General features: G+C 71.8%; 55 protein-coding genes, 1 tRNA gene, 1 other RNA gene and 2 pseudogenes (2 of these 59 cut by a window edge). 23 read left to right on the forward strand and 36 right to left on the reverse strand.

The features are described from left to right. The 3 genes from rnpB to AB0877_RS13940 form a co-directional block, all read right to left on the reverse strand. Positions 1-21, reverse strand: an RNA gene (rnpB, locus tag AB0877_RS13930) — RNase P RNA component class A; it reaches 395 nt to the left of the window's first position. 151 nt (positions 22-172) lie between these two features. Further along, complete coding sequence (locus AB0877_RS13935) at positions 173-304, reverse strand: hypothetical protein (protein ID WP_366608917.1); 132 nt, start codon at positions 302-304, stop codon at positions 173-175. Between the two features lie 251 nt (positions 305-555). Next, complete coding sequence (locus AB0877_RS13940; RefSeq protein WP_366608918.1) at positions 556-840, reverse strand: hypothetical protein; 285 nt, start codon at positions 838-840, stop codon at positions 556-558. Positions 841-932: 92 nt separating this feature from the next. Here AB0877_RS13940 and AB0877_RS13945 point away from each other — a divergent pair, with 92 nt between their 5' ends. After that, positions 933-1,694 carry a sulfite exporter TauE/SafE family protein gene (locus tag AB0877_RS13945; RefSeq protein ID WP_357222179.1) on the forward strand — a complete coding sequence of 254 codons (762 nt, stop codon included), beginning with the start codon at positions 933-935 and terminating at the stop codon, positions 1,692-1,694. A 147-nt stretch (positions 1,695-1,841) separates the two neighbouring features. Here AB0877_RS13945 and AB0877_RS13950 read toward each other — a convergent pair whose 3' ends face one another. Then, positions 1,842-3,065: an MFS transporter gene (locus AB0877_RS13950; RefSeq protein ID WP_357222181.1), complete on the reverse strand. Its 1,224-nt coding sequence runs from the start codon at positions 3,063-3,065 to the stop codon at positions 1,842-1,844. A 54-nt stretch (positions 3,066-3,119) separates the two neighbouring features. On the opposite strand from AB0877_RS13950, the gene AB0877_RS13955 reads away from it, so the two are divergent. Next, on the forward strand, positions 3,120-3,581 hold the full coding sequence (locus tag AB0877_RS13955) for a MarR family transcriptional regulator (RefSeq protein ID WP_366608920.1): 462 nt from the start codon (positions 3,120-3,122) through the stop codon (positions 3,579-3,581). Between the two features lie 601 nt (positions 3,582-4,182). Here the strand turns inward: AB0877_RS13955 and mctP are convergent. The 7 genes from mctP to AB0877_RS13990 all read right to left on the reverse strand — a co-directional run bounded on the left by mctP (position 4,183) and on the right by AB0877_RS13990 (position 10,907). Beyond that, the gene (mctP, locus tag AB0877_RS13960) at positions 4,183-5,832 is read right to left on the reverse strand and encodes a monocarboxylate uptake permease MctP (protein WP_366608921.1); all 1,650 of its coding nucleotides are present in this window, start codon (positions 5,830-5,832) and stop codon (positions 4,183-4,185) included. Next, positions 5,832-6,074, reverse strand: coding sequence for a DUF3311 domain-containing protein (locus AB0877_RS13965; protein ID WP_354942433.1), 243 nt, complete (start codon positions 6,072-6,074; stop codon positions 5,832-5,834). The genes mctP and AB0877_RS13965 overlap by 1 nt, the downstream gene beginning before the upstream one ends. A 153-nt stretch (positions 6,075-6,227) precedes the next feature. After that, positions 6,228-7,403, reverse strand: a complete 1,176-nt coding sequence (locus tag AB0877_RS13970) for a bifunctional RNase H/acid phosphatase (protein ID WP_366608922.1) — start codon at positions 7,401-7,403, stop codon at positions 6,228-6,230. 3 nt (positions 7,404-7,406) lie between these two features. Beyond that, positions 7,407-8,144 carry a C4-type zinc ribbon domain-containing protein gene (locus AB0877_RS13975; RefSeq protein WP_366608923.1) on the reverse strand — a complete coding sequence of 246 codons (738 nt, stop codon included), beginning with the start codon at positions 8,142-8,144 and terminating at the stop codon, positions 7,407-7,409. Continuing rightward, positions 8,134-9,006, reverse strand: a complete 873-nt coding sequence (locus tag AB0877_RS13980; protein WP_366608924.1) for a Nif3-like dinuclear metal center hexameric protein — start codon at positions 9,004-9,006, stop codon at positions 8,134-8,136. The genes AB0877_RS13975 and AB0877_RS13980 overlap by 11 nt, the downstream gene beginning before the upstream one ends. An 82-nt stretch (positions 9,007-9,088) precedes the next feature. Continuing rightward, entirely contained in the window at positions 9,089-9,661 is a 573-nt protein-coding gene (locus AB0877_RS13985; protein WP_366608925.1) for a flavoprotein, read from the reverse strand. A gap of 16 nt (positions 9,662-9,677) precedes the next feature. Continuing rightward, on the reverse strand, positions 9,678-10,907 hold the full coding sequence (locus tag AB0877_RS13990) for a helix-turn-helix domain-containing protein (protein WP_366608926.1): 1,230 nt from the start codon (positions 10,905-10,907) through the stop codon (positions 9,678-9,680). A gap of 248 nt (positions 10,908-11,155) precedes the next feature. Between AB0877_RS13990 and AB0877_RS13995 the strand changes: the two genes are divergently transcribed. After that, a complete protein-coding gene (locus AB0877_RS13995; RefSeq protein ID WP_366608927.1) occupies positions 11,156-11,827 on the forward strand; it encodes a bifunctional DNA primase/polymerase in 672 nt (223 codons plus the stop codon). Between the two features lie 439 nt (positions 11,828-12,266). Here the strand turns inward: AB0877_RS13995 and AB0877_RS14000 are convergent, their stop codons facing one another. From AB0877_RS14000 to AB0877_RS14020, 5 genes are read right to left on the reverse strand one after another with little or no spacing between them, the layout of a single operon-like run. Beyond that, entirely contained in the window at positions 12,267-12,989 is a 723-nt protein-coding gene (locus AB0877_RS14000; RefSeq protein WP_366609039.1) for an FAD:protein FMN transferase, read from the reverse strand. 49 nt (positions 12,990-13,038) lie between these two features. Then, complete coding sequence (locus AB0877_RS14005) at positions 13,039-13,617, reverse strand: FMN-binding protein (protein WP_366608928.1); 579 nt, start codon at positions 13,615-13,617, stop codon at positions 13,039-13,041. A gap of 13 nt (positions 13,618-13,630) precedes the next feature. Then, complete coding sequence (locus tag AB0877_RS14010; protein ID WP_366608929.1) at positions 13,631-15,049, reverse strand: ferredoxin reductase family protein; 1,419 nt, start codon at positions 15,047-15,049, stop codon at positions 13,631-13,633. Next, positions 15,046-16,428, reverse strand: coding sequence for a DUF1501 domain-containing protein (locus AB0877_RS14015; RefSeq protein ID WP_366608930.1), 1,383 nt, complete (start codon positions 16,426-16,428; stop codon positions 15,046-15,048). The genes AB0877_RS14010 and AB0877_RS14015 overlap by 4 nt, the downstream gene beginning before the upstream one ends. 8 nt (positions 16,429-16,436) lie before the next feature. Next, positions 16,437-18,518: a DUF1800 family protein gene (locus AB0877_RS14020; RefSeq protein WP_366608931.1), complete on the reverse strand. Its 2,082-nt coding sequence runs from the start codon at positions 18,516-18,518 to the stop codon at positions 16,437-16,439. Between the two features lie 432 nt (positions 18,519-18,950). Between AB0877_RS14020 and AB0877_RS14025 the strand changes: the two genes are divergently transcribed. Further along, on the forward strand, positions 18,951-19,208 hold the full coding sequence (locus AB0877_RS14025; protein ID WP_355023388.1) for a DUF3040 domain-containing protein: 258 nt from the start codon (positions 18,951-18,953) through the stop codon (positions 19,206-19,208). 46 nt (positions 19,209-19,254) lie between these two features. Here AB0877_RS14025 and AB0877_RS14030 read toward each other — a convergent pair whose 3' ends face one another. Next, the gene (locus AB0877_RS14030; RefSeq protein ID WP_366608932.1) at positions 19,255-20,193 is read right to left on the reverse strand and encodes an SWIM zinc finger family protein; all 939 of its coding nucleotides are present in this window, start codon (positions 20,191-20,193) and stop codon (positions 19,255-19,257) included. Next, positions 20,190-22,139 carry a DEAD/DEAH box helicase gene (locus AB0877_RS14035; RefSeq protein ID WP_366609040.1) on the reverse strand — a complete coding sequence of 650 codons (1,950 nt, stop codon included), beginning with the start codon at positions 22,137-22,139 and terminating at the stop codon, positions 20,190-20,192. Before AB0877_RS14035 ends, AB0877_RS14030 begins: the two co-directional genes overlap by 4 nt. Before the next feature lie 139 nt (positions 22,140-22,278). On the opposite strand from AB0877_RS14035, the pseudogene AB0877_RS14040 reads away from it, so the two are divergent. Next, positions 22,279-22,410, forward strand: a pseudogene (locus AB0877_RS14040) (hypothetical protein); the annotation flags it as partial. A 1,304-nt stretch (positions 22,411-23,714) separates the two neighbouring features. Here the strand turns inward: AB0877_RS14040 and AB0877_RS14045 are convergent. Next, on the reverse strand, positions 23,715-24,233 hold the full coding sequence (locus AB0877_RS14045; RefSeq protein WP_366608933.1) for a DinB family protein: 519 nt from the start codon (positions 24,231-24,233) through the stop codon (positions 23,715-23,717). 82 nt (positions 24,234-24,315) lie between these two features. On the opposite strand from AB0877_RS14045, the gene AB0877_RS14050 reads away from it, so the two are divergent. Beyond that, positions 24,316-24,522: a hypothetical protein gene (locus AB0877_RS14050; protein ID WP_030488784.1), complete on the forward strand. Its 207-nt coding sequence runs from the start codon at positions 24,316-24,318 to the stop codon at positions 24,520-24,522. 8 nt (positions 24,523-24,530) lie between these two features. Here AB0877_RS14050 and AB0877_RS14055 read toward each other — a convergent pair whose 3' ends face one another. Next, a complete protein-coding gene (locus AB0877_RS14055; protein WP_366608934.1) occupies positions 24,531-25,673 on the reverse strand; it encodes a polysaccharide pyruvyl transferase family protein in 1,143 nt (380 codons plus the stop codon). A 90-nt stretch (positions 25,674-25,763) separates the two neighbouring features. Then, on the reverse strand, positions 25,764-26,243 hold the full coding sequence (locus AB0877_RS14060; protein WP_366608935.1) for an N-acetyltransferase: 480 nt from the start codon (positions 26,241-26,243) through the stop codon (positions 25,764-25,766). 123 nt (positions 26,244-26,366) lie between these two features. On the opposite strand from AB0877_RS14060, the gene AB0877_RS14065 reads away from it, so the two are divergent. Further along, on the forward strand, positions 26,367-27,677 hold the full coding sequence (locus tag AB0877_RS14065) for a glycosyltransferase (RefSeq protein ID WP_366608936.1): 1,311 nt from the start codon (positions 26,367-26,369) through the stop codon (positions 27,675-27,677). A gap of 9 nt (positions 27,678-27,686) precedes the next feature. Beyond that, positions 27,687-28,280 carry a Pr6Pr family membrane protein gene (locus AB0877_RS14070; RefSeq protein ID WP_366608937.1) on the forward strand — a complete coding sequence of 198 codons (594 nt, stop codon included), beginning with the start codon at positions 27,687-27,689 and terminating at the stop codon, positions 28,278-28,280. A gap of 33 nt (positions 28,281-28,313) precedes the next feature. On the opposite strand, the gene AB0877_RS14075 is transcribed toward AB0877_RS14070, so the two are convergent. Further along, positions 28,314-28,934: an HAD-IA family hydrolase gene (locus AB0877_RS14075; RefSeq protein WP_366608938.1), complete on the reverse strand. Its 621-nt coding sequence runs from the start codon at positions 28,932-28,934 to the stop codon at positions 28,314-28,316. Between the two features lie 236 nt (positions 28,935-29,170). Here AB0877_RS14075 and AB0877_RS14080 point away from each other — a divergent pair, with 236 nt between their 5' ends. Then, positions 29,171-29,914: an SDR family oxidoreductase gene (locus AB0877_RS14080; RefSeq protein ID WP_366608939.1), complete on the forward strand. Its 744-nt coding sequence runs from the start codon at positions 29,171-29,173 to the stop codon at positions 29,912-29,914. 28 nt (positions 29,915-29,942) lie between these two features. Here the strand turns inward: AB0877_RS14080 and AB0877_RS14085 are convergent, their stop codons facing one another. From AB0877_RS14085 to AB0877_RS14095, 3 genes are all read right to left on the reverse strand, one after another. Next, positions 29,943-30,425: a hypothetical protein gene (locus tag AB0877_RS14085; RefSeq protein WP_366608940.1), complete on the reverse strand. Its 483-nt coding sequence runs from the start codon at positions 30,423-30,425 to the stop codon at positions 29,943-29,945. Between the two features lie 233 nt (positions 30,426-30,658). After that, entirely contained in the window at positions 30,659-30,862 is a 204-nt protein-coding gene (locus AB0877_RS14090; RefSeq protein ID WP_366608941.1) for a heavy-metal-associated domain-containing protein, read from the reverse strand. Next, positions 30,859-31,275, reverse strand: coding sequence for a nuclear transport factor 2 family protein (locus AB0877_RS14095; protein ID WP_366608942.1), 417 nt, complete (start codon positions 31,273-31,275; stop codon positions 30,859-30,861). Before AB0877_RS14095 ends, AB0877_RS14090 begins: the two co-directional genes overlap by 4 nt. An 84-nt stretch (positions 31,276-31,359) precedes the next feature. Between AB0877_RS14095 and AB0877_RS14100 the strand changes: the two genes are divergently transcribed. Next, complete coding sequence (locus tag AB0877_RS14100; protein WP_366608943.1) at positions 31,360-31,947, forward strand: TetR/AcrR family transcriptional regulator; 588 nt, start codon at positions 31,360-31,362, stop codon at positions 31,945-31,947. A 132-nt stretch (positions 31,948-32,079) separates the two neighbouring features. On the opposite strand, the gene AB0877_RS14105 is transcribed toward AB0877_RS14100, so the two are convergent. The 7 genes from AB0877_RS14105 to AB0877_RS14135 all read right to left on the reverse strand — a co-directional run bounded on the left by AB0877_RS14105 (position 32,080) and on the right by AB0877_RS14135 (position 37,704). Then, positions 32,080-32,151, reverse strand: a tRNA-Val gene (locus tag AB0877_RS14105). Between the two features lie 76 nt (positions 32,152-32,227). Then, on the reverse strand, positions 32,228-32,692 hold the full coding sequence (locus AB0877_RS14110) for a peroxiredoxin (protein ID WP_366608944.1): 465 nt from the start codon (positions 32,690-32,692) through the stop codon (positions 32,228-32,230). A gap of 110 nt (positions 32,693-32,802) precedes the next feature. Beyond that, positions 32,803-33,240, reverse strand: coding sequence for a DUF3052 domain-containing protein (locus tag AB0877_RS14115; RefSeq protein ID WP_030330240.1), 438 nt, complete (start codon positions 33,238-33,240; stop codon positions 32,803-32,805). A 112-nt stretch (positions 33,241-33,352) separates the two neighbouring features. Further along, positions 33,353-36,001 carry a thiamine pyrophosphate-dependent enzyme gene (locus AB0877_RS14120; RefSeq protein WP_366608945.1) on the reverse strand — a complete coding sequence of 883 codons (2,649 nt, stop codon included), beginning with the start codon at positions 35,999-36,001 and terminating at the stop codon, positions 33,353-33,355. Positions 36,002-36,052: 51 nt separating this feature from the next. After that, complete coding sequence (locus AB0877_RS14125) at positions 36,053-36,457, reverse strand: MarR family winged helix-turn-helix transcriptional regulator (protein WP_366609041.1); 405 nt, start codon at positions 36,455-36,457, stop codon at positions 36,053-36,055. 342 nt (positions 36,458-36,799) lie between these two features. Next, entirely contained in the window at positions 36,800-37,204 is a 405-nt protein-coding gene (locus AB0877_RS14130) for a YjbQ family protein (RefSeq protein WP_366608946.1), read from the reverse strand. 26 nt (positions 37,205-37,230) lie between these two features. Next, the gene (locus AB0877_RS14135; RefSeq protein WP_366608947.1) at positions 37,231-37,704 is read right to left on the reverse strand and encodes a hypothetical protein; all 474 of its coding nucleotides are present in this window, start codon (positions 37,702-37,704) and stop codon (positions 37,231-37,233) included. A gap of 178 nt (positions 37,705-37,882) precedes the next feature. On the opposite strand from AB0877_RS14135, the gene aceE reads away from it, so the two are divergent. After that, the gene (gene aceE / locus AB0877_RS14140) at positions 37,883-40,621 is read left to right on the forward strand and encodes a pyruvate dehydrogenase (acetyl-transferring), homodimeric type (RefSeq protein ID WP_366608948.1); all 2,739 of its coding nucleotides are present in this window, start codon (positions 37,883-37,885) and stop codon (positions 40,619-40,621) included. A gap of 241 nt (positions 40,622-40,862) precedes the next feature. Here the strand turns inward: aceE and AB0877_RS14145 are convergent, their stop codons facing one another. Continuing rightward, positions 40,863-41,309, reverse strand: a complete 447-nt coding sequence (locus tag AB0877_RS14145) for an SRPBCC domain-containing protein (protein ID WP_210783445.1) — start codon at positions 41,307-41,309, stop codon at positions 40,863-40,865. A gap of 188 nt (positions 41,310-41,497) precedes the next feature. Here AB0877_RS14145 and AB0877_RS14150 point away from each other — a divergent pair, with 188 nt between their 5' ends. Genes AB0877_RS14150 through gltX form a run of 3 tightly spaced genes read left to right on the forward strand, consistent with a single transcriptional unit; the run spans position 41,498 to position 45,586 of the window. Beyond that, positions 41,498-42,847, forward strand: coding sequence for a GH1 family beta-glucosidase (locus tag AB0877_RS14150; RefSeq protein ID WP_366608949.1), 1,350 nt, complete (start codon positions 41,498-41,500; stop codon positions 42,845-42,847). Next, positions 42,844-44,121: an MFS transporter gene (locus tag AB0877_RS14155; RefSeq protein ID WP_366608950.1), complete on the forward strand. Its 1,278-nt coding sequence runs from the start codon at positions 42,844-42,846 to the stop codon at positions 44,119-44,121. Before AB0877_RS14150 ends, AB0877_RS14155 begins: the two co-directional genes overlap by 4 nt. A 55-nt stretch (positions 44,122-44,176) precedes the next feature. Beyond that, the gene (gene gltX, locus AB0877_RS14160) at positions 44,177-45,586 is read left to right on the forward strand and encodes a glutamate--tRNA ligase (protein ID WP_366608951.1); all 1,410 of its coding nucleotides are present in this window, start codon (positions 44,177-44,179) and stop codon (positions 45,584-45,586) included. Positions 45,587-45,819: 233 nt separating this feature from the next. Here the strand turns inward: gltX and AB0877_RS14165 are convergent, their stop codons facing one another. Next, a complete protein-coding gene (locus tag AB0877_RS14165) occupies positions 45,820-46,431 on the reverse strand; it encodes a copper resistance protein CopC (RefSeq protein WP_366608952.1) in 612 nt (203 codons plus the stop codon). A 253-nt stretch (positions 46,432-46,684) separates the two neighbouring features. Here AB0877_RS14165 and AB0877_RS14170 point away from each other — a divergent pair, with 253 nt between their 5' ends. Then, entirely contained in the window at positions 46,685-47,335 is a 651-nt protein-coding gene (locus AB0877_RS14170) for a hypothetical protein (protein WP_366608953.1), read from the forward strand. Positions 47,336-47,476: 141 nt separating this feature from the next. Here the strand turns inward: AB0877_RS14170 and AB0877_RS14175 are convergent, their stop codons facing one another. Beyond that, positions 47,477-47,785, reverse strand: a complete 309-nt coding sequence (locus AB0877_RS14175; RefSeq protein WP_366608954.1) for a hypothetical protein — start codon at positions 47,783-47,785, stop codon at positions 47,477-47,479. Between the two features lie 428 nt (positions 47,786-48,213). Here AB0877_RS14175 and AB0877_RS14180 point away from each other — a divergent pair, with 428 nt between their 5' ends. The 7 genes and pseudogenes from AB0877_RS14180 to fabF all read left to right on the forward strand — a co-directional run bounded on the left by AB0877_RS14180 (position 48,214) and on the right by fabF (position 54,935). Next, entirely contained in the window at positions 48,214-49,398 is a 1,185-nt protein-coding gene (locus tag AB0877_RS14180; RefSeq protein WP_366608955.1) for a histidine kinase, read from the forward strand. Next, on the forward strand, positions 49,395-50,096 hold the full coding sequence (locus AB0877_RS14185) for a response regulator transcription factor (RefSeq protein WP_366608956.1): 702 nt from the start codon (positions 49,395-49,397) through the stop codon (positions 50,094-50,096). The genes AB0877_RS14180 and AB0877_RS14185 overlap by 4 nt, the downstream gene beginning before the upstream one ends. A 37-nt stretch (positions 50,097-50,133) precedes the next feature. Next, positions 50,134-51,435, forward strand: a complete 1,302-nt coding sequence (locus AB0877_RS14190; protein ID WP_366608957.1) for a helix-turn-helix domain-containing protein — start codon at positions 50,134-50,136, stop codon at positions 51,433-51,435. Between the two features lie 78 nt (positions 51,436-51,513). Continuing rightward, positions 51,514-52,422, forward strand: a pseudogene (locus AB0877_RS14195) (ACP S-malonyltransferase); the annotation flags it as partial. A 14-nt stretch (positions 52,423-52,436) separates the two neighbouring features. Further along, positions 52,437-53,381, forward strand: a complete 945-nt coding sequence (locus tag AB0877_RS14200) for a beta-ketoacyl-ACP synthase III (protein ID WP_366608958.1) — start codon at positions 52,437-52,439, stop codon at positions 53,379-53,381. An 85-nt stretch (positions 53,382-53,466) separates the two neighbouring features. Beyond that, positions 53,467-53,706: an acyl carrier protein gene (locus AB0877_RS14205; RefSeq protein WP_030330276.1), complete on the forward strand. Its 240-nt coding sequence runs from the start codon at positions 53,467-53,469 to the stop codon at positions 53,704-53,706. A gap of 2 nt (positions 53,707-53,708) precedes the next feature. Then, complete coding sequence (fabF, locus tag AB0877_RS14210; RefSeq protein ID WP_366608959.1) at positions 53,709-54,935, forward strand: beta-ketoacyl-ACP synthase II; 1,227 nt, start codon at positions 53,709-53,711, stop codon at positions 54,933-54,935. Positions 54,936-54,986: 51 nt separating this feature from the next. Here the strand turns inward: fabF and AB0877_RS14215 are convergent, their stop codons facing one another. Next, positions 54,987-55,178, reverse strand: coding sequence for a hypothetical protein (locus AB0877_RS14215; RefSeq protein ID WP_366608960.1), 192 nt, complete (start codon positions 55,176-55,178; stop codon positions 54,987-54,989). Between the two features lie 160 nt (positions 55,179-55,338). On the opposite strand from AB0877_RS14215, the gene AB0877_RS14220 reads away from it, so the two are divergent. Continuing rightward, positions 55,339-55,890 carry the 5' portion of a lipoprotein gene (locus tag AB0877_RS14220; RefSeq protein ID WP_366608961.1) on the forward strand. 108 nt of this gene lie beyond the right edge of the window, so the window shows 552 of its 660 coding nt (coding positions 1-552); its start codon is at positions 55,339-55,341; the stop codon falls past the right edge of the window.

A 55,890-nucleotide genomic window follows, 5' to 3' on the forward strand; every position in this document is an offset into this window, starting at 1 on the left:
CGCGGCCGCCCGGTCGACTCGTCCGTCGCGCTCTCATCCTAACGACGCCGCTCGCGCACCTATTGCCGCCCCGCACGCGGGTGTCAAAGCAGACCTGCCCCGCAGGCGGGCCCTCGACAGACCTGGCCCGCTGGACAGCGCGCCGTGAGGACGGACATTGGGTAGCGAGCGGTCAGTTCACGCTGATCGTCACGACACCGGTTCCGGCGTACGCCTTCGGCAACTCGGTGAGGACCGGACGCCCGGTGGGCCACTCGGCGTCGGGACGTTCCAGCGCGGCGGCATGGGCTAGCTGCCAGTCCACACCTTGACGTAACAGACGCCCCACCAGCAGAGCGGTCGCGTAGCCCAGCTCGACGACCTCCAGCGCTGGTAGTGCACCGATGTGCTCTCCCAGGGCCGGGGCGGGCGGAGGTGGCCGCGGCAAGGCAGAGTGCCGGCACCTGGACGTGTCGCCCCGCACCCCTGTGTGCGGTGACCACGAGCCCGGAGAGCGCCGGGTTGCCGGCACCGAGCGCGAGCAGCGCCGTGTGGTCGAGATGACCGCGGCCTCGGTCACGCCGCCTTCCGGCCATCGTCGGCTAGAGATTCCGGCGCGTTGCCAGCCTCGACGGCCGCCCAGACGTCCTCGCCTCGGGTGAGGTCGTCGGGGCTGAGGTCGGAAGCGATTTTCAGCCGGACGTACTGCTCCGCGCGCGCAGCGCGGCCGCGCAGTTCGTCGGCGATGAGCGCCGCCTGGGTGAGTTGGGAGACGAGGTCCCGCATCGTCGTTCCACGTTCGTTCGCCAGGAGCGCCAAGCGGTCGCGTACCTCGGTGTCGACTTTGATCGTGGTATCCACGACCGGAGTATGCGACCGGTATACCGCCGCCCTGTTCCGCCTCGCCGGCCAGCTCACGACGGGTTCGGCGCGCGTACTAGCCTCGTGGGGCTATGGATCTCTCCCACGCCGCGCTGCTGCTCGCCGCCGGTCTCGCCGCTGGCACTGTCAACGCGGTGGCCGGTGGCGGTTCGCTGATCACCTTTCCGGCGATGATCGCGATCGGGTTACCCCCGGTGCCGGCGAACGTCAGCAACTCCGTCGCGGTCTTCCCCGGCTACCTGGCCAGCGTGGCGGGCAGCCGGCAGGATCTGCCGCGCCCCCGTGCGCTGGCCACGCTCGTTCCCACCACCATCGTGGGCACGATTGTCGGGGCGTTGCTGCTGTTGGCCACTCCGGCCCGCGCGTTCGAGCTGGTCGTACCCTTCCTGGTTCTCGGCGCGACAGCGGTCCTGGCCTTCCAGGACCCGCTGCGCCGGCTGGTCGGTCACCCCCGGGACCTGTCGCCACGCCGACGGACGGTCGCGGTGCAGACGATGGTCGCGCTCGGCGCGGTGTACGGCGGGTACTTCGGTGCGGCGCTCGGGGTGATGCTGGTGGCCGGGCTGGCCCTGGTGCTGGACGCGACCCTGGCCCGGGTGAGCGCCATCAAGAATCTGCTCTCCGCGGTGGTGGGGTTGACGACGCTCGTGGTGTTCGCCCTGTTCGGCCCGTTGAACTGGGCGGCGGTCGCGGTGGTCGCGCCCGCCACCCTCATTGGGGGGTACGCGGGCGCCCGGCTCGTCCGCCGGCTGCCGCCGGTGGTGCTCAAGACGGTGATCGTGGTGTTCGGTACGACGATCGGCCTCTACCTGCTCTGGCGCGCCCTACACTGAGCGGCGTCACCGCCAGGATCCGCGCAACTTCGGGGATGTTGCTGCCTCAGCGAGCGCCGGAGGCAGCAGTTTCCCTGAAACTGAGCGGATCGTGGCCGGCTCGCCCGCGGAAGCGGCAGGGGGCATGAGGGGGGCGGGGCGAGCCGGTCAGTAGGTCTCGCCGACGGGCTCGTGTTCGGTGTCGGCGGCGGCGCGGTTCCAGCGGGACCAGAGCACCCGCTCGCCGTAGCCGGCGGCCATCAGGTGCGCGAAGGCCAGGTAGACGAGCACGCCGACGGCGAGCACCCCGAAGCCGACCCAGAACGGCAGCGCCAGCGACTGCTCGGCGAGCTTGCCGGAGATGATCGGTGCCGGCGCGGCGGCACCCCAGCGGACCAGGTTGAACGCGCCGGTGGCGACGCGCCGGTCGCTGGAGCCGAGGCCGAGCGCCAGGTCGGTGAGGTTGGCGTTCGCCAGGCCCATGCAGAGTCCGGCGAGCACCAGCACCACGAGCGCCTCGGCGGTGCTGGTGGAGGTGGCGAAGAGGACCATGCAGACCAGCAGCCCGGCGATGGCCACGCCGACGGTCTGTACCGCGCCGATGCGGTGGGCCAGCCGGTGACCGATCACCATGATGCCGGCGGCCAGGCCGAGACCCCAGCCGGTGAAGGCGAGCCCCAGCGGGATGACGTCCAGGCCGAGGAAGAGCGGCGTGTAGCCGAGCACCACGAAGAACACGAAGTTGTACGCGGCGGTGACCACGCAGAGGGCGATGAACGCCGGGCGGCGGTAGGTGGCGAAGATCTGGCCGACGCGTACCGGGGCCTGCCGGTTGGTGGGCTCGCGGAGTTTGCGGGAGGCCACGCCGAGGGCGAGGACCATGAAGACGCCGCAGACGAAGAACGGCAGCCGCCAGCTGACCTCGCCGAGCAGGCCGCCGATCAGCGGTCCGACGGCGAAGCCGAGGCCGAGGGCGGTCTCGAAGAGGCCCACCACCCATTCCCGGTCGACGGCCAGGTTGACGAGCACCACCATGGCGGTGGCGAAGAACATCGCGTTGCCCAGCCCCCAGACGCCGCGCAGCACGGAGAGCTGGACGATGTTGTCGCTGAACGAGGCGAGGATCGCGGCGACGCCGACCACGGAGACGCCGGTGATGAGCACCGGTTTGAAGCCGAACCGGCCGCTGGCCAGCGTCGCCGGGATCATGCCAAGGGCCATGACCGCGATGTACGCGGTGAACAGCAGCTCGACCTGCCAGGCGGTGACGCCGATCGCCTCGCCGATGGCGGGCAGGATCGGGTCGACGACGGCGATGCCGGCGATGGCGAGGAAGGCCACCAGCGTGGTGGCGTAGATGGCACTGCGGTTCGGTTCGGAACGCCGATCCACTCCGACTCCTCAGATAGCTGTATCGTACAGGTACTTATTCTGTATGATACAGCTATGAGCGACGACAGTGACGAGAGCACCCTCGGCCAGATCGAGACCGAGGTGGCCCTGCTGATGCGCTTCGGCGAGGCCACCCGACGGGCCACCGGCACCGCCGAGCACCGGGTGCTGGACCGCGCGGCGTACGTCATCCTGCGCCACCTGGCCGACGCCGGCCCGCAGAACGTCTCGGCGCTCGCCGCCCGGCTCAACCTCGACGGCTCGACAGTCACCCGGCAGGTGTCCGCGCTTCAGCGCGACGGCCTGATCACCCGTACCCCGGACCCGTCCGACGGCCGCGGCACCGTCATCTCCCCCACCTCGACCGGTCTGCAACGGATGGCCGCCGTCCAGGCCGCCCGCACCCGGCTCTACGGGGACATGCTCGCCGACTGGACCGCCGATGACCGGGAGACCCTGGCACGGCTGCTGGGCCGCCTCAACCAGGCCCTGGTGGACCGCAACCGCCGCCGCTGACCACGCGCGCCGGTCCCACGGCCTGGCTCAGCGCGCCATCCGGCCGCGCGAAAGCTCTTCCCACCGCCAAGATCGCGCAAGATCCTGGTTGTAGTGGCCTCCCGAGCACCCCGACACCACTACAACAAGGATCGAGCACGATCTTGGTAGTCGAAGCGCGCCAGGCCGTCGGCCCGGCCCGGCAGCCGTCGCTGCCTTACGCCAACCCTCGCTGACCCGCGCCAGCCCTCGCCGAACCCGCCAGCCCTCCCTGACGGCGCCAGCCCTCGCCGAACCCGCCGGCCCTCGCTGACCCGCCGGCCCTCGCTGACGGGGCCAGCCCTGGCTGACCCCGCCGGCCCTCGCTGCCTCTGCTGGAGGGCGCATGATTCGTTTGCGGCATCAGCTCGATAGCGTCCGAAACCACGTCACCACCCCGCGACGACGCCCGCGACGATGACCCCCACGACGATGACCCCCACGACGACGACCACCCCACGACGACGACCACCTCGCCGACGACAGGCCCCAGTCGACCGGACACAGACCACTGGACCTCAGACCACTGGGCCACAGATACGCCCGGGCACCGACCGGCGTCGGCACCCGGGCGTACCTTCGGTCAGGCGACTGGTTCGCGGGTTGGGTCGGCGTCGCGTTCGGTTCCGGGGCTGACGCGGGCGTCGCCCTCGTCGGCGAAGTAGTCGTCCGGCTCGGTGCCGTCGACTCCGTCGTCCGCCTTCGCGGCCCGCAGCGCCAGCGTCACCAGCGCCGCCACGGCCAGGTTGACGGCCACCGCCACGATGCCGACGTAGATCGTCTTGGTGGTGTCGAAACCGAACTCCGACAGCGGGAACGCCGAGCCGCCGAAGTGCTTGCGGGTCGGGCTGGCCACCTGGTAGAGCATCCACATGCCCAGCCCCATGCCGGCCACCCAGCCGACGATCAGGCCGGTGCGGTGGAACCAGCGGGTGTAGAGGCCCAGCGCCACCGCCGGCAGCGTCTGCAGGATGATCACGCCACCGATCAGTTGGAGGTCGATGGAGAACTGCGGGTCGAGGAAGACGATGCAGGCCACCGCGCCGACCTTCACCACCAGTGAGGTGATCTTCGAGACGTTCGCCTCCTGGGCCGGGGAGGCATCCCGCTTCAGGTACTCCTTGTAGATGTTGCGGGTGAACAGGTTCGCCGCCGCGATCGACATGATCGCCGCGGGCACCAGCGCGCCGATACCGATGGCCGCGTACGCGACACCGGCGAACCAGTCGGGGAACTGCTGGTCGAACAGGAGCGGGACGACCGTGTTGTTGTCCACCGAGCCGGCCGAACTGCCGGGCAGCGGCTTCACGCCGGCCGCGATGGCCATGTAGCCGAGCAGCGCGATCAACCCGAGCAGCAGGCTGTACGCGGGCAGCGCCGACATGTTCCGCTTGATCACGTCACGGTTCCGGCTGGCCAGCACACCGGTGATGCTGTGCGGGTAGAGGAAGAGCGCCAACGCCGAGCCGAACGCCAGCGTCACGTACTGGAGCTGGTTGTTGCCGTTGAGCAGGATGCCGTCGTTCGGGTTGGGCGAGGCGTCGAACTTCGCGTCCGCGGCGGCGAAGATGTCTCCCCAACCGCCCAGCTTGTACGGCAGGTAGATGACCGCCACCAGGATCACGATGTAGATCAGGCTGTCCTTGACGAACGCGATCAGCGCGGGCGCGCGCAAGCCCGACTGGTACGTGTAGGCGGCCAGGATCGCGAACGCGATGATGATCGGCAGGTGCCGGGCCAGCGCGTTGTCGCCGGTGACCCCCATCGTCTTGAGCACCGCCTCGATGCCGACCAGCTGCAACGCGATGTACGGCATGGTGGCCACGATGCCGGTGATGGCGATCAGCAGGGCCAGCACCGGCGAGTCGAAGCGCTTTCGGACGAAGTCGGCCGGCGTGACGAACCCGTGCCGGTGCGACACCGACCAGAGCCGGACCAGCACCAGGAACACCAACGGATAGATCACGATGGTGTACGGCACGGCGAAGAACCCGGCCGCGCCGGCACCGAACATCAACGCCGGCACCGCCACGAAGGTGTACGCGGTGTAGAGGTCACCACCGACCAGGAACCAGGTGATCCAGCCGCCGAAGCTGCGCCCGCCCAGCCCCCACTCGTCCAGGTGCGCCATGTCCTTCGGTGCCCGCCAGCGGGCCGCCACGAAGCCCATCACGCTGACCAGGAGGAACAGCACGGAGAAGACGATGATCTCGGTGAGATGGTCGCGCCACATCAGGAGTCACCCCGCTTCTTCGTCATCTGGTAGACCAACGTGGTGGTGCCGACGCCGAGCAGGATGAAGGCCAGTTGCAGCCAGTAGAAGCGCGGGAAGCCGAAGACCCGGGGCGAGTCGCCATTGAAGAACGCCGGGATCAGCGGCACCACGATGGGGATGAAGAGCAACCAGTTCCAGGGGCTGTGGTCCTTTGCCCTGGTCGGCGCCGTGGGCGGCGCCTCCGGTTCGGGTGCAGCCATCTGACACACCTCCGGGGAGTCGTGGCTTTCGATGCAACGGCCGGAGGCTACGACTCTGTGATGGGCGTCACGTGACCCGTTCGGAGGGTGCTGCGCCGAACGGCTGGTGGCCTGCGCCGAACGGCGCAGGCCACCAGCCGAAGGGTGAGCGGCTCAGAGGGCCGCGAGGTGGGCGGTGTCGTTGACCGTGCGCACCGCCACGCCGCCGTCCGGCCACATGTCGAGCACCGAGATGCCGGCCGCGTCCAGGAAGAGCCGGTGCAGGAAGCCGTCGCCGGCCGCGAGGGCGTCGCGCAGCGCCAGCTTGATCGGCGAGACGTGCGAGACGACCACCACCGTCTCACCGGGGTACGCGGTCAGCAGCCCATTGATGACGCGGTGCGCGCGTTCGGCGACCTGGGTGAACGACTCACCGCCCGGCGGCGCGATCCGGGGTGAGGCGAGCCAGGCGTCCATCTCCCCCGGCCACTGCTGGCGCACCTCGGCGAAGGTACGTCCCTCCCACTGGCCGAAGTCGCACTCGATCAGGTCGTCGTCGGTGCGGACCGGCACGTCACCGAGCGCCCCGGCGATCGACGCCGCGGTGGCCGTACACCGGGACAACGGTGAGCTGAGCACGGCCGCGACGGACGGGGCCAGCTCGGCCACCCGGGCGCCGGTGGCCTGCGCCTGGGCGCGGCCGCGCTCGGACAGCGGCACGTCGCCGCGCCCGGAGTAGCGCCCCTGCTCGGTGTACGGAGTCTCGCCGTGCCGAACCAGGATGAGCCGGGTGGCGGTGAAGCTCGGCCGGGGCTCCCAGGAGGCCGGCGCGGTCGCCGGGTCGCTGCCGACGATCGGGGCGGCCGGCGTGGTCGAGGGCTGGCCGGTGGCCGCGGTCGCCGCCGGACGGGCGGGGGCCGCGGTGGCCGGCGGACGGCCCGCGGCGGCGTCCATGGCGGCGTTGGCGAGGGCGTCGGCGTGCCGGTTCTGCTCGCGCGGAATCCAGCTGAACCGGACCGCGGTGAACCGGCCCACCAGCGCGGCGGCCTGGGCGGCGAGGGGCCGCAGGCCGGGGTGCTTGATCTGCCACCGGCCGCACATCTGCTCGACCACCAGCTTTGAGTCCATCCGGACGTCCACCTCGGCGGCGCCCAGCTCGGCGGCGGCGGTCAACCCGGCGATCAGGCCCTGGTACTCGGCGACGTTGTTGGTGGTCGTGCCGAGCGACTCGGACCGCTCGGCGAGCACCTCGCCGGTCTCCGGGTCGCGGACCACCGCGCCGTAGCCGGCGGGGCCGGGGTTGCCCCGGGACCCACCGTCGGCCTCGATGGAGACGACGCGCGGCGCCACGACCTACAGGCCCGACTCGTTGGTGCGGACCATGATCCGTCGGCAGTCCTCGCAGCGGACCACGTCGTCGGGGTCGGCCTTGCGGATGCGGGCCAGGTCGGCGCCGGACAGCTCCAGGCGGCACCCGCCGCAGCGACCCGCGGTGAGCAGCGCGGCACCCAACCCGGTGTCCTCGCGGATCTTGTCGTAGAGGTTGACCAGCTCGCTCGGGAGGTCGGCGGCGAGCGGCTGACGGGCCCCCCGCTTGAACTCCTCCTCCTTCGCGATCTCGGCCAGCGCCTCGTCGCGGCGCTGCTCGGTCGCGGCCCGCTTGTCCCGGGTCTCGGCCAGGCGCTGCTCCACGCCGTCCAGTACGCCCTGCGCGGTCTCCCGCTGCTCCATCAGCTCCAGCTCGGCGTCCTCCAGGTCGCCCTGGCGGCGCTTGAGCGAGACCAGCTCGTGCTGGAGCGCCTCCAGCTCGCGGGCCGGGCCGGTGCCGGCGGCCAGCCGGTTCTCGTCCTTCTCCTTGCGGGCCCGGACCTGCTCGACGTCCTTCTCCAACCGGGCGATGTCCCGGTCCAGGTCGTCGACCGCCACCTGGGCGCGAACCCGCTCGTCCTCCATCGACGACAACTCCCGGGCCAGCGACTCCAGCTCGGCCCGCTCGGCTAGCGTTCGCCTGCGGTGGGCGAGCTGGGCGAGGTTGGTGTCGATCGCCTGGAGGTCGAGCAGGCGGCGCTGCACCTGAGGGTCAGCCTTCACGGTCGGGCTCCTTGTCGTCCACAACGGGTGCGGCGGCGTGCACGGTCCACGGGTCGGTGTCCAGGTCGGACACCAGCGTCTCGACGTCCAGCGCCTCCCGGAGGAAGGCGGCCAGGTCGTCCAGCCACGGTCGTTCGGTCGCCCAGTGGGCGGCGTCGATCAGGGCGGGACCATCGGCGGCGAGGTGCTCGCCGGCCGGGTGGTGCCGCAGGTCGGCGGTGAGGAACGCGTCCACCCCGGCGGCGGTCGCGGCGCCGAGGAAGCTGTCCCCCGACCCGCCGCTGACGGCGAGGGTACGAACCATACGCCCGGGATCCCCCGCCGCGCGAACTCCCCAGGACGTGACGGGGAGCACCGCCGCCGCGTGCCGGGTCAGCGCGGCGAGGGTCATCGGCTCGGGCAGTTCGCCGATCCGGCCGAAACCCCTGTCGTCGCCGTGGGCGGGCGAGCCGGGCGCGGGTCGTTGGAGGGGGCGCAGACCGGTGAGCCCGAAGCGGGCGGCGAGGGCGTCGGAGACGCCCGGGGAGGCCACGTCGGCGTTGGTGTGCGCCGCGTACAGCGCCGTCCCGGCCCGGATCAACCGGTGGATGATCCGCCCCTTGAAGGTCGTCGCGGCGACCGACGACACCCCGCGCAGCAGCAGCGGGTGATGCGAGACGATCATGTCCGCGTCGGCGGCGAGGGCCTCGTCGACGGTTTCGGGCACCACGTCGACCACACAGAGCACCCGTCGGACCGGAGCGGCCGGCTCACCGAGCACCAGGCCCACCCGGTCCCACTCCTCCGCCCAGACCGGCGGAAAACGCCGTTCCAGCGCGGCCACCACGTCGCTGACTGTGGGGGCGGATCCGCTTGTGCTCACGGCGGGCCAGCTTACCGGCGTCCGGGCCGCCGGGCGGTGACACCCGGCCCGGCCGCGTCGGGTGGAAGATCTGCCGGACCCGCTACGCGGCGCTCCAGGAGACGGTCTGCAACGCGGCCAGCGGCATCGCCCAGGGGAAGGCGTGCAGGTGCTGCTCCCCCGTTCCGGGCGGGTGCAGGGCGATCACGTCGTCGCCGAAGAGCACCGTGACGCCCCACTCGGCCAACCGGGCCACCCCGGCCCGAAACGCCGGGTGGCCGGCCATCGCCGCGTTGGTGTAGGGCACCGCCACGATGGGGACGCCCTTGCCCTGGGCCTCGACCAACAGCCCGAGCGCCAGCGTGTCGGTGATCCCGGCGGCCCACTTGTTGACCGTGTTGACGGTGGCCGGGCAGACGATCATGGCGTCGGCGGGTGGCAGCACGTCCGGGTCACCGGGGTTCTTGTAGTGCGTCCGCACCGGGTGGCCGGTCTGCCGGATCAGGGCCGACTGGTCGACGAACTTCGCGCCGTCCGGCGTGGCGACCACGCAGACGTCCCAACCGTCCTGTTGGGCGAGGTCGACCAGACGACCGACGTGTCGGGCCAGCGGCGAGCCGCAGGCGATGACGTACAGCACCTCACGGTGCCCGCTGTTGTGCGCTGCACCGGCCATCAGACCGGCTCCGCGCTCATACCCCTACTCCCATGTGCTCAGCCAACTCCGCTACCGGGGAAGGCGGCGCACCACGTGTGCGACGGAGGATGTCGGACATCACCTCGTGCGCGATCGGCCGGCAGCGGATCTCCGACGGGGCGAGCCGATCACCGAGCAACAGCATCTCGCCGGCGTTCGCCACGTCACCGATCTGGGCGTAACCGCGGGCGATGTCGAGCAGGTGGTGGGCGCGGCGCTCGGGCAGCAGCGCGTTGAAGGAGGGCTCCGCGATGCGCAACTGGTGCACCTCCACGGCCCGCCCCCCGTCGCCCAGCTCCACGGCGGCGGCGGCCCGGTGCAGTTCGACATTGGTCGGGCCGAACGACGTCCAGTAGTGGTTGTGGTCGCCGCCGAGCAGGGTGGCGGCCTCCTGGGCGCAGTTGATCAGGTCGTCGACGCTGGCCGAGTCACCGATGCGCGACGCGGCCATCGCGCCCTGCAGCAGCAGCATCCCGTAGACGGAGAGGCGGGCCGGGGAGACCGCGTTGCTTCCGCCCGGCGCCAGCCGGTTGGCGATCTGGACGTTCAGCTCCAGCGCGGGACGGGCCCGCCCCATCGCGACCAGGGCGTTGCACACCCGGGTGGTGGCGATCCCGGCGAGCAGCGGGTCGTCGGCCCGTTGGGCCACCGCCATCGACCGGTCGGCGGCCAACCAGGCCAGCTCGCACTCGCCCAGCTTGCGCAGCACCGAGGAGGCGATCTGGTAGACCTGCCCGAGCAGGTGGGCCGCCTCGGCGGCCTGCTCACCGCCGTACGCGGCGTCAGCCGCCTGGGCGTCGCGCAGCAGCTTCGGCAGCGCCCGGGTGAGCATCCCGTAGCGGCCGTACTGGTAGGTGAGCCAGGCGTGGTTGACGGCCTTGCGCATGTCGTCCATCGGCGGCGGGTACGGCGCCGCGTCGAAGTACGCGCTCATCGAGTCGTAGCGTTCCAGCGCCGCCCGGATCTCCTGCACCTCGACCTGGTCGATGCAGTTGAGGGCGTCGGCGCGCCGCTCCGGGTCCTTGCCCATCAACAGCTGCACGTCCATCTGGAGGATGTCGGCGATCTCGTAGAGGACGGAGAACTTGTCCAACCGGCGGACGCCGCGTTCGACCTTGTCCACCCAGCTCTTGGACTTGCCCAGCCGGTCCGCGAAGACCTGCTGCGACATCTTGCGCCGCCCCCGCCAGTAGGCCACTCGCCGTCCTATGGGTAGCTCGTCCATCTCCCCATCCTCCCCTGCCACCGACGACCAATCGAGTCGGGGCGATGTCCGCGGGTGCGGCGACTGCCGTTCATGTTCAGGTTTTGGCTGGTCGCACAGGATGTACGTCAGCCGGACAGGTAGCCCTCGTACTTTTCGTGCAAGTTGCACGAGCCGTTCGTCAACCTCAACGAGCGTGGGTTACGGCAGTGACGGTGCTCGACATGCGACCTGGTGAAAGCCGGGCCCGACGAGAGGATATGGCACACATGTGGGGAAATGTCGTACCGCGCGTTGCCGAACTGTCGCCGCTGGAACGGGTCCGGCTGCGCCGGGTCGCCATCCGGTACGCGGTACACGGCTGGGAGGTCACCCCGGGGGCCTGTCTGGCCCGCAGCCGGTTCGTCTGCGGCCGAGCCGGTTGCCCCACAGTGGGCTGCCACCCCGCCCTGGAGAACTGGGAGCTGGCCGCCAGCACCGACCCGGCCCGGGTGGCGACCTGGTGGCGGAGCCGGCCGCACGGGGTGCTGCTGCCCACCGGCCGGGCCTTCGACGTGCTGGAGGTGCCCGCCCACCTCGGCCGGCACGTGCTCGACGCCGTCCAGATCCACCCGGCCGGCACCGGCGTACGCGGACCGGTGCTGGTTACGCCCACCGGGCGGTGGATGTTCCTGGTCCGCCCCGGCGACCCGCTCAGGCCGGAGCTGGAGCACTGCTTCCACGTGGTGCGGCACGGGCCGGGCTCGTGGATCCCCGCGCCGCCCACCCGGCTGCCGGAGGGCACGGTCCGCTGGGCGGTCGCCCCGGAGCAGGCCCGCTGGCAGCTTCCGGATTCGTACCTCGTGCAGAACACGTTGATCGGGGCGCTGCGCGCCGCCGGGGTGACGCTCGCCCCCGACCTGCTCCCCGGTCATCTGCCGCTGCCTCGGCGAGGTATGTGAGACCGGCCCGGTCGAGGATTCGATCCGGTGCCCGACAGCGTCGCCGAGGCGTCGGTCCTCGTTGACAGGGGGACGGTGCGAACGCGCGCCACGAACGGGGGAACGATGTCCACAAACGACAGAGCGCCTCACCCTGGCGGCACCGAGCCGCCCCGGCGCAGCCACCCGGGGCGCCGCTGGGCCGGCACCCGACCGTCCGGGTCCCGCCCCGGCCGCCCACGCCCCACCGGCTCCCGCCCAGCCAGCACCCACCGCCCCCTCCGCTAACCACCCCGCTCCCTCTCCCCAGCCCCGCCCGCGCCGCCCTACCCCGCCCCGACCTCCCGCGATCTTGCACTTTCTGTCCCGACAATCTCCAGGCACAGGGACATAACGCCAACCGAAAGTGCAAGATCGCGGGGGCGGGAGGGGCGTGGGAGGGGCGGGGGCGGGGGGCGGGCTAGTTGGTTAGGGGGAGGTTGGGCGAGTGGTATTCGCGGGCGTTGTCGGTGATCGCCGCGTGGGTGTGGTCGTCCAGGCGGGCCAGCCAGTTGAGGCCGGGGGTGCCCATGGCCAGGGCGGCGGTGGCGTACGCGTCGGCCACCCCGAGGTCGGTGCCGACCACCGTCACCGAGCGCAGCCCACTGGCCGGCGCGCCCCGGCGCGGGTCCAGCACGTGCCGGCCGCGTTCGTACACGCCGGACGTGGCCACCGCCAGGTCGGTCCCGCTCAGCACCAGGCAGGCCGCCATCGCGTCCCACGGATGCCGGATACCGATGCGCCACGGCTCCCCGGACGGCGACAGACCCCGCACCCGTACGTCGCCGCCGGCGTTCACGCAGTGGTTGACCGCACCGGCGGCGACGAGGCGGTCCGAGGCGACCTGGGCGGCCCAGCCCTTGACGAAGCCGGACGGGTCGAGCCGACCGGTGGCGTACGCGTCGAAGAACCCGTCGGTGGCGCCCCACAGGTCGGCGCAGGTCTCCAGCACGTACCGCAGGTCAGCGGACGCCTCGGAGAGCAGCACCTCACCACGGTCGAAGCGGCACACCTCGCTGTCCGCCTGGTAGGTGCTGAACCGCGCGTCCACCTCGTGCATCCAGGCGAAGACCTCGTCGGCCAGCTCGCGCAACGTCGCCGGTGGCAGATCGTCGGCGAGGTCCAGGGTGATCGTCGTACCCATGATCTGCTCGACGCGGCACAGCCCGGGTCGGGTCAGCGTGGCCCGCACGTCAGAATGCCTGCTCGATGGCGGACCGCAGCGACTGCTTGTAGGAGTTGCTGGTCTCGGTGGCACCGGAGACGGTGTTGAGGTTCGCGTTCTGTTTCTGCACCACCTCGCCGCCCCTGCCGTCGTAACGGTTGCGGACGTCGCCGCTGTGGATGTCGGATTCACCCCCGCTGGGCAGCGACAGGGCGACGGCCTCGACGATCCGGTTACCCGAGACGACGATCTGCACCTGCACGTACCCGTACTCGTTGTCGAAGCCGTTGCCGGTGACCCGGCGGGTGGTCGACTGGGGTGCCTTGGTGGTGGTCCGGGGTGCGGCCTTCGTGGTGGTGCGGGTGCCGGACGGACGGCCGGTGCTCTTCGTGGCTTTGGGCGAAGGCGGCGCGTCGGCGGTCTCCGACGGCTTCGGCGCCCCGCCCGACGGGTCGGCGCTCGGCTCGACCTCCTGCGGGGTGGGGTTGACCGGCTGGGCGGTCGGCAGGTTCTGGGCGACCTGGCTGGTGCCCGGCGAGCCCTTGAACACCACAAGCGCGGTGGTGCTGGCGGCCAGGCCGGTGATCGCGAGGAGCGCGCGACGCATGGGGATGCCCTTCCTACAGCTCGAACGTGGCCAGGTGGATCTGCCGTCTTGGCACGCCGGCCCGCCGCAGTGCCCGCACCGACTGTTCCACCAAACCGGGCGGCCCGCAGAGGTAGACGTCGCGCCGGGCCACGTCGGGCACCAGTTGCCGCAGCCCGTCCGGGCTCATCAGCTGGCGGGGGCCGGGGTCGTCGCGGGAGCCGATGACGTACCAGACGGAGGTGTCGCGTTCCTGGGCCAGCCAGTCCAATTCGCGGTTGAGCAGCACGTCGGCGGGTGTGCGGGCCCGATAGATGAGCGCGGCGCCCGGCGGCAGCTCCTCCAGCATGGCCCGGATCGGCGTGATGCCGCTGCCACCGGCGATCAGCAGCGCCCGCTCCCGGAGCCGGTGCGCGGCGGTGAAGGTTCCGGACGGGCCTTCGGCCCAGACCCGGGTGCCCGGCTCCAGGTCGCGCAGGTCGGCCGTGTGGGTGCCGACCACCTTGACGGTGACCCGCAGCCAGCGGCCGTTGGCGGCGGCGGAGACGGAGAACGGGTGCGACTGCCACCAGCAGCCCCGGGTGAGGAACCGCCAGCGGAAGTGTTGGCCGCCGAGCATCGCCAGCCGGCCCAGCCGTTCCCCGGTGAGGTAGATGGAGATGGTGTCGGGGCTCTCGGCGACCACGTCGGCGACCCGCAGCTTGTAGCGCAGGTTGAACGCCAGCGGTGCGATCACGCGGCCCCAGAGCAGGGCGGCGACCACCAGCAGGTAGAGCGCGATCCAGCCGGTGCGTACCGGGCCGGGCTTGTAGAGCTGCGCGCCGTGGGTGAACTGGTGGCCGAAGCCGAGCAACAGGATCAGGTAGCTGGACAGGTGCAGCAGGTGCCACAGCTCGTAGGGCAGCGCCCGCCGGATCGCCCGGATGCTGCTGAACCCGACGAGCACCATGATGCCGGTGGCGACGAACGCCGAGACCATGTCCTCGTAGTCGCCGAGCAACGTGCCGACCTCGGCGAGGATCGACTGGTTACGCAGGTCGGCGTAGCCGACCAGGATCAGTGACATGTGCGCCAGCACGGTGACCAGCAGGGTGGCGCCGATGTCCCGGTGCCAGCGGGCCATGTGCTCGCCGCCGATCCAGCGTTCCAGCACCGGCAGTCGGCTCATCATCAGCACCTGCACCAACAGCAGGTAGCCGGCGACCAGGCCGGTGATCCGGCCGGCGGCGGTGACGGTGGCCGCGGTGGTCCGCAGCGATCCGGCCGGGGTGCCCAGCCACCAGGGCACCACACTGGCGAGCAGGCCGACCAGGAGCAGCACGCCCAGCAGCCGTCGGCCGCCGGGCCCGCGCCGGGCCGGGATCTGCGGGGGTACGGGTACCGCCGACCGGCCGCCGTGCCGGGACGAGGTCCCGGTACGACGGCCGGCGGCGTGGGTGTGCGAATACGTCACGCGTACAGCTTCATCGGGGCGTACTTCTGGCGGGGGAAGACCTTGTCGACCTCCGCGTTGGTGAGCCCGAACCGGCCCTGCGCCACCGCGCCGTAGACGTTGAACATGTTGTTGTACTCCGGCACGTCACCGGAGTCCAGCTTGTCCAGACCGTTCCAGGTGCCGAGCAGCGAACCGGCCAGCTTCTTGCCGGACAGCAGGGTGACCACACCGCCGTGCCCGTGGTCGGTGCCGTTGTTGTTGGAGCCGACCCGACGGCCGAACTCGCTGGACACCATGATCGTCACGTCGGCGGCCTTCGGGCCGAGGTCGGTGAAGAAGGCGGCCATCGCGTTGGCCAGCTCGTTGAGCCGGCGGTACAGCTGGCCGCCCTCGCGGGTGCCCTGGTTCTCGTGGGTGTCGTAGCCACCCATGCCGACGGTGGCGACCCGGACGTTGGCACCGCCCTTGATCAGTTGGGCGAGTTGCTGGAACGCGTTGCCGACGCCCTCGTACTTGACGCCCTCGGCGGGCTGGTACGGCTTGGCGGCGAGCTTCTGGGCGGTGGCCAGCGCGCCCATGCCCTCCTGCACGGCGTCCTCGACCGGGTGGTTGATTCCGGTGAAGAGCCCCTTGATGGCCTTCTCGGTGGCGGCCCGGAACTTGTCGTCACCGTTGAGCCGCAGGGAGCCGACGTTGTTCAGCGACAGCGCGCCGTTGTTGCCGACCAGCGAGCGGGGCAGCGTGCTGCCGATGCCGACGCTGCGGAACGCGGTGCCCTTGCCCAGGTTGTCGACCAGACCGTCGAGCCAACCCCGACCGCCGGTCTCGTTGGGCAGACCGCCCAGGTTGCAGGCGTCGGCGGCCTGGAAGTGGCTGCGGGACAGCCGCTCGTCGGAGACGGCCGGGATGAAGCCCAGCTGACCGGCAGTGAGCCACTTCTCCAGCGGCTTGAACGCGCCGGTCAGCTTGAAGCCGCGGCCCAGGGCCAGCGAGTCGTTGCCGAGCAGCAGGTCGGGGCGGGCCTTGTTGAGCACCGCGTCGTTGTCCGGCGCGATCAGGCTCAGGCCGTCCAGCCCGCCGTAGAGGAAGACGTGGATCAGGGTGCCGGTCTTGGTCGCCGCGAACGACGCCGAGGTGGTGACGAACTGGGCGGTGGCCAGCGCGGTGGCGGTGGCCGCGGCACCGGCGACGAAGGTCCGCCGGGTCACGCCGCGACCGTCCTGCTGGGCCTCCTCCAGGTTCTCCAGGGTGCGGTACCTGTCGAACTCGGCGGCGTTCTCGGCGGCGACGATGTCCGCCTCGGCGCGCAGCAGAGCCTCGGCCGGGTTGTCGGCCAGCCGGCGCACGTCGGGGCATTCGGGGTGCAGGGGGAAAGAGTTGTACACAGTCTTCTCCATCGGGTGCCTCACCGGAGGTGGTGCTGGGGGGAAGCGAGGATCGCCCGCGCGACGGCGGTGATGGCCCCGTTGAACGTGGCGTCGACCTTGGTGGTCGCCGCCACACCGGCCACGCCGAGGATGAGGTTCTTCTCCCGCGTGCTCAACTTCTGGCCTACCAGCCGCTGGGAGAGCGCGTCCACGTACGCCCCGGCGGTCGCCGGTGGCTTGGCCACCAGCTTCTCCGGCGCCGTGTACGTGAAGGTAGTGCGGTAGCCGGCGAGGATCTCGCCCGCCTCGTTCCAGCCGTTGACCATCGTGCCGGCCGAGGTCCAGGCGACGTAGACGTCCGGGTAGCCGTCCGGGGTCGGGTGACCCATCGGGGACTGGCCCAGCTCGCGCATCTTGTCGTGGATCTGGCGCAGCCCCCGGGCGTACGCGGTGCGCTTGCTGTCGCCGTTGTTGTGCTTCGGCGACGCGTCCGGCGAGACGCCCAGGGTGCGGTACGTGGCGACCAGGTACTCCATCGGCCGGCGCACCTTCTGGCCCACCCCGGCCCAGAACTCCGAGGAGCAGAAGAGCGTCATCAGGACCGGCTTGATCATGCCCTTGTTCGTGGTGTACGTCTTGGCCAGCCGGTCCACCAGGGACTTCGGCGGGGTGTCCGAGACGAACCGGGTGGCCAGGCTCTGCGCCACGTACTTCGCCGTCGACGGGTGCGTCGCGATGTAGGTGATGTACGCGTCGATCGCCGCTTCGGCCTTCTTCGGGTCGGCCGAGTTGTTCGCGTGGGTGAAACCGAGGATCTTCACCTTGCCGACGTAGTGCTGCTCGGGGCGGAAGACGTACTTGCCCTTGTCGTCCACGCCGCGGCCGGTCTGCAACATGGCGGCCTGCCGGACGTCGGGCTCCTTGTAGCCGCCGTCGACGCCGACCGAGTAGAGCTCGAGGTTCTCCCGGGCGAGGTTCTCGTTGATCGCGTCCTTGCGGGAGTCCTTCTGGTTCAGGTAGATCAGCAGCGCCGGGTGCTTGTTCGCGGCGACCAGCATCTCCGGGTAGCTGCCCAGCGCGTGCTTGCGAATGACGTCCTGGTCGAACGAGTTGCGGTACACCTCGCCGCCGTCGAAGTCGGCGGCGACGTGCAGGAAGTCGTTCCAGAAGTCGACCATCACCTCGAACAGCTGGCGCTTGGACCAGATCTGCCGGGCGATGGTGGCGTCGACCATCTCCCGCTCCGGGTGGGCGTCCTGCTCGTTGAGCTTGTCCCGCTGGTCGCGCAACTGCTGCACGGAGAGCTTCTGGGTCGGCAGCTCGGCGAGCTTCAGCTCACCCTTGCTCGGCTCCAACTTCCCCGGGTCCAGCTGGGCGCGGATCCAGGCGTCCATGCCCTCGCGCTTGATGTCGGCGACCACCGCGGGCGTCACGCCGAAGGTGGTGCGCCGGGCCAGGTGCAGGATCGGGTCCTTGGCCAGCACCGTCTTCACTGTCACAGTGGTCGCCGCCGCGGCGGCGGCCGGGCCGGAGAAGGTCCGCCCACCGGCCGGCGCGTTCTTCTTCAGCGCCTCACCCGCGCGAGAGCCCATGTAGCTCTCGTTCTGCTCGGTGTAGGTGCGCACCGTGCTGGGCTGCTGGCCGCTGGGCCGCGCCGCGGTGCCGTCGGTGACCGTGCTGCCGGTCGCGTCGCCGGCCGCCGCCTCGTCGCCGAAGAGGCCACGGATCTGCGGAGTCATGGCGAGCGCCGCGCCACCGGCGACGACGGCGGCGGTGCCGCCGAGGGCCACCATCGCCTTACGTCGGCCGACCTTGCGATCCGGCTCGTTGTCATCGTCGAGGGTGGGCAGTCCGGTGCCGGCCGGTCGCGCCGGGGCCGGACGCCCGAGGCCCTCGGGCCCGACCCACTGCGGACCACGCGGAGCGGGCGCGGGCTGCCCGGCGTACTGCTCACGCGGGTCGGCCTGCGCGGCGTAGCCGCCCTGGTAGGGGTGGGGCGAGTCGTAGCCGTAGGGCGCTGGCGGGTGGGGGTCGCCGTAGCCGTCAGCGCTGGGGTGCTGATGTCCGTCCCAACCGCGGTCGTCCCGCGGTCGACGTGGTGGCACATTCTGGTCGGCCATGTACCAATCCCGATTTCTGATGAGCGCCGGAAGCTGCTACCGGGCAGGTGCGGCAGGTGCGGCGACTGTTGCCTGAGGGGGGTTGCTACGGCAAGGTAACCAAGGCCCCAGGGCCCTTCAAGGTGGCCGGAACCCACTCGGGAGGGCACTTAAGACACGCCTCAGCGCGACCGCGACGGTGGGCGGTGGGACGGGCCTGGCCGCAGACCTTCCCAGCAGGGAGGACGCGCGCCAGCCGAGTACGGATCGGACCTCGCCGCCGTACGCGACAGTTTCGGCGCCGTTCACCACCAAAGGCAAACTTAAGGTTCAGGTAAGCCGGACGTGAAGCGCGCTCGCGTGGAGGAAAAGTAGCAGCAGCGGGCGAGCGTGAGCCACCACCGCAGCGGGTATGCCGCCGAACCGCTGAACGCGTGAGGGGAAGGCAGCGCCATGCTCAGCAAAGAGGATCAGCGCAGATTCGACCAGATCACCCGTCAGCTCCGGGAAAGTGACCCGGCCTTCTTCAAGCGGCTGGACCACCGGGTCCGAGCCCGCAGGGGCCGCTACCTGATGTTGTTGACCATCGTGTTGTGGGCGTCGCTGCCGGCGATAGCCGTGTTCGCCGGTCGACTCACCGGCGCGATCTGCGCGGTGGTGCTGGTGGTCAACGCCGCCATCATGTGGCGGTTCCGCCGCCGTTGGACCTGACTGGTGAACCGCTCGACGGGACGCCTCCGCCGGTGGACGTGACAGCTCACCTGTCAGCCGGGCCGAAGGCCCGGTACGCGCGGCGCAACCGTTCGAGCAGTCCCGGCCCACCGATGGCCGGGGCCGGCGCTCCGAGCTGTCGCAGCAGCAGGTCGGTGCCGGTCACCAGTCGGGGCGGCCGATCCGGCAGCGGCACCGGCGCCGACCAGAACCGGTCCGCCGTATCCGCCAGCGGCGTCGCCGACAGCCCGGCGAGCGCCCGGGCGGCGCCGACCGGCGCCACGACGTCCACAGTCGACTCGGTGCCGTCCGGTCCGGACGGTGGGTCGATCGGTGGGGTGGCACCGGTGGTCGCGGCCCGCCGGGCCCGGAGCTCGTCGAGCAACTCCGCCCGGGACCGACCGCGCCAGTGCAGCAGTTCGAACGGGTCCGCGTCGAACGCCTCGGCCAGCAGGTAGAACGTGGCCGCGAGGTGCTTGCACGGGACCGCGAAGTCGGGGCAGTTGCAACGCTGCGTCAGCTCGTCCACAGCGGCCGGGAAGAGCGGCGCGCTGGCGGCGGCGAACAGCTCCTCCAACTCGTCGGGGAGGTCCCCGGCGAGCAGCCGGGCGCTGAAGAACGCCTGCCCGGCCAGCTCGTCCTCGATGCGGGACCAGAGCGCCGCCGGGAACGGCTCCAGCGCGATCGACACCTGGTACGGCTTCGGCCGGGAGCCCTGCACCACCGCGCTGACCCGCCCGGGTGCGATGTCGAGGGTGAGCACCTGACCGGCCCGCGCGTAGGACCGGCCCCGGGTCAACCGGGTGCCGAGCGCGAACGACTCCAGCACCTCCAAAAACCGCCGCGACCACCAGGACCGGCCGATCGCGCCCCGGGCGCTGCGCGCCCGCAGGCCCCCGTCGACCCGACGCGGACGCCCGTAATCGGCGAAGTCGCTCACGGTTCGCTCGCTCCGCTCGCTCACGTCGGCACTCCGCTCGCTCACTCCACCACCGCGCCGGATTCCAGGGCGAACAGGTCCCGCAACTGGCCGGTGGACAGCTCGGTGATCCACTGCTCGCCGGTGCCGACCACCCGTTGGGCGAGGCTGCGCTTGTCGGCGATCATCGCGGCCACCTTCTCCTCGACGGTGCCGGCGCACACGAACTTGCGCACCTGCACCCGTCGGCGCTGCCCGATCCGGAACGCCCGGTCGGTGGCCTGGTCCTCGACCGCCGGGTTCCACCACCGGTCCACGTGCACCACGTGGTTCGCGGCGGTCAGGGTCAGCCCGGTGCCGCCGGCCTTGAGGGAGAGGACGAACAGCGGCGGACCCTCCGCGGACTGGAAACGCTGCACCAGGGCATCCCGCTCGGCCTTGCCGACGCCACCGTGCAGGAACAGCACCTCCCGGCCGAACCGCGCCGACAGGTGACCACGCAACATCGCGCCGAACTCGGCGTACTGGGTGAACAGCAGTGCCCGCTCCCCCGCCGCCAGCACCTCCTCCAGGATCTCGGTGAGCCGAGCCAGCTTGCCGGAGCGGCCCTCCAGCGCCGAACCGTCGCGCAGCAGTTGGGCGGGGTGGTTGCAGACCTGCTTGAGGCGGGTCATGGTGGCCAGCACCAGACCACGTCGCTCGATGCCGTCACTGGTCTCGATCCGGGCGAGCATGTCGTCGACCACCACCCGGTACAACGCGGCCTGCTCCGCGGTGAGGTTGCACAGCACCTCCATCTCCAGCTTCTCCGGCAGGTCGGAGATGATGGACGAGTCGGTCTTGAGCCGGCGCAACACGAACGGGCCGGTGATCCGGCGGAGCCGCTCGGCGGCCTCGGCGTCGCCGTGCCGCTCGATCGGCTCGGCGAACCGTTTGCGGAACGTCGCGGCCGGCCCGAGCAGACCCGGGTTGGCGAACTGCATGATCGACCAGAGGTCGGCGAGGCGGTTCTCCACCGGCGTACCGGTCACCGCCACCCGCTGCCGGGCGGGCAGCGCGCGAACCGCCTCGGCCTGCCGGGTCGACGCGTTCTTGATCGCCTGCGCCTCGTCCACCACCACCCGGTGCCAGTCGATGCCGGCCAGGTCGGCGGCGTCGCGGGCGGCCACCGAGTAGGTGGTGAGGACCAGGTCCGCGCCGTGCGCGGCCGCCGTGAACTCCGCCCCCCGCGCCCGCTCGGCACCATGGTGTACGTGCACCCGCAGCTCGGGGGTGAACCGGGCCGCCTCCCGCTGCCAGTTGCCGACCAGCGACATCGGACAGACCAACAGGGTCGGCCCGGCCTCCGGTGGGTCCCCGGCCAGCAACGCGAGGAGTTGCACCGTCTTGCCCAGCCCCATGTCATCGGCGAGCACACCGCCCAGACCGAGTGAGCGCAGGAAGGCGAGCCAGGCCAACCCCCGCTGCTGGTACGGCCGCAGCATCCCCCGGAAGCCCGGCGGCGGGTCCAGCGGGGTGAGCCGCCGCTCGACCGCGCCGGCCAGCAGGTCGCCCAGCGCCCCGTCGGCGGTCACCTCCAGCACCGGCAGCTCGCCGGTGGCCTCGCCGTCGGCGAGCCCGAGGCGGAGCAGGTCGGCGACGGTCAGCTCGCCCGCGGAGCGGAGCAGACGCAGCCCCGCCGCGAGCCGCCCCGGGTCCAGCTCCACCCAACGGCCGCGCAGCCGTACCAACGGGGTCTTCGTCTCGGCCAGCGCCGCCAACTCCTCGGCGGAGAGCGGCTGGTCACCGAGCGCGATCTCCCAGCGGTAGTCGACCAGGGCGTCCAGACCGACACCGGCATCGGCGCCACCCACGGTGCCCGGAGCGGTGCGGCTGCGCGCGCGCAACCGGGCACCCAACCGCGCCGACGGACGCTGCCACCAGGACGGCAGCAGCACCCCGAAACCGGCCGCGTGCAGCACCGGGGCACCCACACTGAGGAACCGGTGCGCCCCCTCGACGTCGAGGTCCATCGCCTCCGGGGCGGCGGTACGCAGCGCGGCGTCCAGATCCGGCCAGAGCCGACTGGCCCGGCCCAGTTCGGCCAGGAGCGTCTCCTGCGGGCTGGTCGTCCGGCCGACCAGGCCGCCGAGGGTGTGCGGCGCTCGCCAGATGTCCCCGGCGTCGACGTGCAGGCCGGGCTCGTCCGCGGCCTGCAAACCGAACTCCAACCGCCAGCGCCCGGCACCGACCGAGACAGGCGCGCTGTCGGCGGGCGCGGGCACGCTGTCGGCGGGTTCGGGCACGCTGTCGGCGGGTGCGGGCACGCTGTCGGCGGGTGCGGGCACGCTGTCGGCGGGCACCACCCGGGTGGCCAGGATCGGTTCGGTGATCTCGTCGGGGGCCGGTTCGACAAGGCGGAAGCTGGCCCGCACCGGACCACCGGCGGCGTCGCGCTGCCAGGCGTCCAGTTCGGCGGAGAGGGTGGCCAGCCCGGCGCGGTCGATGGTGAAGTCCCGCTGCGGGCCGGCGAGCGCGGCCAGCCAGGCCGGTGCCGGACCTCCTGGACGCAGCCCCCGGGCCAGCGTGGTGGTCGCCAGCGCAGCCCGCGCGGCGGCGTCGGTCAGCGCGTCCAGCGCATCCGCGACCAGGTCGGCGGCGGTCAGCTCGGAGGCGGGCGGCTCGACAGTGGTCAGCCCGGAGGCGGGCGGCTCGGCGGCGGACAGGTCGGCGGCGCGGGGCTCGGCGGCGGGCGGCTCGGCGGCGCGCGGCAGGACGGTGGCTCGGGCGGCGGGCGGCAGGGCCAGCGCCAGCGAACGCGCCCAGGCGGCGTCGGTGCCGGTCAGCAGCGGACGCCACACCGCCTGCGCGGCAGCGCCGGACGCCACCAGCATCTCAGCGGCGGGCGCACTCTGGCGGCTGCTCGCCGTCGCGGCCCGCCGGTCGGCCGTCGTCGTACGCACGCCGGGGAGGACGCGGCCACGGGTCACCAGGTCGGCGGCGAGGTCGGCCAGCTCGGCGAGGTGTCGCAGCGTGGCCCCGGCCACCGCCGGGATGTCGTCCAGGGCTTGCAGCAGCGACAGCGCGTCGTCCGGGGCGTACACCAGGGTGGGGACCCGCCACCCGGCGAGTATGAGCCGACCGCGGGCCGCAGGTGCGACGGTGGTCCGGATCAGCTCGGGTGAGTCGGTCGGCGCGCCCGCCAGGGTGGGCAGGGTGAGCAGCGCGGTGTCCGGCCGGCTCGGCTCGGCGGCGTCGGCGAGGACAGCGGCCAGGTCGCTGTGCCCGGCGGCGAAGGGATGCGGGCGTTCCCGGGCCGGCCGGCCCGAACGCGGAGCGGGGATCGGTGCGGCGCTGTCCTCGGCCCAGACGGCGAGGCCGCCGGTCGAACTGCCGCCGGGCAGCCACAGCCCGTGGATGACCAGCACCTGCTCCCCCTACTCGCCGCCCGCCCCCAGAATAGGCGGCCCACCCGCCGGCCATCCGCTCCCATCGCCGCACTCGCGCGATCTTGCGCTTTCTGTCGACGTTCTGCGAGTAATGCACCTTTTGTCACCGCAGAAAGTGCAAGATCGCGGAGGCGGGGGGGCGGGGGCGGGGGGTGGGGGTCAGAGGGCGCCGACCTCGCCGTCGGTCAACTCGCGCAGGATGTCGGCGTGGCCGACGTGGCGGGCCGTCTCCTCGATCATGTGCACCAGAATCCAGCGCAGTGACACCTCACCGAGTTGCGGGTGCGGCACCACATGGTCGAGGTCGATGCTCGCCGCGACGGCCCGGGAGCGGGCGCAGGCCCGTTCGTACGCCTCGGTGAGACCGACGACGGTCTCCTGCTCGCTCAGCGTGAAGCTGGCGACCGCGTCCTCCTCGGAGGTCAGGTAGACGTCGCCGGGCTCGGGGGCCAGCAGGGTCGGGAACCAGTTCCGCTCGACCAGGGTCAGGTGCTTGACCAGCCCGACGAGCGTGGTCGCCGACGGCACCAGCCGGCGTCGGACGTCGGCATCGGAGAGACCGCGCAGTTTGCGCAGCAGCACGGCCCGATGGAAGTCGAGGAACGAGGTCAGGACGGCACGTTCGTCGCCGGTGCGGGCGAGCACCGGACCGAGCGAGGGATCGATCGTCTGCTCCATCCGCCGACCCTAGCCACCGGCCGGACCCCCCGCTGCCCCGCTATCCGCTGCGGGCCGGCGCTCGGCCGGGCAGGATGGGCGCATGGCTTCATCCGTGCAGATCCTTCTCGTCGGCGGCACTGCGGACGGGCAGACCATCACCGTCGAACTGGACAGCAACGGCCGTCCGCCGCTGACCCACCATCACCTCGGCTCCGGTGGGCTGGCCGACGCGCAGATCTACGAGTTGGAGACCGCCCGCGAAGAGGCCCGCGAGTGGCGCTACCGGTGGACCGGCCCGGCGGTGTGACAGCCGGTTCAGACCCGGGTGAGGGTCTGGCTGCGCAGGCTCTCCAGCACACCGCGGGTGACCTCCGAGGTGCCCCGGGCCTGATCGCACACCTCGGCCACCCGTCGTGCGGTGGCCTCGGCGCGTTGCTCCCGCTCGTCCCAGAGCCGGTCGACCTCGGCCAGCAACGGGCCCTCGACCTCCCGCTCCACGCCGCGTAGCGCCGGCACGCCGAGTCGTTGGGCCAGGTCGAAGACCTTGCCGGCGTACGGCAGGGGCAGGAACGGCGTACCGACCATCGCCGCGAAGATCAGGAAGTGCAGGCGCATGCCGACGGCCAGGTCGAAGTGGCGCATCAACCCCAGCACCTGCTGCGGTGAGTAGGTGCCGTGCAGGATCCGCCCCCGATCGGCGGCGACCATGTGCGACAGCACCCCGTGGGAGTGCCGGATGTCGTCGCGCTCCATCGGCACGAACAGCACGTACGCGTCGATCCGGTGCACCAGGAAGTCACCGATCTGGGCCAGCAGCCGGTGGTAGCCGTCCACGTCGAGGCGTTCGGCGGCCCGGCCCGGCTCCCGCACGCTGATCCCGACGAGGCGCTTGCCGACCGGCACCCCCTCCTCGGCCAACAGGTGGGTCGGGAACTCCTCCGGTTGCAGGAGGAACGCCGGGTCCGCGGTGACCGTGATCGGGTTGAGCAGGCCGGCCTCCTCCAGCACCATCCGGGACTCCTGATCCCGGACGGTCACCTGGGTGGCGCTGGAGAGCGTCTCCCGGACCATGCCGGTGTCCACCCCCTCGCTGAGCGGCCCGACCCCCACCGCGTACGTGATCAGCGGCAGGCCGCGTTCCTGGGCCACCCGGACCACCCGTAGGTAACGGCGGGCCTCCCGGTCGTACAGGATGCCGCCACCGCCCAGGATGAGCAGGTCGAGCTGGGCCAGGACGAGAGCCGAGTCGGTCCGGCTCACGCCCTCCCAGGGCACCGCCTCGACATCGGGGTGCGCGGCCCGGGTGTGCGCCGGGTTCCGCGAGAAGACGATGATCCGGGCGTTCGGTTCCTGCGTACGCAGATCGGTGAGCAGGCCGGTGAGGATCGCCTCGTCGCCGAGGTTTCGCCCACCGTACGAGCCGAGCACACCGATGGTCAGTCCGGCGCCGTGCGTCATCCGTCGCTCCTCCCCAGGTGCGGTCCGCGCCGGTTTCCCGCTGGGCAGGTGAACAGTCCTGCCGAAGGGACCCGTCCCCGGGCCGCCGGCTCAGCTCCCCGGGGTGAGGCGTTTCGCCATCTGCTGCGAGGTGACCTCGAAGCCCAGGCTGCGGTAGAGGCCGATCGCCACCGCGTTCGTACCGAAGACGTTCAGACCCAGCTCGGGCACATCGTGTCGGGTGAGTTCGGCCTCGATGAGCTGGATCATCCGCCGCGCGTACCCGCGTCCCCGGTGTTCCTCGTGCACCTCGATGTTGTGGATCCATGCCTGGTCCGGGGCGGCTGCCGTCGGCAGGGTCACCCAGATCCAGCCGACCTCGGTGTCGCCGACCCGGCCCACCCGCAGCAGGGCCCCCTCGGTGGCCGCGCCCGCCGGCAGCGACTCCCGGATCTGGCTGACCGACCGGTCGAGGGCCGCCTGCGGGGTCATCCCCCGGTGCGCCACCAGGTCGTCGGCGTACCCCTGTTGCAATGCTCCGAGCAGGCGGTCCAACTCCTGTGCCGTCATCGGCGTCAACGTCAACTCCACGGCGTCTCCCCTTCGTCGTCGCGAGCCGGTAGTGCAGCAGAACCGGCCCGGCCACGCCAACTGTTTCCCCGCCCGGCGCGGACGGCACGGCCGGGGGGTGCGCGGGCCGGCGACGATGGCAACGTGCGGATCGCCCACGTCAGCGACAGCCACCTCACCAACCCGGAGGGGGTGGCCACCTCGGTCGGCACCACTGTGGCGCTGCTGCGCGGCGCCGGGCACCGGGTCGTGTTGCACTGCCCCGGCCCACTGTGGCAGTGGCGCCGCCGACCCGGCGAGGTGCCCTCGCTGTCGGTGCCGACCCGGCCGTACCGGTTGGCGCTGCCCCGGCCGCCCAGCGCACCGGTCGACGTGCTGCACGTGCACACCACCGGCCCGCTCGGCGTCGCCGGCCTGCGGTGGGCCGCCACCCGTCGGGTGCCGACCGTGCTGAGCTGGCACACCGACCTCGTCGCGTACGCCGCGCACTACCCGGAGGTCCCGATCGGGGCCGCCTACGCCGGCCTGCGGCTGGGCCTGCGCTGGCGGGCGAGCGATCTGTGGGCGCTCGCCCAGCCCGGAGCAGGCCGACAGGCCCGACTGGCGGCACTCGGGCGAACCCTGCTGGCCCACAGCACCGTCCTGATCGCCCCTTCGACGAAGACCGCGGCGATGATGCGAGCGATGGCGGGGCGTACCCCGATCGTGGTCCTGCCGACCCCGGCCGCCGCGCCGCACGCCGACGCCGACGACCGGCGGCGGCTGCGGGCCCGACTGGGCATCCCGGCGGACGCGCCGGTGCTGCTCGCTGTCGGACGGGCCACGCCGGAGAAGAACCCTGAGCTGCTGCTGGCCGCGTTCGCCCGGGTCCGCCGCGAGCTGCCGGCCGCCCGGCTGGTGCTGCTCGGGGCCCGCCGGCACCGGCTCGCGGTCCGCCGGATGGCCCGCCGGTACGGCGTCACCGGCTCGCTGCATCTGCTCCGTCCGGTGCCACGCCACCGGGTCGGGGCCTACTACCGGGCGGCGGACGTGCTCGCGTTCGCCTCCACCACCGACACGCAGGGCCTGGTGCTCGCCGAGGCCGAGGCGTACGGACTACCGGTGGCCATCGTGGACGCTCAGCTCGCCGAGCGGCCGGGCACCGGCACCGCCCGACCGGTCGCCGAGCCCAGCCCGGCGGCGTTCGGGGCGTTGCTCACCCGGCTGCTGACCGAGCGGGAGGTGCGCGAGGCCGTGATCCGGAACGGCCGGGCGGCGGCGACGGACTGGTCCGCGGAGCGCTACCTGGCCGAGCTGGTCACGCTGTACGCATCGCTGACACCCGTCGTCCCGGCGGAGGGCGCCGCCACCCCCGAGGCGCAACGAGGTGACACCGGGTCGCCGCGACCAGCCGACCCGGCTCCGCAGGCCAGACGCGGCCGCTCGTCGTGGCGTTCGTCGATGCGGCGGTGGTAGCGTCCGCCGGTGGCCGACCGGGTCCTGCGGGTGAGCACCGCGCTGGTGCTCGCCGTCGGGCTGACCCTCGCCGGAATCGCCGCCCGCGAGAAGCCCGTCGAGCTGCTCTTCTACTTCACGGTGCAGGTCGACCTCGCCTACCTGGTGGTGTTGCTGGCGGGGTGCGGCGACCGGGTGCGTACCGCGCTCACCGTCTACCTCGTCGGCACCGCGGTGGTCTTCGTCCTCGTCCTGGCCAACCCGTGGAGCGGCTACGCCATGGTGGCGAACCCCGAGGCGCGGGGACTGGTCTCCGACGCCGGCAACCTGCTGCTGCACGCCGTGGTGCCGCCGCTGGCCGCCGCGCAGTGGCTCAACCACCGACCCCGGGCCGCGCTGCGTCCGGCGTACGCGGTCAGCCTGCTCGGCTACCCGCTGCTGTGGCTGACGGTGATCCTGGTCCGGGGCGCCTTGCACGGGGCCGAGGGCCGCTACCTCTACCCGTTCCTCGACGTACCCCACCTCGGGTACCCCACCGTCGCCCTCAACGCCCTGCTCTTCGGCGTCACCCTGCTGCTGATCGCCCTGACCGCGGTCCGCCTGACGCAGCGGCGCGTTGGTTGACAGTGGTCAGGGCGGCGCGTTGGTTGGCAGCGGTCAGGGCGTCGACTCCAGGTGGTGCGCCAGTTGGGCCAGGTCGCGCAGACGCAGGTCGCCGTCGAGGCCCTTCAGCGCGGCGGTCATCGCCCCGGCAGCCCGACCGGCCCGCAGGCCGACCTCGGCGTCCTCGACGACCAGGCACCGCCTTACGGGTACGCCCAGCAGCGCCGCGCCCCGCAGGTAGCCCTCCGGGTCCGGCTTGCCGACGCTGACGTCCTCCACCGTGACGAGCACCGGCGCCTTGATGCCGGCCGCACCGAGCCGGGCCTCGGCGAGCCGCGCGTCGGCGCTGGTCACCACCGCCCAGGGCAACCCCAGCCGGGCCAGCACGTTCAAGAGCTCGTGCGCCCCGGGGGTGGCCGTCACGTCGGACAGGTCGTCGTACTGCAACGCGAGCTGTCGTGCCGCGGCGGCGGCGACCGCGCTGTCGTCGAGCGTGGGCAGCAGCCGGCGGACGGTCCGGTCGGCCGGGCTGCCGTGCGCGATCGCCAGCGCCGTGGCCGGGTCGACGGCGTACTCGGCCGCCCACCGCTCCCAGGCCCGCTCAACGGCGGCGTCCGAGTCGACCAGGGTGCCGTCCATGTCGAACAGCACCGCGCCAATGCCCGCCAGTTCCACCGCCACGCTCCCCGATCGCTCGCCCCACCCTCCCCCACCTCGCAAGATCCGCGCAACTTCGGTGATCCTGCTGCCTCGTCGCCTGGTGAGGCAGCAGGATCCGTGAAGGTGCGCGGATCATGGTGACCCACCGGGTTGGCAGGCCGTCGAGGATCGCGGCTATCGGACCTGGCGTTCGGAGCGAGACGTCCGATGGCCGCCAGACGCACGGTCGGCGCGGCCAGATGATCGTGTCCATGACGACGACACTCAACGACAGGGCCGCCCTGGTGACCGGAGGCTCCCGAGGCATCGGAGCCGGTATTGCGCTGCGCCTGGCGCAGGACGGGGCCGACGTGGCGCTCACCTACCGGCAGGACGCCGTGCGGGCCGCCATCGTGGTGAAGCAGATCGAGGCGCTGGGCCGCAGAGCGCTGGCGATCCAGGCGGACAGCGCCGACCCGGCCGCCGTACGGAGCGCCGTCGACCGGGCGGCCGGCGAACTGGGCCGGTTGGACATCCTGGTGAACAACGCCGCGGTGTTCCAGGTCGGCGCCCTGGACGAGCTCGGCGCGGCAGAGGTGGAGCAGACGATCGCGGTCAACATCAGGGCACCGTACGTCGCCGCGCGGGCGGCCCTGCGGCACCTGGGTGACGGCGGACGGATCATCAGCATCGGCAGCAACGTCGGTGAGCGGGCCGTCTTTCCCGGGCTGACGCTCTACGCGATGAGCAAGACCGCTCTGGTCGGGCTGACCCGCGGCCTGGCCCGTGAACTGGGCCCACGGGCCATCACCGTCAACCTGGTCAACCCCGGGCCGACGGACACCGACGCCAACCCGGCGGACGGACCGAACGCGGCGGCTATCAGCGGCTTCACCGCCGTCGGCCGGTACGCACGCCCCGCCGACATCGCGGCCACCGTCGCGCACCTGGCCAGCCCCGAGGCCAGTTACGTGACAGGTGCCGTGGTCAACGTGGACGGCGGCTTCACCAGCTGAGACATCCGGGCGGCGGCGCAGGGCCTTCCTAGTTCGGCGGGGACGGCGCGTCTCCAGATGCCTGGTTGGACTGCTCCTGGCGGGCCTGCGCCTCGCGGGCTTCGCGCTCCGCCATGTCCGCTGCCGTGACGGGGATGAGAAAGATGAGGACGACAGCCGCGATCGATGCGACCCGGCCTCCGACGCTCATCAGGTCCCAGAACGCGATCTCGTATGCGATGCCAGCCGTGACCATCCACAGCATGGCCAGCTCAGGTCGGCCGGTGCGGTGAAACAGCAGGTACGCGATTCCGATGAGCGCCAGGAAGGCGAAGTACAGCCAGAGCGCCTCCAGGTTGACGCCCGACTCGGCGGTCTCAGCTCCGGCACCCTGCGTGGGGGCGGAGCCTGGTGGTGCCGGCGTTCGCGGGAACAACCAGGCTCCGACGGCGATCCCGGCGGACAGAGCGGTGAAAGCTGCCCCGATGATGCCCGGCCAGTCACCCACCGGCCGGCGTTCACGTAATGGCATGCGGCGATGATAAGCATCAAGCGCCACCGATGCCGTACGGCCCGACCGGCCGCCTCGGGTGGGGCACAACCCGCCAGGCGTCGTGACTCCGTGGACAGGTTCCCGGTGATCAGCGCGGCGGGTCCTCGCCGGTGAGCCCGTCCACCGACTGGAGTTCGAGGTTAACGAGTCACAGCGCCCCGAGGGGCCGCCCAACGGGGTCGCTCCGGTGGCGCGACGCGGCGCGTCAGCCTTCAGGGCAGTTCGTAGCCCGCTTCCTCGACCGCGGCCCGCACGTCGACGATGTCGAGGACGCGGGCGCTGTTCACCGTGACGGTGTCGTTTTCGACATCCACCACCACGGCGGTCACGCCGGGGATTCGCTCGATCTCCTCGGTGACGAAGCCTGCGCAGTGCCCGCAGGCCATGCCGACGACGCGATAGGTCTGGACGCTCACGTCGCCACCCGCCCCTGGCTGCCGGCCTCGACGGGAACCGAACGGGTGAGCATGTGCGCCCGACGCATTCGCCCGTCGACTGCGAACTGCCCGAAGAAGTAGACGTCCACACTGCCTGCCCGCTTCGAGGTCTGGAAGTGCAGCGTGTAGCGGGCGGCGATCCCATTGCCGTCTGCCATCGCCTCATGTACCTCCCACCGGGCGTCGGTCTGGTGCTTCCGCGCCGGGCGGCTGTGCGCGATGAGCTTGGTGCGGTCCATCAGGTTGCCGTCGGCGAACTGCACAATGTCGGGCGTGTGGTAACGGTCGACGACCACTGACGGATCCTCGTCGCCGCGAACCAGGTCGTCCATGAAAGAGGTGAAGAAGTTTTCGATGAACTCTTTCGGATTGACGCCCTCGAGACCGTTCATGCCACCCACCAATCAGCCCGCGAGGTATGAAGCTTTACAGCTTGTAAATTATCCCCCGCCAACAACTTTGACAAGGCGTAAGAAATGACCGGCTCAGCAGACCGCCAGCGACGTGCCGACGCTCGCCGCAACAGCAGCGCGATCCTCGACGCGGCAGTCCGACTACTCGACGCGCAGCCCGACGCGAGCCTCGACGCCATCGCCAGCGCCGCTGGCGTGACCCGACAAACCGTCTACGCTCACTTCCCGTCCCGCGAGCACCTGATGGCGGCCGTCGTACGACGGATCACCGACGAGGCCGTCGCCGCGATGGACGCCGCCGACCCCGACAACGGATCCGCCACGGACGCGCTGATCCGCGTCCTCGAAGCCGGCGCCCAGACCGCCGGACGCTATCCGGCTCTCATCCAGCAGATCGCGTCGCTTCCGGTGAGCCCGAACGTCGACGAAGAACGCCACGCACCGGTAGCCGAACGGATCAATCGCGTGATTCGGCGCGGTCAGACGAGCGGCGAGTTCGACAAGGAACTGCCAGCCGGCTGGTTGGCTACGATCACCATCAAGCTCGGCCATGCCGCCGGCGAGGAGGTCGACGCCGGCCGCATGTCTCCGGCCGAGGCCACCGGGGCGCTGCGCACCGCCCTGATCAGGATGCTGCGTCCCGGCGCATGACCAGGTGCGAGCACCACCGGAAGGTCGGGCCTCTTCCTGCCGTGCCACCAGACGCAGCAGTGCGACATTTCCGCCGTTGAAGGCGAGCCGGCGCTGCTTCGACGCGGCTGGTTTTCGGCAGATGGTGAAGGGTGGGCGCGGCAGGTTTCGAACCTGCGACCCCCCGCTTGTAAGGCGGGTGCTCTCCCACTGAGCTACGCGCCCGGATCGCCCGTGTGGCGGGCCGGTGGCTGGCAAGCTTACCTGCCCGCCACCGACCCGGGCGCACGGCGTACCCCGGTCAGGTGGTCGTCTCGGCCATGGCCTTGCGCCAGCCCTGCTGGTTGCGGGCCTCGCCCGGGCCGTTCATCTCGGCGAAGCGGACCACTCCGGTCTTGTCGATGACGAAGGTGCCCCGGTTGGCGAAGCCGGCCACGTCGTTGAAGACCCCGTACGCCTGGGCGACGGCACCGTGCGGCCAGAAGTCGGCGAGCATCGGGAACTGGTAGCCCTCACGGTCGGCCCAGATCTTGTGACTGTAGGCCGAGTCGACGCTGACGGTCAGCACTTGGACGTCGTCGTTCACGTACTCGCCGAGGTTGTCGCGCACCTCGCTCAACTCGCCCTGACAGGTGCCGGTGAAGGCGAGCGGGTAGAACACCAGCAGCACGACGCGCCTGCCCCGGAAGTCCGAGAGGCGGACCTCCTGGTTGTTCTGGTCCTTGAGCACGAAGTCGGGTGCTTCGGCACCAACCTCGATGGGCATACGAACTCTCCTCGCTGCTCGGCCACGCCGGCGACGGCGTCGGGGCGGGGGACGGCACCAGCCGGCCACCCGACGGTGGGCGGACCGTCGGGCGAGCGAAGCGGCGCTGGCTACTTCTTGGCCTTGGCACCTCGACGCAGCACCAGACGCGCGCCGCTCCAGTCCCGGCCGGCGTTGACGGTCGAGGTCTGCTGGAGGCCGGCGGTGGGCGCGGACTCCGCGACCTCGCTCGGCTCGACGTGCCCCTCACGCCCCGCCTTCGGGGTGAGCAGCCACACGACGCCGTTGTCGGCCAGCGGGCCGAGGGCATCGACGAGCAGCTCGAAAAGGTCACCGTCGCCGTCCCGGTACCAGACCAGCACCGCGTCGACCACCTCGTCGGTGTCCTCGTCGACCAGATCTCCACAGCGGTCGGTCAGGGCGTCTCGGAGATCCTGGTCGACGTCGTCGTCGTACCCCATCTCCATGACGACCATCCCCGGTTCGATCCCGAACCGGTCCGCCAGGCTGCGTACCCCGTCGGCGGCCTGACCAGCGGTCGCGCTCACTGTCGCGTGCCTCCTCATCTCGTCCCTGCTCGCGGCGTCGGTGCGACGCCGTCAGGCAAAGTCCACACAGTTGTTGGGCTGCGCGCAAGTGGCGCACCGGGTGGAACGGAATTTACCGTGCCAGCAGCGTACGGGCACCGTCGGTAATGGCGTCAGCGGAGACCAGTACGTGACGTGCTGCCGGACCTAATGGTACAAACGAGTCAACTCCCGCTACTCGACGCGCGGCTCCGACATATCCGGCGTCGACCAGCGCGGCGATCACGCCCTCGCCGACCCCGCCGGAGCGGCGCGTCTCGTCCACCACCAGCACCCGGCCGGTCGCCGAGGACTCCCGGATGATGTCGGCCACCGGCAGCGGAGCCAGCCAGCGCAGATCCACCACCCGGGTGCCCACCCCCTCCTCGGCGAGGACGGCCGCGGCCCGCAGCGACATCCGCACCCCGTTACCGAAAGTGATGATGGTGAGGTCGTCGGCCGAGCCGACCTGATAGACCCGGGCCCGCCCGATCGGCACGTGCCCGGCCACCCATTCGCCCGGCTCCGGATAGCCGGCCAACCACTCACCGTCACCTTCCGCGTACAGATCGCGGGTGTGGTAGAGCGCGATCGGCTCCAGGAACACGCAGACGCTGCCGTCCACCGCCGCGCTCGCCAGACAGGTCCGCAGCATGGGCGCGGCATCGTCCGGCCGCGCCGGCACCGCGACCACCAGACCGGGCACATCCCGGAGTACGGCCACCGAGTTGTCGTTGTGGAAGTGCCCGCCGAACCCCTCCTGGTACGCCAGACCCGCCACCCGCACCACCATCGGGTTACGGAACGCCCCCTGGGAGAAGAACCGCATGGTGGCCGCCTCACCGCGCAACTGGTCCTCGGCGTTGTGCAGGTACGCCAGGTACTGGATCTCCGGCACCGGCAGCATCCCGGCCAGCCCGGCACCGAGGCCCAGCCCGAGCACCGACGTCTCGTCGAGCAGGGTGTCGAAGACCCGGGCCGCCCCGAACCGGTCGCGCAGCCCCTTCGTCACCCCGTACACGCCGCCCTTGGCGGCCACGTCCTCACCGAAGATCGCCATCTGCGGGTGGTCGAGCATCCCGTCGGCGAGTGCCGCGTTGATGCTCTGCGCCAGGGTCATCGGTCCGGCCAGCTCCGGCGGCTTGCCGCCGAACGCCTCCGCGCGGGCGCCCGCCTGCGGCCCACTGGCGCGCGCCGCGGCGTCGGCCACCGCCCGCGCCACCCGCACCGGACGACGTGGGGCCAGCGCCGACACCACGTCGGCCGCGGAGGCCAGCTTCGGCTCGCCCAGCACCTCCTCGGCCAGCCGGCGTACCTGCCAGCCGGTCTCGTCGTACCGGGCCAGCAGCTCCTCGCCGGTCGCCACCCCGGCGTCGACCAGCAGCCGCGCGGTGGCGGCCACCGGATCCCGGTCCAGGTCCGCGGCCAGCTCGGCCGGGCCCCGGTACGCCGACTCCGCGTCCGCCCCGGCGTGCCCCATCAGCCGGACTGTGCGCAGGTGCAGCACGGCCGGCCGCCGGTTGCGGCGTACCCAGGCCGCGGCCTCCGCCGCCACCTCGTACGTCCGCACCGGGTCGGCTCCGTCCGCGCTGAAGTAGCGGATGCCCGGCTTGGCCCGCAGGGTCGCCTCGACCCAGCCCTCCGGCGACCGGACGCTGATGCCCAGCCCGTTGTCCTCGCAGACGAAGAGCACGGGAATCCGCAGCCCCGCGTGGTCGTACCACCCGGCGGTGTTGAAGGCGGCGGTGGCGCTGGCGTGGTTGACCGAGGCGTCGCCGAAGGAGCAGACCACGATGGCGTCCGGTGGCCAGGGGGCGTGCGTGGCGCCCGCGCCGCTGCCGACCCGCATCCCGGCTCCGGTACGCCGCCCGGCGCTGTCCAGCCGGCGCAGCCGCTCCACTGCCAGTCCCATCCCGACCGCGCGGGGCAGGTGCGAGGCGATGGTCGAGGTGGTCGGCACGACGGCCAGGTCGGCTCGCCCGAACACCTTGTGCCGTCCCCCGGCGACCGGTTCGAGGCCGGACGCGACCATCCCGCGCAGCACGTCCCGGGCCGCGTCGGCGTACGCCGCGAACCCGTTGGCGGCCGGGGCCTGTCCGGTCCCGGCCGGCTCCGATCCGGACAGCCGCGGCTCGGCGTCGGGGTCACGGGTCGGTACGTCGTCGACGGTCGGCTGAGTGCCGGTTGACGGTCTGGAGTCGACGGTTTCCGCCGGGGCGGACCGCTCGGAGTCGACGGTTCGGCCCAGGCCGCCGGCCGGGGCCTGGTCGGAGTCGACGGTTCGGCCCAGGCCAGCGGCCGGCGCCTGGTCAGCGGCGGCCTGGGAGGGGTCCGTAGTGGCCTCGGAGGGGTCCACGGCGGCCCGGGTGGGGTCCGCCGGAGCCAGGGCCGGGTCGGCGGCGGCCTGGGCGGCCCGGAGGCAGTAGAAGGCACCCGAGCGGTAGTGCAGCAGCGCCGGATCGGTGGGGCGCAGCGCGGCGGCGACCGCGGCGTTGCCCTCGTGCCCGGCGGAGCCGATCGTGTAGAAACCCTCCCCGAAGCTGCGCAACCAGCGGCCGGCCAGGTCGAGCTGCCGGCTGGTCACCTGCGCGTCGAACAGGTCCAGCACCTGCCCGCCGGTCAGCGGGGCGTCGTCGGTGACCGGGTCGGCGGGGTCACGCCGCCGCTCGGCGGCCGGCAGCGCCGCCAGCGTCTCCCGGAACCGGTCGTCGAGATCTTGCGGGGTGGTCACGTCGGACAGCATTACCGACGAAAGCTCCGCTCGCCCAGTGGGACACGGCCGGAAGGGTCACGCTCACTGTGGCCCGCAGGGCTCCGCAAAGCCGCCGTCGGACACCTTCCAGACCAGGTCACGAAGGGTACGCAGCTCCCCGTCACTCAGCCCGGACAGGAGTCGGGAGTCGGACATCACCTCGATCACCCGGGCCCGTACGACGCGGCCCTCCTCGGTCACCAGCAGCGTCTTCTGCCGCCGATCCGCCGGGTCGGTGCGCCGCTCGACCAGCCCGGCCTGCTCCAGCTTGTCGACCAGCACCGTCACGTTCGACCGGTCACAACCCAACTGACCGGCGAGATCCCGGGCCGGCAGTGGATGATCAGGGTCCAGCTCCCGCAGCGCCCGGGCCGCCGCCGGTGTGAGCCCCACCTCGGCGAACGCGCTGCCCTGCCGGTGTCGTAGTGCGTCGCTCACGTGGGCCATCCGGCGCAGCACGTCACCGGCGAGACCAGCCCGATCCGCCGGCCCGCCCACCACGGAACCCCCCTGCCCCGTCACGACCACATAGTACAAAGCACCCCCGCCAACCCACCCCCGCGCGCCCTCCCTGCACCCCTCCCTGCACCCCTCCCTGCGCCCGCGCCCCCTCTGCGCCCCCTCTGCGCCCCCTCCGCGCGCCCTCCGCGCCCCCTCTGCGCCGATCTTGCAATTTCGGTTGCCTTTATGAGTGGGATGCCCCTTATATCGGGACAGGAAGTGCAAGATCGACGAGGTTGGGGGTGGGGCGTGGGGGTGGGGTGTGGGGGTGGGCGTTGGGGGGTGGGGTTAGGCGGGGAGGAAGGAGAAGCGGACTTGGCGGGTCGGGTTGTCGCCGTTGGTGTCGACGAGGCAGATCGACTGCCAGGTGCCGAGCGCCAGTCGACCGCCGAGCACCGGCAGCGTGGCATACGGCGGGACGAACGCCGGCAGCACGTGGTCACGGCCGTGGCCGGGCGAGCCGTGTCGGTGCCGCCAGCGGTCCTCGGTGGGGAGCAGGTCGTCGATGGCGCTGAGCAGGTCGTCGTCGGACCCGGACCCGGTCTCGATGATCGCCAGGCCGGCGGTGGCGTGCGGCACGAAGACGTGCAGCAGGCCATCGCCCTCGCCCGAGACGAACTGCTGGGCCTCTGCGGTGATGTCCCGCACGGTCGGCCGGGACCCGGTCTGGACAGTGATCACGTCGCTGCGCATACGTCGCATTCTGCCGCAGGGTGAGCTCAGGAGCTGCCGCCACCGCCGCCGGAGTCGCCGCCACCGGACCAGCCACCACCGGAGTCACTGCCGGACCAGCCACCGCCGGAGTCACCGCTGGACCAGCCCCAGCCGGACCAGCCTCCCCCGGAGTCGCCGCTGCCGCCGGCCGGCTGCGTGTCGTCGGAGCGGTCGTGGTCGCCGTCCCGCTGGCGGCCGACGTTCCCGCTCCCGGCGTCCCCGGCGGGCATCGGGTGGTAGCCGTACCCACCGCCACCCGGGTCCGGACGACGGCGACGGCCGCTGGCCTGGCCGCTCGGACGGGCCGCTCGGCTCGCGTCGCGCAGCAGGCCCGCGCCGAGCACGGCCACCAGGGCGCCGAGGGCCACCAGTCCGACCATCGGCAGGTTGCCGGAGGCGAGGGCGACCGCGCCGATGACCAGGCCAACCACCCCGAAAACGATCATGCTCGCGGCGACCGCGACACGGCGTCCGTTCATGGCGGCAACGGTAGGACGGGCGGTCAAACCGCTCAGGTTTCGCCGCGTCGTAGCGCTAAGTTACCGGCGAGTACCTGTGTTCAGCATCGCGTCCGGGGCACCTAGACGTGACGAGGGGTGCCACCAGGGGGCAGGATGGCGCTAGAGACCTATCCCACACACAACCGAGGGAACGCCTGTGGCTACGGAACGCAAGCGCCCGGTGATCAGCGACGGCCTACCGAGCCAGCTTCCGGACATCGACCCTGAAGAGACAAGCGAATGGGTCGAGTCGCTTGACGGTGTCATCGACGAACGCGGCGCCAAACGCGCCCGCTACGTCATGCTGCGCCTGCTGGAGCGGGCCCGTGAGCGCCAGGTCGGGGTTCCGCCCCTGACCACCACCGATTACATCAACACCATCCCGTCGGAGCGCGAGCCCTGGTTCCCGGGTGACGAGCACGTCGAGCGGAGGATCCGGGCTTACGTCCGGTGGAACGCCGCCATGCTGGTGCACCGGGCTCAGCGCCCGGAGATCGGCGTCGGCGGGCACATCTCCACCTTCGCCAGCTCGGCGTCGCTCTACGAGGTGGGCTTCAACCACTTCTTCCGGGGCAAGAACCACCCGGGCGGTGGCGACCAGATCTTCTACCAGGGCCACGCCTCCCCCGGCATGTACGCGCGAGCGTTCCTGGAGGGGCGGCTCAGCGAGCACCAGCTCGACGGGTTCCGCCAGGAGCTGTCGCACCCCGGTGGTGGGCTGCCCTCGTACCCGCACCCCCGGCTGATGCAGGACTTCTGGGAGTTCCCCACCGTCTCGATGGGTCTCGGCGGTCTGAACGCGATCTACCAGGCCCGGTTCAACCGGTACCTGCAGCACCGCGGCATCAAGGACACCTCCCAGCAACATGTCTGGGCGTTCCTCGGCGACGGCGAGATGGACGAGCCGGAGACGCTCGGCGCCATCGGCGTCGCCGCCCGCGAGGAGCTGGACAACCTCACCTTCGTGATCAACTGCAACCTGCAGCGGCTGGACGGCCCGGTCCGGGGCAACGGCAAGGTCATGCAGGAGCTGGAGGCGTTCTTCCGGGGTGCCGGCTGGAACGTGATCAAGGTCGTCTGGGGTCGTGAGTGGGACCCGCTGCTGGCCGCGGACACCGACGGCGCGTTGGTCAACCTGATGAACACCACGACCGACGGCGACTACCAGACCTACAAGGCGGAGTCCGGCGCGTACGTGCGGGAGCACTTCTTCGGCCGTGACGCACGGACCCGCAAGATGGTCGAGCCGCTCAGCGACGACGAGATCTGGAACCTCAAGCGGGGTGGGCACGACTACCGCAAGCTCTACGCGGCCTACAAGGCGGCCACCGAGCACACCGGTCAGCCCACCGTCATCCTGGCGAAGACGATCAAGGGCTGGACCCTCGGCTCGCACTTCGAGGGCCGCAACGCGACCCACCAGATGAAGAAGCTGACGCTGGAGGACTTGAAGACCTTCCGCGACCGGCTCTACCTGGACATCCCGGACTCGGCGCTGGAGGACAACCCCTACCTGCCGCCGTACTTCCACCCGGGCGAGAAGTCCGACGAGATGGCGTACCTGAAGGAGCGGCGCGAGCAGCTCGGCGGGTACCTGCCGTCCCGGCGGACCAGCACGAAGCGGCTGGCCATCCCGGGCCCGGAGCGGTTCGCCGACATCAAGCGCGGCTCGGGCAAGCAGAAGGTGGCCACCACGCAGGCCTTCGTCCGTCTGCTCAAGGACGTGATGAAGGACAAGGAGTTCGGCAAGCGTTGGGTGCCGATCATCCCGGACGAGGCCCGCACCTTCGGTCTCGACTCGATCTTCCCGACCGCGAAGATCTACTCGCCGCACGGCCAGCGCTACACCTCGGTCGACCGCGAGCTGTTCCTGTCGTACAAGGAGTCGACCTCCGGGCAGATCCTGCACGAGGGGATCAACGAGGCCGGTTCGGTGGCCTCGTTCACCGCGGCCGGCTCGGCGTACGCCACGCACGACGAGCCGATGATCCCGATGTACATCTTCTACTCGATGTTCGGGTTCCAGCGGACCGCCGACGGGCTGTGGGCAGCGGCCGACCAGATGGCCCGGGGCTTCCTGCTCGGTGCCACGGCGGGTCGGACCACGCTCAACGGTGAGGGCCTTCAGCACGAGGACGGGCACTCGCTGCTGATCGCCGCCACGAACCCGGCGGTGGTGGCGTACGACCCGGCGTTCGCGTACGAGATCGCGCACATCCTGGAGCAGGGTCTGCACCGGATGTACGGGGAGGCCCAGGAGAACGTCTTCTACTACCTGACGGTCTACAACGAGCCGACGCTGCAGCCGGCCGAGCCAGCCAACGTGGACGTGGAGGGCCTGCTCAAGGGCATCTACCGCTACGCGCCGGCACCTCAGGTCGACGGCCCGAAGGCCAACCTGCTGGCGTCGGGCACCGGGATGCAGTGGGCGCTCAAGGCTCAGCAGCTGCTCGCCCAGGACTGGGGGGTGGGCGCCGACGTCTGGTCGGTGACCTCGTGGACCGAGCTGCGCCGCGACGCGGTGGAGACCGAGGAGTACAACCTGCTCAACCCGGGCGCCGAGGCGAAGGTTCCGTACATCCAGCAGAAGCTGGCCGAGGCGGACGGGCCGAAGGTCGCGGTCAGCGACTTCATGCGTGCGGTACCGGATCTGATCGCCCGCTGGGTACCCGGCGACTACACGTCGCTCGGCACCGACGGGTTCGGCATGTCGGACACCCGGCACGCGCTGCGCCGGCACTTCCACGTCGACGCGGAGTCGATCGTGGTAGCCACGCTGCGGCAGCTCGCCCGCAGCGGCGCGGTGCCGGCCGCGGTGCCGGCCGAGGCCGCCAAGAAGTACGCGATCGACGACGTCAACGCCGCCCCGGTCGGCGAGACCGGCGGCGACAGCTAAGAACCAGCAGAACAGCAGAGGGGCCCGGCGCATCCGCGCCGGGCCCCTCTGCTGTTCCGACCCACCCCCCGACGTGGTCGATCATGCAGTTGTGGTGGGGGACGAATCGGCCACTTCACCTCGAACCAGGCACCACAAGTCCATGATCGACGGAGCGGGGGCGGGGCGGCGGTGGTCCGGGGGCCCTGGTGGGGATCCGGACCACCGCCGTCGCGGGTGACGCCGGGAGGATGGGCGCTCGTCAGCCGACGGCGGCCAGGTCGGTGAGCCGGGCCAGCGAGTCCTCCAGGTCGGCACCGACCCGACGCAGTCCGAGGCGGAGCATGGCCGCCTTGACCGGGCCGGCCGGCCAGCGGACCACGATGAGGCGCACGATGGTCCCGCCCTCCTCCTCGTCTCCGGTGAGCTGGACGTAGATCTCGGTGCGCGCCTCCGCCCGAGATCCAGCACCCTTGGCCCGTTCCCGCCAGCCGATCAGCGTCGGCTCCTGGTAGGCGATCACCTCGGCCTCATGCGCCGAGCCGCGCCCTGCCTGGACGAGCTGTCGCCGCCCGAAGCCCTCTCCCGAGAGCACTTCGGCCGCTCGGACCCCGGCCAGCCAGGCCGGCAACTGCTCGGCCCGCTGCACGACATCCCAGACCACTTCAATTGGCGCCGCCACGTGCGCACTGCGTTCCACGAGGATCATTTCCGTCTTTCCTCCGGTGAGGACATCCCACGATATCGGCACTCTATGCGCTAAATCGGACTTACCCGGACGGGTTCGGAAAAAGACACGCCGATCAACCATTGCGGATTACGCCAGGGCGGCCTATGGCGCATTCATCGAGAGCGCTTTAAAGTCCCGAACACGTTTCACGTTGACCGGGAGGGCGCATGTCGACCGCACCGATGCCCCAGTTCCCCACCGGCTTCCGCTGGGGCGTCTCCACATCGGCCCACCAGATCGAGGGCGCCACCACCGCCGACGGACGGGGTCCGTCCATCTGGGACACCTTCGCGCGCTCCCCCGGGCGGATCAGCGACGGCAGCAGCGGCGAGGTGGCCTGCGACCACTACCACCGACACACCGAGGACGTGGCGCTACTGACGAGGCTGGGCGTCTCCGCGTACCGGTTCTCCATCGCCTGGCCCCGGATCCAGCCCACCGGCGCCGGCCCGGCCAACCCGGCCGGCCTGGACTTCTACGACCGCCTGGTGGACGAGTTGCTGGCCGCCGGAGTCGACCCGGTGGCCACCCTCTACCACTGGGACCTGCCGCAGCCCCTCGAAGACGCCGGCGGCTGGATGCACCGGGACACCGCCGCCCGCTTCGCCGAGTACGCCGGCAGGACCGCCGCCCGCCTCGGCGACCGGATCCGGCTCTGGATCACCCTCAACGAGCCGTTCATCCACATGAGCCTCGGCTACGGCATGGGTGTGCACGCGCCCGGCCAGATGCTGCTGTTCGACGCCTTTCCGGTCGCCCACCACCAACTGCTCGGGCACGGGCTCGCGGTCGCCGCGCTGCGGTCCCACAGCGCCAGCCCGGTGGCGATCGCCAACAACTACTCGCCGGTGCGGGTGCTCGGCGACCGCGACGCCGACCGGGCCGCCGGGGCCGCGTACGAGGCGCTGCACAACCGGCTCTTCACCGACCCGCTGCTCGGCCGCGGCTACCCGGAGCTGCCCGGCTTCGACCCGAGCGTCATCCACCCCGGCGACCTCGACACGATCGCGACGCCGATCGACGTGCTCGGGGTCAACTACTACAACCCCACCGGGGTACGGGCAGCCGAGGAGGGTTCACCCCTGCCGTTCGACCTCGTGCCACTGGACGGCTACCCCCGTACCGCCTTCGACTGGCCGGTCGACCCCGACGGGCTACGCGAACTGCTCGGCTGGCTCCGCCACACCTACGGCGACGCGCTGCCGCCCATCGAGATCACCGAGAGCGGCTGCGCGTACGACGACGAGCCCGACGCCGACGGGCAGGTGGCCGACCCGGAGCGGATCGCGTACCTCGACGGGCACCTGCGGGCGGTCCGGGCCGCCATCGACGACGGGGTGGACGTCCGCGGGTACTTCGTCTGGTCGCTGCTGGACAACTGGGAGTGGGCCGAGGGGTTCACCAAGCGCTTCGGGCTGGTGCACGTCGACTACCCCACCCAGACCCGTACGCCGAAGTCGTCGTACACCTGGTTGCGGAACGTGATCGCGGCCAGCCGGCCGGGGTCCGCGCGGTGACCACCCTCGACCCGACGCCGGCGTCGCTGCCGGCGGCGCTGGCCGAGCCGACGGTGCCGGTGCGGCGGAGCTGGATCGGCTTGATCTTCGCGGCCAACCTCGGCGTGTGGATGGCGTTCTTCACGCCCATCCAGGTGCTGCTGCCGCAGCAGATCGAGCAGATCGCGCCCGGCGACAAGGAGAACATGCTGGCCGTGGTCACCGGCCTCGGCGCGCTGGCCGCGGTGCTGGCCAACCCTCTCGCGGGCGCGTTCTCCGACCGGACCTGCCTGCGCGTCGCCGGCCGCGAACTCGGCCGTCGGCACGTCTGGACGGCGGGCGGGGCCGTGCTCGGCGCGGCGGCCCTGGTGCTGCTGGCCCAGCAACGGACCATCCTCGGCGTCGCCCTCGGCTGGGTGGCCGCGCAGGTCTGCTTCAACGCGATGCTGGCCAGCCTCACCGCCGCCATCCCCGACCGGGTCCCGGTGCGCCAGCGCGGCGGCGTCTCGGGGTGGGTCGGCATCCCGCAGGCGCTCGGGTTGGTGCTCGGCGCGGTGCTGGTCACCGCCGTGGTCACCGGCAACGCCGCCGGCTACCTGGCCATCGCCGTGGCCGTCCTGCTGCTGTCGCTGCCGTTCGCGCTGCTCACGCCCGACGAACCGCTGCCGCGTACCCATCGGCCGGCGATCCGGACGCGGGCGCTGCTGGCCTCGATGTGGATCAGCCCCCGCCGGCACCCGGATTTCGCCTGGGCCTGGATCACCCGGTTCCTGGTCCAGTTGGGCAACGCCCTGGGCACCCTCTACCTGCTGTACTTCCTCAGCGACGGGGTTCGCCACCCCGACCCCGAGGGCGGCCTGCTGGTGCTGATCCTGCTCTACACGCTCGGGATGATGCTGACCGCCGTGGTCGCCGGCCGGCTCTCCGACCGTTCCGGCCGCCGCAAGATCTACGTGATCGTCTCCGGGCTGATCATGGCGGTGGCGGCGCTGCTGCTCGCGGTCGCGCCGGTGTGGCCGATGGCGATCGTCGCGGCGCTGCTGCTCGGCGCCGGCTACGGGGTCTACCTCTCGGTGGACGCCGCGTTGATCACCCAGGTGCTGCCCCGGGCCACCGACCGGGCCAAGGACCTGGGTGTCATCAACATCGCCAACTCGGCGCCGCAGGTGCTCGGCCCGGCGCTCTCCGCCCCGCTCGTGGTGTACCTGGGCGGCTACCCCACGCTCTACGCGGTCACCGCCGTGGTCACCCTGCTCGGCAGCGCGTTGGTCGTCAAGATCCGCTCGGTCCCCTGAGCCCGCTGGGGGGCGGTGGCGGAATGCAGTCGCGGGCCGCCGTAGGCTGGGGGACGTGACAGTACGTGTGCGCTTCGCCCCCTCCCCGACCGGTATGTTCCACGTCGGCGGCGCCCGCTCGGCGCTGCAGAACTGGATCTACGCCAAGCAGCAGGGCGGCGTCTTCGTGCTGCGTATCGAGGACACCGACGCGGCGCGCAACAAGCCCGAGTGGACCGAGGGCATCCTCTCCGCGCTGGACTGGATCGGGATCTCCCGGGGCAGCTACGAGGGCCCGTACTTCCAGTCCGCGAACGCGGGCGAGCACCGGGCCGCCGCCGAGCGCCTGTACGAGTCGGGCCGCGCCTACTACTGCGACTGCACCCGCGAGGACGTGCAGGCCCGCACCGGCTCGCAGTACCAGGGCTACGACGGCTACCACCGCGACCGCAACCTCGGGCCCGGCCCCGGGCACGCCCTGCGCTTCCGTACGCCCGACGAGGGCGCGACAGTGGTGGTCGACCTGATCCGGGGTGAGCCCACGTTCGAGAACAAGCTCATCGAGGACTTCGTCATCGCCCGGGGCGACGGCTCGCCGGTCTTCCTGCTGGCCAACGTCGTCGACGACATGACGATGGGGATCACCCACGTGATCCGGGCCGAGGAGCACCTGCCCAACACCCCGAAGCAGCAGTTGCTCTGGGAGGCCCTCGGGGTCAAGCCGCCGATCTGGGCACACGTGCCGGTGGTGGTCAACGAGAAGCGGCAGAAGCTCTCCAAGCGCCGGGACAAGGTCGCCCTGGAGGCGTACCGCGACGAGGGTTACCTGGCCGGCGCGATGCGCAACTACCTGATGCTGCTCGGCTGGGCCCCCTCCGGCGACCGGGAGATCGTTCCCTGGTCGGTCATCGAGGACGAGTTCCGGCTGGACGAGGTCAACCTCTCCTCGGCGTTCTTCGACGAGAAGAAGCTGCGCGCGTTCAACGGCGAGTACATTCGCGCGCTGCCGGTGACCGAGTTCATCGACGCCTGCCAGCCCTGGCTGACCGGCACCGGCACCATCGCCCCACCGCCGTGGCAGCCGGAGGAGTTCGACGCCGACGCGTTCGCCGCCGTGGCGCCGCTGGCCCAGACGCGGATCGCGGTGCTCAGCGAGATCGTGCCGAACGTCGACTTCCTCTTCCTGGCCTCACCGCTGATCGACGAGGCCGCCTGGACCAAGACGATGAAGGACGGCTCGGCCGAGCTGCTGGACGACGCCGTCGCGGCGTTCGAGGCGCTGGAGTCCTGGGACGCCGAGTCGTTGAAGTCGACGCTGGAGGCGGTCGGCGCCGAGCGGGGTCTCAAGCTCGGCAAGACGCAGGCGCCGGTCCGGGTCGCCGTCACCGGCCGCACCGTGGGTCTGCCGCTGTTCGAGTCGCTGGAGGTGCTCGGCCGCGACCGTACCCTAACCAGAATCCGCGCCGCCCGCCTACGCCTGCCCTAACCCCCGCACCCACCCCACGCCCCTCCCGCGCCCCCTTCCGCGCCCCTTCCGCGCCCCTCCCGCGCCCCTCCCGCGCGTCGATCTTGCAGTTTCGGTTGTCGATATGAGGGGGATGCCCCATCTGTCGGGACAGAAAGTGCAAGATCGCGGTCAGGGGCAGGGCCGAGGCAGGGCCGGGGCTTGGGGCTGCTGATGCCCGGTCGGATTCGGACCGACCGGGCTTCAGCTGACGGTCACGCGCTTCGGCGGCGGCGGAACAGCAGGCCGGCGGCGAGTGCGGCGAGCAGCAGCAGGCCGCCGAGAGCCCAGACCCACCAGCGACCGCCGGAGTCGGACTGCTCCGACGCGGCCGGCACCGTCGAGCTGCCGGGCGTGACCGACGGCGAAGCGCCGGGGGGTACGCCGACAGCCGACGCATCGGCCGACGCACCAGCCGAGGGCGTGCCAACCGGGCCGGCGGGGGCCGACGGTGTAGCGGACGGGTCTGCGGCGGTGCCGGTGGTGAGGGTGAACCGCACCTCGCCCTTCACCGGGTGCCCATCGGACGACGCGAGCTGGTAGCCCACGATGTAGAGCCCGGCCGCGGCCGGCTTGAACGGCACCCGCACCCGACTGCCGTCGAAGGCGGGAGTCCCGCCAGCGACCACATTGTCCGGTCCGGTTATTGTGATCTTCGTCGTAGTCGGCGACGGCTTGGCGAGGAACCGCAGCTCGACCCGGGCGGGTGCCGACGCCACTCGGGCGCCGTCGCGCGGGTTGCTGCCGGTCAGCTGGTTGTGGGCGGCGGCCGGAGTCGCCGGCACCAGAAACGACACACCGAACGCCACGCCGAGCACCACTGGCATGACCCGCACCGTACGTGTAACCCTGCCCCCCATGAACCCCTCCGTAAGGGTACGATCCGCCCGCTGATCAAACGGCTCCTCATTAGTCGAGCAGAGATCGCAGATAGTTCCAATTACTGTTCCAAAGGCTGCAACTCATCGACGTTCTACGGAGTCTGTAGGAGTGGACGCGACCATCCCGGTCGATGCCGCGCCGGCAGATCGGTCCGGACGTCACCACGAAGCCATCCATCGAACGGGGCGAGGAGGCGGGATGCTCCGACACATGAGGCGGTTGGCCGCCGTGTTGGCGGGCACGCTGGCGGTGGCACTGCTGTCGCTCGGCACCGCCGGCTCGGCCACTGCTGCGCCGAAGCCAGCACCCGCCGGAGTGGACATCACCGGCACGGGGCTGTCCGCACCGCTGCGGTTGCGCGCGGAGAACGATCCCGCCCTCGTGGGCGCGGTCATCGACCAGGTCAACTTCCTCGCGCGCACCGGCATGCCGACCGGTCCGAAGGCAGCCAACCTCGGTCCGAAATACACCGTCGTGGTGCTCGCCGGCGAGACGCCGAAGCAGACCTATGACCTCTATCCCAAGGCGATCGGCGGCCCTCGCGTCTTCCGGCCGGCGAAGCAGCCGGACGGCCGTAAGACCAGCGCCGGCTGGTTCCTGGGTCGGCTCAGCATGTCCGAGACCCTGCGCACCGCCGGTGTGCCGCTGGAGCGGCAGTTCGACACGGTCAGTGGCGGCGCGGGAGGCGGCGAGCGCGTCCTGCCGGAGGACACGCTCGACCCGGCGAAGGATCTCGACGAGGCGCTCGGCGACCTGCAGCGCCTGCTGCTGCTCAACGTCGGCGTGATGCTGACCATCACCGTCGGCCTCGCCGGGATCGCCCTGCTGATCCGCAGGCGCACCCGCTGAGCAGGCGCACCCGCTGAGCAGGCGCACCCGCTGAGCAGGCGCAAGCGCCGAGGTCACGCCCCCTGGCCCGCAACACGCGACGGTCCGACGCACTCGCTGGTCAGCGGGCACGTCGGCCGACCGGGCACCCGAACGCGGTGTTCAGCACCAGCGGCGCGGTGGGCGCTCCCGGCGGGTGGCTCGTGGACGAGGCCGGACCGCGCCGTGCCGGTGTGCGCCGGCCCAGCCGGAAAGTTCACTGAGGCAACCAGCGGGAACGTCCGTGTCGGGCTCGGCTGAGCGCTGGCGCGGCAGCACAAGCTCGTCGTCGATGCGCCCCGGCAGCGGCTCCGGGTGCGATGGCACCCCGCCGACCTGCCGGCGGGGCTTGCCAGCCGCCTGCGGGTCGTGGTGCCCCGGCCGGCAGGGCTCGCCCTGGGCGCAGCCGTGCTCGGCCTCCCCGTGCGCCATTCCCGGTCTCCTCACGCTCGCCTCACCCTCGAATGCTCCCCGAGGTGCCCTGTCACCGTACTGGCCGGGACCGACGGGCCGCGCGCAGCGTACCCGGGGTCCGGACCGGCCGGTCCCCGAAGACGCCGGTGAGCGCGGGAGCCGGTTACGCAGTTCACAGCCTCTTTCCGTGTCGTTCACCGTGGGGTTCGGCGCCGCGGCGGACCGGCGGTCGGCGGGCACGGTGAGCCTCCAGGTCGGTGCGGGCGAAGAGCGCCCGCAGTGTCACGCCGTGATGAGCGAGCGCCTGCGCCCCGCCCTCGGCCCGGCCGATGACGCAGAGGGCGTGACGAGGCGCGGCCCGCGTACCCCTTTCGGCGCATGTCGCAGGCGGCGGTCTCCTCCCCCGGTCGGAGTCCGACCCGGTGCGGTTGTGGTGGGATCGGGGGATGCGTCCGCCACCGTGGCTCGGCTCCGGCACCCGCGGCCGGGACCTGGCGCTGGCCGGGGCGTCGCTGGCCGGTGGGCTGGTGCTGTGGACCCTGGGCTGGCAACCGCAGATCCGGCCGCACCCGGACGTGCCCCCGGTCCTGTTCCTGCCGTCGCTGCTGGCGATGTGCGTCGCAGTGGGCCTGCGCCTCGTCGCCCCGCGTGCCAGCCTCGCCGTCGGCACCGTGGCAGTGGTGGTGGACATCGCGCTCGGGGGCTCGCTGGGCGCGATCCTGATCTACACGCAGGTCCTCTACGACGCCTGTGTCTACGGCCCGCCGCGGCTGTGGCGGTGGCTGCTGCGGGCGACCATCGGGTTGAGCGTGGTCGGTGCGGTCGTCGGCGTGATCCTCACCGACGAGTGGAGCGGGGTCGCGATCGGCGTGCTGGTGGTGCTCGTCGGCCTGCTGCCGGTCCTGACCGGCATCAGCGTGCGGCAGTACCGCGATCAGGCCGCCGCCGAGCGGGCGCGGGCCGAGCAGACCGCCCGGCTGGTCGAGTTGGACCGCCGGCAGGCGGTCAGCGCGGAACGGGCCCGGATGGCCCGGGAGCTGCACGACGTGGTCGCGAACCACCTCAGCGCGGTGGCCATCCACGCCACCGCGGTGCTCTCCGTCCCCGGGTTGGATCGCGGTCAGGTGGAGTCGGCCCTGCGGGTGATCCGGGAGAGCAGCGTGCAGGGCCTCGCCGAGATGCGTCAGATGATCGAGGTGCTGCGCGAGCCCGGGACCAGCGCCGACCCGGCCGCGCCGGAGGTGGTCACCGCGCGACTGGCCGAGGCGGACGAGCTGGTCGAGCGGGTCCGGGCTGCCGGCCTCGCGGTGCGGGTCCGGACCGACGGCACGCCGGGCGCGTTGCCGGTGGGGGTGGACCTGGCCGCGTACCGGATCGTGCAGGAGTCGCTGACGAACGCGCTCAAGCACGGTACGGGTGAGGCGGAGCTGACGATCGCGTACCGGCCGGCCGAGGTGGTGCTGATTGTGGAGAACCCGGTGCGTCGGGGCGGGGCCGGGCTGCCGGGCGCCGGGGCCGGGCTGATCGGCATGCGGGAGCGGGCCACGTTGCTGGCCGGCCGGTTCACCGCCGGGCCGTGCGACGGCCGTTGGCAGGTGCGGGCGGCCCTGCCCACCGGGGAGGGCGGGTGACCGGGCCGGCGCGGCCGTCGGACGACACGGGCCCGGCGACGGTACGGGTGGTGCTCGCCGACGACCAGCCGGCGGTACGGGCCGGACTGGCCCTGATTCTGAACAGCTCAGCGGGGCTCGAGGTGGTCGGCGAGGCGGCCGACGGCAACGCCGCGGTGCGCCTGTGCCGGGAGTTGCGCCCCGACGTGGCGGTGCTGGACGTGCGGATGCCGCACCGGGACGGGATCTCCGCGACCCGGGCGATCGTCAGCGACGGGCTGGCCGACGTGCTGGTGCTCACCACCTTCGACCTGGACGAGTACGTCTTCGGGGCGTTGCGGGCCGGGGCGGCCGGGTTCCTGCTCAAGGACACCGACGCCGCCGGCCTGGTGAGCGCGGTGCGGACGGTGGCCCGGGGCGACGGCTTCATCGCGCCCACTGTGACCCGTCGGTTGATCACCGCCTTCGCGGCCACCGCGCCGGGTGCGTCGGCGGACGCGCGGGCCGCGCTGGCCACCCTCACCCCGCGTGAGCGTGACGTGCTGGCCTGCCTCGGGTTGGGCCTGTCCAACCAGCAGATCGCCGATCGACTGGTGCTGGCGGAGAGCACCACGAAGACCCATGTGAGCAGGATCCTGGCGAAGCTGGACCTCCGCAGCCGGGTGCAGGCCGCCATCCTGGCCCAGGAGGTGGGCCTGCCCGCTCCCCCGCGGTCGTGAGACGGGCCCGCTGGGCACGTGACGGACCGGTGCCGGCGTGGTTGGCCTGCTCACGACGTGTCAGGCTAGGGCGGTGAGCACGCCGGGCGGTGGGGAGCTGTCGGCCACGCTGCGCCGGATCGAACGATCGGCGGGGGCGTTGGCCACCTCCAGCGTGGCCCGGATGGACGAGACGCTGCCCTGGTTCCGGGCGCTTCCGGCCGACCAGCGTTCCTGGGTGATGCTGGTGGCGCAGGCGGGCGCGAGGTCGCTGGTGCAGTGGCTGCGCGAGGGTGGCGGCACGGCGGACAGCACCCAGGAGGTCTCGGACGAGGTCTTCGCCGCCGCCCCGCAGGCGCTGGCCCGCTCGATCACCCTTCAACAGACCGTGGCGTTGATCAAGGTGACGATCGACGTGGTCGAGGAGCAGGTGTCGCACCTGGCCGCCGAGGGTGAGGAGCAGCAGCTCCGCGAGGCGGTGCTGCGCTTCTCCCGGGAGATCGCGTTCTCCGCCGCCCGGGTGTACGCGCGGGCCGCCGAGTCGCGCGGCGCCTGGGACGCCCGGTTGCAGGCGCTGCTGGTCGACGCGCTGTTGCGCGGTGACTCGCCGGACGTCCTGGCCAGCCGGGCCGCCGCGCTCGGCTGGGCGGACGCGCCGCCGGTGGCGGTGGCGGTCGGTCGGTCGCCGGGGGGCGAGGTCTCCGCGGTGCTGCACGTGGTCTACCGGCAGGCCCGCCGGATCGGCGTGGAGGTGATCGGCGGCGTCCACGGCGACCGGCTGGTGATCGTGCTGGGCGGCGCACCCGACCCGCTGACCGCCACCGCGAAGCTGCTGAGCGCGTTCGGGGACGGCCCGGTGGTGGTCGGTCCCGCCGTGCCGAGCCTGGACGAGGCGACCGAGTCGGCGCGGGCCGCGCTGTCCGGCTTTCGGGCCGCACCGGCCTGGCCGAGCGCGCCCCGACCGGTGCCGGCCGCGGACCTGCTGCCGGAGCGGGCCCTCGCCGGCGACACCGAGGCCCGTCGACGGCTGCGTCACGATGTGTACGCGACGCTGGTGCGCGCCGGTGGGGAGCTGCTGGCCACCCTGGACGCCTTCCTGGCCGCCGGTGGCACCTTGGAGAGCGCGGCCCGGGCACTGTTCGTGCACCCGAACACTGTGCGTTACCGGTTGCGCCGGATCGCCGAGGTGACCGGGTTCTCGCCACTGTCGCCGCGCGACGCGTTCGCCCTTCAGGTGGCGCTGACCGTGGGTCGGTTGGACCCGGTCGCCCCGCTGGTCTCGCCGGTCCCGACTCAGACAATGACCCCGGCTACCCGGAAATCGTCCCAAACCGAGGATGATCCCCGCCGATCTTTGTAGGAAACCACCAAAGGTCCTAGTGTGGTTTGGTGGAAGGCGGCACCGCGTTACCCGCCATTATCCGGGAGAGTCATAGACGTGCTCGCCGTACTTAGTCCCGGCCAGGGTTCTCAGAAACCCGGCTTCCTGACCCCCTGGCTCGACCTGACCGGCACTGAGGCGCGACTGCGCGACTGGTCGGCGTTGGCCGGGGTGGACCTGCTGCACCTGGGCACCAACGCCGACGCCGACGAGATCAAGGACACCGCCCGCACCCAGCCGTTGCTGGTCGCCGCGGCGTTGCTGGCGGCCGAGCACCTGCCGCTGGACGGCGTCGCCGTCACCGCCGGCCACAGCGTCGGCGAGCTGGGTGCCGCCGCCCTGGCCGGTGTGCTGTCGGCCGATGCCGCGATCACCCTGGCCGGCGTTCGCGGCCGGGAGATGGCCGCCGCCTGTGCGCTGGAGCCGACCGGAATGGCGGCGGTGCTCGGTGGTGATCCCGACGAGGTGATCGCCGCGATCGAGGCGAACGGGCTCTACCCGGCCAACCGCAACGGCGCCGGGCAGATCGTCGCCGCGGGCGCCTTGGACGGGCTCGACAAGCTCGCCGCCGCGCCGCCCGCCCGGACCCGGATCATCCGACTCCAGGTGGCCGGTGCCTTCCACACCCCGTACATGGCTCCGGCGGAGACCGCGCTCGCCGCGGAGGCCGCCGGAATCACCCCCGCCGACCCGGCCCGCACCCTGCTGTCGAACCTCGACGGCACCGCTGTCGACGACGGCGCGGCCATGGTGCAGCGCCTCGTCCGTCAGGTCACCGCACCGGTGCGCTGGGACCTGTGCATGCGCACGCTGGCCGACCTCGGGGTCACCGGCGTGATCGAACTACCCCCGGCCGGCACCCTCGCCGGCCTGGTCAAGCGGGAACTCAAGGGCGACGGCGCCCCGGAGATCGTCACCCTCAACACCCCGGACGACCTGCCGGCCGCACGGGACCTGATCGCCCGTATCGGAGGCCGTTCATGACTGGCAGTCGCATCGTCTCGATGGGGCACTACCAGCCCTCCCGGATCGTGACCAACGACGACATCGCCCAGCTCGTCGACACCAACGACGAGTGGATCCGCGACCGGGTCGGCATCGTCAGCCGGCGGATCGCCGACAGTGAGACGGTCGCCGACATGGCCGCCGCGGCTGCCGGCAAGGCACTGGCCAACTCGGGCCTGAGCGCCGCCGACATCGACCTGGTCGTGGTCGCCACCTGCTCCTCCATCGACCGCAGCCCCAACGTGGCATGCCGGGTCGCCGGCAAGCTGGGCATCACCGCGCCGGGCGCGTTCGACCTCAACACCGCCTGCTCGGGCTTCGCGTACGCGCTGGGCACCGTCGACCACGCCATCCGGGCCGGGGCGTCGCGCAACGCGATCGTCATCGGCGCGGAGAAGCTGTCCGACTTCACCGACTGGACCGACCGCTCCACCTGCATCATCTTCGCCGACGGGGCCGGTGCCGCGGTGGTCTCCGCCACCGCCGACGACGAGCCGACCGGGATCGGCCCGGTCGTCTGGGGTTCGGTGCCGGACAAGAGCGACGCCGTCCGCATCGAGGGCTGGCGCCCGTACATCCAGCAGGAGGGGCAGGCGGTGTTCCGCTGGGCCACCACCGCCATCGCGCCGCTCGCGCTACAGGCCTGCGAGCGGGCCGGGGTCGACCCGTCGGAGCTGGCCGCGTTTGTGCCGCACCAGGCCAACGCCCGGATCATCGACGGCATCGCCAAGCGGCTCAACATTCCCGACGCGATCATCGCCAAGGACATCGTCGAGTCCGGCAACACCTCCGCGGCGAGCGTGCCGCTGGCGCTGTCCAAGCTGGTCGAGCGCCGGGAGGTGCCCTCGGGCGCACCGGTGCTGCTGTTCGGCTTCGGCGGTGGCCTGACCTACGCCGGTCAGGTCGTCCGCTGCCCCTGATGACCCCCTCGGGCGCGTACGCGTCCAGGATTGGCGGTCGGCGACGCCGACCGCCGAAGAACCCCGATGAAAGGAACCAACCGCAATGACCCGTGACGAGATCACCACCGGCCTCGCCGAGATCCTCGAAGAGGTTGCCGGGGTGAACCCGGACGACGTGGCCGAGGGGAAGTCCTTCACCGACGACCTCGACGTCGACTCGCTCTCCATGGTTGAGGTCGTGGTCGCGGCCGAGGAGAAGTTCGGCGTCAAGATCCCGGACAACGAGGTGCAGAACCTCAAGACCGTCGGCGACGCCGTCAGCTACATCGCGGCGCAGTCCTGATCATGAGTCGTCCAGACGTCGTCGTCACCGGGCTCGGCGCGACGACCCCGCTTGGCGGGGACGTCGCGTCGACCTGGGACGCAATGCTCGCCGGCCGCTCCGGGGTGAGTGCCCTCACCCAGGAGTGGGCCGAGCAACTGCCGGTCCGGATCGCCGCCCAGCTGGCCGTGGAGCCGTCCGAGGTGCTGGACCGGGTCCGCCTGCGCCGCCTGGACCGTTCCGAGGCGATCGCGATCATCGCGGCGCAGCAGGCCTGGGCGGACGCCGGCCTCGCCGGCTCCGACCTCGACGGGGAGCGGCTGGCCGTCAGCGTCGGCTCCGGCATCGGCGGTGCCACCACGCTGCTCGCCCAGGACGACATCCTGGAGGCATCCGGGCCACGGCGGGTCTCCCCGCACACCATCCCGATGCTGATGCCGAACGGTCCGGCCGCCTGGGTCGGGCTGGAGCTGGGCGCGAAGGCCGGCGTGCACTCGGTGGCCAGCGCGTGCGCCACCGGCGCCGAGGCGATCGCCCTCGGTCTGGACATCATCCGTGCCGGCCGGGCCGACGTGGTGGTGGCCGGGGGCACCGAGGCGGTCATCCACCCCCTGCCCATCGCCGGGTTCAGCTCGATGCGGGCCATGTCGACCCGCAACGACGACCCGGAGCGGGCCTCCCGCCCGTGGGACCGGGGCCGGGACGGCTTCGTCCTCGGCGAGGGCGCCGGCATCGTGGTGCTGGAGCGGGCCGAGCACGCCGCGGCGCGGGGCGCCCGGGTGTACGCCCGCCTCGCCGGCGCCGGCATCACCTCCGACGCGTACGACATCGTGCAGCCGCACGCCGAGGGCGAGGGCGCGATCCGGGCCATCGCCAAGGCGATCGCCGACGCGGACGTGGCGAAGCGGGACATCGTGCACGTCAACGCGCACGCGACCTCGACCCCGGTCGGGGACATGTTGGAGATCGGTGGGTTGCACAAGGCGCTCGGCGACCACCCGGTGCTGTCCGCGACGAAGTCGATGACCGGTCACCTGCTCGGTGCGGCCGGCGCGCTGGAGTCGATCGCCACCATCCTGGCGATCCGCGACAGCGTCGTCCCTCCGACGATCAACCTCGACGACCCGGAGCCAGGCCTCACCCTGGACGTCGCCGCGCACAAGGCCCGCCACATGGAGATCCCGGCCGCGTTGAACAACGCGTTCGGCTTCGGCGGCCACAACGTCGCTCTGGTTTTCGCCCGCCCCTGAGATCCCGCGAAAGGGCCCCTCCTCGTCGAGAGGAGGGGCCCTTTCGTCGTTTCAGCCCCGGTTGCGGGGGTGTTGTTTCGCGGCGCGCTCGTTGCCGTGGCGGTAGTTGCCGGTCCAGCGGGCCATCACCAGCTGCGGGTCGTCGTCGACCTCGGCCAGGAACTCGGCGGCCCGAGCACCGCGCAGCGTGCCGGCGACCCGGCCGTGGTGAGTGATCACCACAGTGCCGTCCGCCCGTCGCACGTGACGGAATCCTGCTGCCGCTCCCATGGGGTGAGGCTGTCAGATCGACCGGCGGGGAGGCGACCAAATTTTCGTCGCGGGCACTCGATCCCCGATTGACGTCGAGGGACCGCGCGGCTTAGATGGGCCGACTGAAGATCGACTGACGGGGATCACCACCATGGACGCTCGTACTCGCCTAGCCGTGTCGGCGGCGCTCATCCTCGGCCTGCTGGCCGGCTGCGGCGACGACGCCGCCGGGCCCGCGGCCGGCGACCCGGCCCCACCGGCCACGGGCGAGCCCTGGTACGACGAGACGACCCCGGCGACGTCCGGCGGCACGACCGGTGGCACCGGCTCCCCCTGCCCGGTAGCGGTGACGTTTCCGCTGGCCGACGGGTGGACGGCGAATGCTGTCGAGCCGCCCAAGGGTGAGCTGGCCGAGCTGGTCGGCGAGGCGCTCACCAAGCGCGGCGGCACCACCGTGCGGTGCGAGGTGGACGGCCGGTCGGCCGGCGGCGGGTTCCTGCGCATCTGGGCGACGGACACGCCGACCGCCGCTCCGCGCGCCGCGCTGGAGAGCTTCGCCACCGGAGCCGGCGAGACGGTCACCGGCCAGCAGTTCCGCGACCTCCGCGCCGGCGGCCTGGACGCCACCGAGATGACCTGGCTCGCCACCAACCCGCTGGTCGAGGAGGAGGCGGCGCGGAACTGGGCGCTGGCCGTTCAGTCG

The sequence above is a fragment of the Micromonospora sp. NPDC047644 genome (assembly GCF_040704315.1).
In the GTDB taxonomy this organism is placed as follows: Bacteria; Actinomycetota; Actinomycetes; order Mycobacteriales; family Micromonosporaceae; genus Micromonospora.

Bases quoted from the DNA above. Each gene is read 5' to 3' on its own strand.
- AB0877_RS13955 (WP_366608920.1), top strand. From the start codon at position 3,120: ATGAGCGACGACAGTGACGAGAGCACCCTCGGCCAGATCGAGACCGAG.
- AB0877_RS14020 (WP_366608931.1), bottom strand. From the start codon at position 18,518: ATGGCCGACCAGAATGTGCCACCACGTCGACCGCGGGACGACCGCGGT.
- AB0877_RS14150 (WP_366608949.1), top strand. From the start codon at position 41,498: ATGTCGACCGCACCGATGCCCCAGTTCCCCACCGGCTTCCGCTGGGGC.
- AB0877_RS14135 (WP_366608947.1), bottom strand. From the start codon at position 37,704: ATGAACGGACGCCGTGTCGCGGTCGCCGCGAGCATGATCGTTTTCGGG.
- AB0877_RS14130 (WP_366608946.1), bottom strand. From the start codon at position 37,204: ATGCGCAGCGACGTGATCACTGTCCAGACCGGGTCCCGGCCGACCGTG.
- AB0877_RS14050 (WP_030488784.1), top strand. From the start codon at position 24,316: ATGGCTTCATCCGTGCAGATCCTTCTCGTCGGCGGCACTGCGGACGGG.
- AB0877_RS14000 (WP_366609039.1), bottom strand. From the start codon at position 12,989: ATGGGTACGACGATCACCCTGGACCTCGCCGACGATCTGCCACCGGCG.
- AB0877_RS13985 (WP_366608925.1), bottom strand. From the start codon at position 9,661: ATGGCCGGTGCAGCGCACAACAGCGGGCACCGTGAGGTGCTGTACGTC.
- AB0877_RS14055 (WP_366608934.1), bottom strand. From the start codon at position 25,673: ATGACGCACGGCGCCGGACTGACCATCGGTGTGCTCGGCTCGTACGGT.
- AB0877_RS14120 (WP_366608945.1), bottom strand. From the start codon at position 36,001: ATGCTGTCCGACGTGACCACCCCGCAAGATCTCGACGACCGGTTCCGG.
- AB0877_RS13945 (WP_357222179.1), top strand. From the start codon at position 933: ATGGATCTCTCCCACGCCGCGCTGCTGCTCGCCGCCGGTCTCGCCGCT.
- AB0877_RS14180 (WP_366608955.1), top strand. From the start codon at position 48,214: ATGCGTCCGCCACCGTGGCTCGGCTCCGGCACCCGCGGCCGGGACCTG.
- AB0877_RS14095 (WP_366608942.1), bottom strand. From the start codon at position 31,275: ATGAACGGTCTCGAGGGCGTCAATCCGAAAGAGTTCATCGAAAACTTC.
- AB0877_RS14165 (WP_366608952.1), bottom strand. From the start codon at position 46,431: ATGCCAGTGGTGCTCGGCGTGGCGTTCGGTGTGTCGTTTCTGGTGCCG.
- AB0877_RS13965 (WP_354942433.1), bottom strand. From the start codon at position 6,074: ATGGCTGCACCCGAACCGGAGGCGCCGCCCACGGCGCCGACCAGGGCA.
- AB0877_RS14025 (WP_355023388.1), top strand. From the start codon at position 18,951: ATGCTCAGCAAAGAGGATCAGCGCAGATTCGACCAGATCACCCGTCAG.
- AB0877_RS14175 (WP_366608954.1), bottom strand. From the start codon at position 47,785: ATGGCGCACGGGGAGGCCGAGCACGGCTGCGCCCAGGGCGAGCCCTGC.
- AB0877_RS14100 (WP_366608943.1), top strand. From the start codon at position 31,360: ATGACCGGCTCAGCAGACCGCCAGCGACGTGCCGACGCTCGCCGCAAC.
- AB0877_RS14145 (WP_210783445.1), bottom strand. From the start codon at position 41,309: ATGATCCTCGTGGAACGCAGTGCGCACGTGGCGGCGCCAATTGAAGTG.
- AB0877_RS14035 (WP_366609040.1), bottom strand. From the start codon at position 22,139: ATGGACCTCGACGTCGAGGGGGCGCACCGGTTCCTCAGTGTGGGTGCC.
- AB0877_RS14125 (WP_366609041.1), bottom strand. From the start codon at position 36,457: ATGGCCCACGTGAGCGACGCACTACGACACCGGCAGGGCAGCGCGTTC.
- AB0877_RS14080 (WP_366608939.1), top strand. From the start codon at position 29,171: ATGACGACGACACTCAACGACAGGGCCGCCCTGGTGACCGGAGGCTCC.
- AB0877_RS14085 (WP_366608940.1), bottom strand. From the start codon at position 30,425: ATGCCATTACGTGAACGCCGGCCGGTGGGTGACTGGCCGGGCATCATC.
- AB0877_RS13990 (WP_366608926.1), bottom strand. From the start codon at position 10,907: ATGGACGAGCTACCCATAGGACGGCGAGTGGCCTACTGGCGGGGGCGG.
- AB0877_RS14045 (WP_366608933.1), bottom strand. From the start codon at position 24,233: ATGGAGCAGACGATCGATCCCTCGCTCGGTCCGGTGCTCGCCCGCACC.
- AB0877_RS13995 (WP_366608927.1), top strand. From the start codon at position 11,156: ATGTGGGGAAATGTCGTACCGCGCGTTGCCGAACTGTCGCCGCTGGAA.
- mctP (WP_366608921.1), bottom strand. From the start codon at position 5,832: ATGTGGCGCGACCATCTCACCGAGATCATCGTCTTCTCCGTGCTGTTC.
- AB0877_RS14205 (WP_030330276.1), top strand. From the start codon at position 53,467: ATGACCCGTGACGAGATCACCACCGGCCTCGCCGAGATCCTCGAAGAG.
- AB0877_RS14005 (WP_366608928.1), bottom strand. From the start codon at position 13,617: ATGCGTCGCGCGCTCCTCGCGATCACCGGCCTGGCCGCCAGCACCACC.
- AB0877_RS14200 (WP_366608958.1), top strand. From the start codon at position 52,437: ATGACTGGCAGTCGCATCGTCTCGATGGGGCACTACCAGCCCTCCCGG.
- AB0877_RS14170 (WP_366608953.1), top strand. From the start codon at position 46,685: ATGCTCCGACACATGAGGCGGTTGGCCGCCGTGTTGGCGGGCACGCTG.
- fabF (WP_366608959.1), top strand. From the start codon at position 53,709: ATGAGTCGTCCAGACGTCGTCGTCACCGGGCTCGGCGCGACGACCCCG.
- AB0877_RS14110 (WP_366608944.1), bottom strand. From the start codon at position 32,692: ATGCCCATCGAGGTTGGTGCCGAAGCACCCGACTTCGTGCTCAAGGAC.
- AB0877_RS14015 (WP_366608930.1), bottom strand. From the start codon at position 16,428: ATGGAGAAGACTGTGTACAACTCTTTCCCCCTGCACCCCGAATGCCCC.